The sequence below is a fragment of the Haloferula rosea genome, assembly GCF_016595525.1.
In the GTDB taxonomy this organism is placed as follows: domain Bacteria; phylum Verrucomicrobiota; class Verrucomicrobiia; order Verrucomicrobiales; family Akkermansiaceae; genus Haloferula; species Haloferula rosea.
This window is the reverse complement of sequence record NZ_JAENII010000015.1, coordinates 1-57,671: the sequence shown is the minus strand read 5'-3', so window position 1 is coordinate 57,671 and position 57,671 is coordinate 1. Positions and strand designations below refer to the sequence as shown.

Genomic DNA, 57,671 nt, shown 5'->3' with positions numbered 1-57,671 from the left:
CCCGCAACGCCCCCCCAAGCCGGATCGCGCACCCTGTGCCCCTCGCAGGCTGCAAATTGGCAGATTAAGTCAAAAAACCGCTCGAAAGAATACGTATGCTTTGCGAGTCCCCCATCGATTGACTCTACTCCGTGAGCCCGCATGTTGCTTGTGCCCACCGCCTCCTCCGTTCCTCCATGAATCGTTCTCCCCGAACCCTCGCGCCGAATCTGCATCGGTCGCTTCGCCAAATGCCCCTCCTGACGCTGGGAGGTGCAGCGCTGATCGCATTTGCGACCAGCCGCCTGGAAGCCGTAGGCCTCGCAGTGATCAACGAGTTCCACTACAACTCTTCGGAGAACGAACTCTATGAAGAGTTCATCGAACTGCACAATCCGGGCGACGCCCCCTACGATCTGACCGGGCATGCCATCTCCGACGCCGTTTCGTTCTCCTTCGCGCCGGGCACCACCATCCCGGCCGGAGGCTACCTCGTGATTGCCCAGGACCCGGCCACCATTGAGTCACGCTACGGGATCACCGGCGTCTTGGGCCCATGGTCCGGGAAACTCTCATCCAAGGGAGAGGAAATTGAGCTGCGGGACGCAGCGGACGGCAAGGTGGACTCAGTCGATTACCAGGCCGGCTTCCCCTGGCCGACAATGGCCGATGGCGGTGGCCCCTCCGCCGAACTGATGAACCCCCTGCTGGACAACTCGCTTGGCTCCTCGTGGCGATCCACCGGATACGGTGACCCTGCCTCCTCACTGATCAGCCCGGCCAGCACCGGTTGGAAGTACTTCAAGGGAACCAGCGAAGCCTCATCCCCGATCACCGCATGGCGACAAGCCGCGTTCAACGACAATGGCTGGCTCACCGGACAGACTCCCATCGGCTACGGAGATCCCGGCCACAATACGGTCCTCGGCGACATGCTCGAGAACTACACCAGCGTGTATTTCCGTCGTGAATTCACCATCGGGGCTGGCGCCGTGCCGACGGCACTCACCCTTCGGGTCCGCGTCGACGACGGCTGCGTGGTCTGGATCAACGGCAGTGAAGTCGCCAGGTTCCATGTCCCTTCCGGAGAACTGAACCACGACGATACCGGCATCAACCACGAAGCCGAATGGGAAACCCTCGTCCTCACCGGCATGTCCGGCGTGCTCGAGGAAGGAACCAACCAGATCGCAGTCCACGCCCTCAATACCCGCGTCGGCAGCAGCGACTTCTCCTTCGATCTCGAACTGCTCCCGAGCTCGGTGAATTCGGAAGCCACCCCCGGGACCCAGAACTCGATCGTGATTCCCACCTCACAGGCGGCCCCCTCCATCCTCGATGTCACCCACACCCCTCAGCAACCCGTATCGGGCGAGCCGGTCACCGTCACCGCAGAGATCGAGGACCCGGATGGCATGGGGGCCGTGAGCCTGCGCTACCAGATCGTCGATCCGGGAAGCTACATCCGCCTCACCGATGCCGCCTACGAATCCTCCTGGACCAGCGTGCCCATGTCCGACAATGGCACCAACGGCGATGCCGTATCGGGCGACGGCACCTATACCGCCATCCTGCCGGGCACGCTGCAGGTTCACCGGCGGCTCATCCGCTACCGCATCGACTTCGCCGACACCCTCGGCAACAGCTCGACGGCCCCCTACCCCGACGATGAAACCCCGAATTTCGCCTGGTTCTGCTACGACGGGATTCCCGCCTGGAGCGGCGCACTGCGTCCGACCTCGTTCAATGGCATACCCACTACACCGACGCAGAGCTTTTCGGAGGAAACGATGCGCTCAATGCCAGCCATCCACCTCATCGCGAATGAGACCGACGTCACGAACTGCCAGTACAACGGTTCCTACACCAACACCCGTTTCCGCGGCACCCTGATCCAGCGGGGAGTGGTCTACGACCATGTGGAATACCGCATCCGCGGGCAGGCATCGACCTACGTGAGCGGCAAGAACAAGTGGAAGATCAGCTTCAACCGCGCCCGGGACTTTCAGGCCTACAACAACTACGGTGAACCCTACGCCGAGACCTGGAACGAGCTGCCCATCAACTCGAACGCCAGCCCATGGGCCGCCATCAACCGCGGCTCCGCCGGCGTCGAGGAAGCCTCGAGCCACCGGCTCTATCAACTCGCCGGCATGGCAGCACTACACACCCAGTATTTCCAGTTCCGCATCATCGATGCCGCCGCCGAGTCCACCGGTGACCAATACACCGGCGACCTCTGGGGTCTCTACATGGGTTTCGAGCCGACAGAGGGCAACTTCGCCGACGAGCACGGCCTTGAGGATGGCAACCTCTACGCCATCGAAGGCAACAACGGGGACCTGGAAAGCCAGGCGCCCGGCCAGCCCACGGACGGGTCCGACTGGGTCACCTTCCGCAACGGGCTCGCCCAATCAGGCCAGACCGAACAGTGGTATCGCGACAACGTCGATCTCGACGCCCTGTTCACCTTCCTCGCGATCAACCGCCTCATCGGCAATATCGACGTCCGCCCCGGCGACAACTACCGCTTCATCCGCCGGCCCTCGGACGGACGCTGGATCATCATCCCCTACGACCTCGACATGATGTATGTCCCCGCCCACCACTGGGGAGGAACGATGGACAGCGTGGTCGTGGCCGGCGCACCCAACGTCTTCCGCGCCATCATGCGCCATCCCGGCATCGCCCGCGAATACCGCAACCGCTGCCGGGAGATCCTCTCCCTCGCCGGCTCAGACCGAGCGAGCACTGGAGGGCAGATCGGCCAGTTGATTGCCGAATACTCATCCTTCGTGAACCCACCCGGAGAAGCGAATACCTGGGCGGAGATCGATGCCGCTCTCTGGAACCTCCATCCCCGGACCAGAGGCAATGGAGCCAACTCCGGCCAGACCAGCCACAAGGGCAACTTCTACCGAGCCATCATGTTCGATGCCCGCGGCGGCCTGGGCGGCACGATCCGGACCAACTCGTGGATCCGCTCTCTCGACGACCCGAACAGCGACGGATTCTCCGACCACGAGGGGATCATGAATTACTTCGTCAACTACGCGACGTCCACCTGGCCCGGCGGAACCTGGTCACGAAGAGCAGTCAATGGCTTCGGCGGCGGCACCGACAACGATCCTACCCGACAACTTGGTTACGGCTACAAGTACCTCGAATTCGAAAGCCTCTACGGCGGCTGGGGAAATGCCAATGTGAACCCATCGATCGGCGACATCCATGATGACTTCCCGGATCGCCCCGTCGTCACGTCGAACAACCCGGGCTTCCCGGTCGACAACCTCTCCTTCACCTCCTCCCCCTTCTCGGACCCCGACGGCGCCGGAACTCAAGCCGCCACGGAGTGGCGCATCGCGCGACTCAGCGCACCCGGCCTGCCGGGATACATCGCAGGAACGCCGTGGCGCTATGAACTGCAAACCCTCTGGTCGTCCGGCGAACTGGCACCCGGTTCGGACACCTTCACCTTTCCCCTCGGGATCGCCCAGGCCGGGGAGCGCTACCGTGTCCGCGTCCGCCACAAGGACCTCGATGGCAATTGGTCCTACTGGTCGGAGCCCATCACCTTCGATGCCAATGCGACCGAGCCCTTCACGCTCGTCCACTACTGGAATTTCAATAATGAGGATGCCGAACCCACATTCACCCTGCTGGGTGGATCCGAATCCACTGTGGGCCAGGTCGAGTATGACGATGGCAAGGACTTCGCCGCCCTGAACGCACGCATGGGAGATCCCGCCGACGACCACCAACGCGTCAACAACCCTCTCACTCCGGGCACCGAACTGCGCTTCGACATCCCGACAACCGGATTCCAGGACATCCTCGTCCAATACGAAACGCGGAGGTCTGGTTCCGGCGCAGGCATCCAGATCATCGACTACACCACCGACGGAGGCAGCACCTGGCTGAATCACTCCCAGATCACCGTGCTCGATATCGACGACGAGGATGTGCCCGTCATGATCTTCGACTTCGGTGAAACTCCGGGCGCCTCGGACAATCCCGCCTTCGGCATCCGCGTCACCTTCGCCCAGGGCGCAGGCGGCACCGTCGGCAACAATCGTTTCGACAACCTCACCGTCGAGGGCCGCCCGACGTCTTCCAGCTTCGCCGGTTGGCAGCAAAGCCAGTTCTCACCCGGCGAACTGGCGGACCCAGCCATCTCCGGACCCGATACCGACCCGACCCAATCCGGGATCAGCAACCTGATGCGCTACGCCCTCGGCTTCGACCGGAACCAGCCCATCGTCGACCAAAGCGGCCTGTCTCTCGTGCAACGCCTCGTGACCGACGACGAACTCGAAACGGAACACCGCCTCATCTACCGCTTCCCCTACAACCCGGCAGCCACCGACATCCACTGGCAGGTGGAGGCAGGGTCCGCCCCGAGAGAATGGAGCCATGTGCTGTTCGATTCCGCCATCACTCCCTCGCCTCCCACCTCCGACGGATGGGTGGAAATCATCCTTCCCGACTCGCTCGATGGAGGACCGACCCCGGATCCCCGCATGTTCGTGAGACTGCAGGTACAACCGATTGCCACTCCCTGAGCCTCAACCGGGAGCCTTCCTCCTCCTCAAGCCCAAGCCAGCGCCCCCTCCCACGGGACACGTGCACACCCGTGCAAAACCCCGGAAATTCTCCCTGACAGGGATCGATTCTTGGCGCAAGTTCCGGCACGTCCTCCCCAAGCACTCGGTCGACATTCCTCCGTGAGGCATGGCACTCGTCACCTCGCTCCACAGGACGCTTGGAACACGGACCTCCAACACCTTCGAACCCATCTCCACCATGAAATCCATCCTTCTCTGCTCCTTCGCCCTGCTTGCACCGGTGCTGGCCAACCCTCCCACGTCCACCCCGATACCCGGAGAGAAGTCAGCCCTATCGACCTTCGCCATGCCCCCCACCCGCATCGTCTGGAGCAGCGACAAGGGCGTGGAGAACGCCGAGAACCTGCTCAAGCCGAACATCGGCCAAGCCGCGCTGAAGAGCCCGATCGAACCGGCGGTCCTGTCCGGGGGGGAAGGTTCCATCGTTCTCGACTTCGGCACCGAGATCAGCGGCTACCTCGAACTCATCACTCCCATGATCAAGGACAAGACGCCACCCAAGGCACGCATCCGCTTCGGCGAATCGGTGGCGGAGACCATGGTCGATGTCGGAGAACGCGGCGCACAGAACGACCACGCGCTGCGCGACCAGATCGTCGAACTCCCGTGGCTGGGCAAGAAGATGGTCGGCCCGTCGGGCTTCCGCTTCGTCCGCATCGATGCCGTCGATCCGGAGCACCCGGTCCACCTCGCCGAGGTCAGGGCGATGCTTCAAATACGGGATGTTCCGTACCTTGGATCCTTCAAGTCCTCCGACGAGCGCCTGAACGACATCTGGAAGACGGGGGCATGGACCGTCCACCTCAACATGCAGGACTACCTGTGGGACGGCATCAAGCGCGACCGCCTCGTCTGGCTTGGTGACATGCACCCGGAGGTATCCATCATCGGCAGCGTGTTCGGACACAACGAGGTGGTCCCCGACAGCCTCGACATGATTCGCGACATCACGCCCCCGACCGAGTGGATGAACGGAATCAGCAGCTACTCGATGTGGTGGATCATCATCCATGAGGATTGGTACAAGATGCACGGAAACCTGGCCTACCTGGCCGAGCAGAAAGCCTACCTGCAGAAACTCCTTCCCCGACTCGCCACCTTCATTGACGAGAGCGGCAGCGAAAAGCTCGACGGCATGCGACTCCTCGATTGGCCGACCTTCGAAAACAAGAAGGCCGTCCACGAAGGACTCCAGGCGATGATGGTCATGACAATGGCCAGCGGAGCGCGCATCATGGACCTTCTCGATGACCCCGGGACCGCCCAGGTATGCCGCGATGCCGAAGCCCGGCTCCGCAAGCACATCCCGGAACCCAGCGGTAGGAAATCCCCCGCGGCACTCACCGCCCTCGCGGGCCTGCGCGACGTCAAGGAAGTCGCCGAAGTCCTGAAGGCCGGTGGCCCCAAGGACCTCTCGACCTTCTACGGCTACTACGTGATCCGCGCCCTCGGGGAGGCGGGCGAAACCGCCGCGGCACTCGACATCATCAGCCAGTACTGGGGCGGCATGCTGGACTTCGGCGCCACCACCTTCTGGGAGGATTTCGATCTGGCATGGACCGAGAACGCTGCGCGGATCGACGAGATCGTTCCCGAGGGGAAGAAAGACCTGCATGGCGACTTCGGTGCGCACTGCTACGTCGGTTTCCGTCACAGTTTCTGCCATGGCTGGGCCGGTGGACCCACCGCCTTCATGAGCCACTACGTGCTCGGCATCACCCCCGCCGCCCCCGGATTCGAGAAGGTGCGGATCACCCCGAACCTCGGTGACCTCGAATGGGCCGAAGGCACCTACCCGACCCCGAAGGGAGTCATCCACGTGCGCCACGAGAAGCAAGCGGACGGATCAATCAAGAGCAGCATCAAGTTGCCCGAGGGAGTCGAGCAGGTCGACCCCTGATGACAGACCCCATCGGCCTATCCTTGGGCGATCTGCTGCAAGCCCTTCAGGTCGAGTTTTCCGCTTCCGAGATAGGGCAGATCTGAAACGGCGATGAATTGATCGCGCCTTGGTTTCCACAGGTTGGGAATCGACGCATCCTTCAGGTCGTTGAGCACTTGTTCCAACAACTGCTCATCGGCCGTGTGCACCACGACCAGTCGCTCCCCCTTCTTGTCATCGGGCACACCGGTCACGGCGAAGACCTGACCGTCATCACCAGCCAACTCATTCAGGGTTTGTTCCACATTGCCGTGCGGCACCATCTCGCCGCCGATCTTGCTGAACCGACTGAGGCGCCCCTCGATCCACAGGTAGCCATCGTCATCGATCCTCACGATGTCGCCGGTGTCATACCATCCGTCCTTCAGCACCTCCGCGGTCTTCTCCTCCATGCCGAGGTAGCCTTGCATCACGTTGGGCCCCTTGACGCGCAGCAAGCCCTGCTGGCCCGGCGAGAGCTCGTCGCCGTTCTCCGGGTTCACCACCTTCGCCTGCATGTCCCGCAGGACCCGGCCGATCGAACCCACACGGTTCTGGCCCGGACCATTCAATGCCACGCCCGGTGAACACTCGGTGCATCCATACGCCTCGAACGGGCGGCAACCGAACTTCTTCTCGAAAGCATCCGCCACCCGCAGCGGGAGTTTCTCAGCCCCCACGACCACGAGGCGCAGCGCATGGAGTTGCTCGGGCTCGATCCCACGCAGATAGAACTGCAAGAAGGTCGGAGTGGCGATCATGATGGTCACACCGAACTCCCCGGCCATCGGCCCGATCACTTTCGCTTCCATCGGATTGAAGTGATAGGCGCATCCGAACCCGCTCACCGCGGGACCGGCAATCGTGGCCATGAACCCGAAGGAGTGGAAGAACGGCAGCACGCCAAGCATCCAATCGGAAAGGACGAATGAATACACATCACTCACCTGTTCCACGTTCGAGATGATGTTCCGGTGACTCAACATCACGCCCTTCGGCTGCCCGGTGCTGCCACTGCTGAAGATCACCGTCGCGAGATCATCCGGCTTCGCCTGATCCCCGCCCAGCTTTTTGAGAAGAGAATCTGTCGAGGACAGCTTGGTCATCATCCCGACCTTCAGCTTCTCACTGAGCTTCGGATTCAAAACCAGGTCCTCCAGCACATGCGTCCGCACCGGCAATTCCAGATTCAGCTTCTTCATCAGCTTGCCGGATACCACCACGTCCGTGATGCCACATTGCTCGATGCAGGAAGCGATGCCCTCGGGCGAGAGCGTGTAGTTCAGATTCACCGGCACCTTGCCCATCAGCAGGGCCGTCCAGTTGAGGAGCGCACCCCCGACAGAAGGTGGCACCAGGATCCCGACCATCTTCTGACCCTCCCAGAAATTCCGCAGCCGTCCTGCCAGGAACACGCACTTCTGCAGCGCCTCACCGAAGGTGACCTTGGCTCCTCCGGAATCTGCAAGGGCCAGTTTGCCGCCACATTGAGCGACCGTCGCCAGCAGGGTTTGTTGGAGTGTGCCTCGATTCATGATGACCAGCACCCTAACCGCAGAATCCTGCATTTGGAAAATTGAATCACTCACTTCAAGCATCGATCCTGTCGATGTCACCAGAGAAACCTCTTCAGGCCGAAGCTCTCAGGAGGCCCCAACTTGCGCGAAGGCACAAGTTCAACTAAGATCCGCCCATGAATACCAAACAGCTTCTCGTTCATGGCGGATGGGCAGTGGCAGCGGCTGCGGCCTTCGCTGTGGGATCTTCCCGGTCAAACGAAGGTGGGCCAGGCTCGGGGAATGCTGACGGTAGCGGGCCTTCCGCTCGCACGACTTCCCGCTCATCCGGGTTCGGATCCGAACCCGGCAGCCGCCTCCGGGCCCGCCAGGACGAACAGGGCTCCGCAGACCGCGGGGAGCTCGCCTCACTGTTCGGCAGCACGCGCGGCCTCAGCATTGCCATGTTGGCCGAGAAGGCACTCAAGGATCCCAACCCCATCACCCGGCGTCTGGCTTTCGGCCATCTGCTGGAATCGATGACCGCGGAGAACGCCCTGGAAATCCGCGAACAATTGGTCGCCATGGGGGTCGACGGCAGTGAATGGCGCGACTTCAACTACAGTTGGGGCGCCATCGCAGGTCAGGAGGCCTTCGACCATGCCGCAGCGTCGGAAGAAGAGGATCTGGCCGCCACCATGAGTGGCTGGGCCGCAGCAAATCCCAATGAAGCCATCGCGATGCTCAGGAACCTCCCCGAAGCCATGGCCGGACAGAAGGCGGAGTTGGCCGAAAGCGTGATTGCCGGTCTGGCTGATCATGACCTGACGCTTGCCACCGACATGGCCATGCAGCTGGCTGCGGAAGGAACGGGCCAACCGGACCGCCTGATCCGCGCCGTGGCCAACGAAGCGCTGCGGACCGGCAGCCCCGCCGACGCGGCGGCCTGGGCGACCACGCTGGCCGATGGCCCGATGAAGGGGGCGGCCATGGATCGTGTCGCAGGCGCCTACGTGAGAACCAATCCCGAGGAAGCCGCCAACTGGGTCACCCAGTTCGCCAACGAGGAATACGCCCAGCGCGCCGTGGCGGAAGTCGGTGAAGAATGGGGCGAACGAGATCCCGTCAATGCCCTAGGCTGGCTCGAAACCTTGCCCGCCACAGACGGTCAGGCGGATGGATTCCGATCCGTGTTCGGTGACTGGGAGGATACCAATCCGGTCGCGGCGAGCGAATACCTCGCCCAGATGCCCGCCTCTCCCCAACGGGACGCAGCCGTCAGCGGGTTCGTCCGTGGCTATGCATGGCAGGATCCCACCGCAGCCATCGCCTGGGCCGAAGACATTTCCGATCCAGCCATGCGCCAGCAATCTCTGACTCAAGCTGGCCAGGCCTACTACCGCCGTGACCCTGAAGCTGCCCGCGCATGGCTCGAAACCAGCGGCCTTCCCGCGGAAGCCCAGCAGGCAGTCATGAATCGGCGGCGCCGCTGAGCAAAAGAGAAGCGCCAACCGAGGTTGGCGCTTCGGGGAGTTCTGTCGGAGCCGGTGAGGCTCTCTATTTGATCACGATCCGATGGGTGCCCGGTGCGAGGGTCGTCGTTTGGGTCTCATCGCCACCTTCCTTCCATGGTGAACTCACCGGCAGGGTGAGCTCCGCACGCGTATTCGGCGGGACGGTTGCCTCGTAGATGAGCGAATCGTCCTCATCGCGCTTCCAGTGCACCGAGATCCGACCGTGGGGCGAATCATGGTGAGCCTTGATCCACGAGATCGTATCGGTTTCCGCCGTGGCCTCCGCACCAGGGAAGTGAGGATGCAGACGGATGGTATCGTAGCCCGGAGTGGCCGGTGCGATGCCCGCCAGAGTCGTCATCATCCATTCCGTCACCGCGCCGAAGGCGTAGTGGGAGAAGGAATTCATCGCAGCGTTCATCTTCCCGTCAGGACCACCGAAGCCATGCTCGGCGGTGAAGGAATTCCATCGTTCCCAGATCGTGGTCGCTCCATTCTTCACCTCGTAGCCCCAGGAAGGATACTTGCGGGATTGAAGGAGTGACACGGCCAGGTCGTGGTTGCCGGTGGAAGTCAGCACCGGTAGCAGAGGCTTCGTACCGAGGAACCCGGTCGTCATGCCCGTTGCCTTCGGCCCGGCCTTCTCACCGATCAGCGTCGCCAATCGTGCACCCGCCTTTTTCCGCTCTTCAGGATCCGTCAGCAGGCCACAGTCGAGGGCAAGCACGTACGCGGACTGGGACTCCGGTTTGATCGTACCGTCGGCCTGCAGGTACTGCTCGCGGAAGTTGCCGCGCAACGTCTCCACCCACTCCGCATACTCGGCGGCTTCTTTCTCAAGGCCTTGCTCCGCAGCCATCTCGGCCATCAACCGCGTCGAGAGCGTGAAGTAGGCGATCTCGACATATTCATGGGGCGTCGGATCATCAAGATTCAGCCAATCACCCCAGGGGGCACCAAATGCCGTTCCCTTGAGTTCCGGGTCCTGCGCTTTGCGCGCCTCCATGAACTGGACCATGGCATCCCAGTGAGCCGTGAAGAACGAGGTGTCTCCCGTCGCCTTCCAGATCGCGTGCGGCACGATCACCCCGGCGTCCGACCACGCCGTGCCATGAATGGCACCGCCATGACCGAAGGGATACGGCGCATAGGACGGATAGTAGCCTTCCTTCGTCCTGGAATCCTCCAGTTCGCGTAGCCATTTGCGGAAGAACGCGGCCACATCGGCATGAATGGCGGCCGAGGCGGCATAAATCTGGGCATCTCCCGTCCAGCCCATCCGCTCATCGCGCTGCGGGCAGTCGGTTGGCAGATCGATCCAGTTCGCGCGCTGCGTCCAGACCGCATTCTTGAAGACCTGATTGACCACTGGATCGGAGCACTCGAAGCCGGAACTCATCGGTGTGTCGGAGTGCAGGACCAGGCCCGTCACGGTGTCCAGCGGTGGCTCTTCATCGAAGCCGGTCACCTCGACAAACTGGAACCCATGAAAGGTGAATCGCGGTGTCCACGACTCGCCACCTTCGGCCCCCTTCGCGATGTAGGTGTCGGTGGCCCGCGCCGCGCGCAGGTTCTCCGTCATCAAGCGGCCATCGGGATGAAGCATCTCGCCATAGCGCAGCACGAACTTCTTCCCCTTCTCGGCCTTCACCTTGAAGCGGATGTTGCCGGCAAAGTTCTGCCCCAGATCGAAGATGTAGGTCCCGGGCTTGAGCTCCTTGACCGATTTGGCCTCCAGCTCTTCGGTCACGCGAACCGGCTGGGCCGGATAGGCCTGCAGGACCGGAGGTCGGACATATCCGAACTCGCGATCCTCCTTCACGAAACGGTCCACAAACGGCTGGATCACCGAACCGTTGTCCTCGGCATAAATCACCGGTTCCCACGAGGAATCGTCAAAGCCGGCGGTCGCCCAGCCAGGCATTTCCTTGCGCGCATCGTAGGCTTCACCCATCAGGAAATCCGCCTCGAACTCGGGGCCCGTCGATGTCTTCCACGTCTCGTCGGTGCCGATCACCTCGGTCGAGCCGTCCTCGTAGGTGAGGTGGACCTCCACCATGACCGCAGGCGTTTTGCCATAAATGTTCCGACCGGTCTTGTGGGGACCGTAGCCGACCAGCTTGCCGTAGCCGACATAGCCCGCATACCAGCCATCCGCGACCACGGCACCGATGGCATTCTTGCCATCGGCGAGCATGGGGGTGAGATCGTAGGTGTTGTAGTACGCCCGCTTGCGGTAGTTCGTCCATCCGGGGGCGAAGTAGGCGTCCCCCACCTTGCTGCCGTTCACGTGCAGCTCGTAGATTCCCAGCGCCGAAGCATGCGCCACCGCACGGACGACCTTCTTCTCCGGTGAGAAGGTGCTACGGTAATACCTTGCCGGTGGGAGGTGAAGCTTCTCCCGTTCCTTGTGGAAGGGAGACTCATCCTTGAAGGAAATGAACGGCTGCATCGGAGCCGCCGCGATCCGGCCGGTCACGAAACGCTGCACCTCGGTCCATTCCGATGCTTCATCGCCGGCCCAAGTACGAGCTTTCCAGTAGACAGGCGCTGACGAAGGGAGACGCCCGCCACCGTAGGTCACGTGTGTCGTCTTCCCCTCGGTCCGACGACTGTTCCAAAGGTCGGTCTTCCCGTCCTCGAGCTTGTCGGGCGAGGTTGCCACCAGAATCTGAAATGCCGTCTGGGCAAGACCCGGCTCGTCTCCGTCAAGACGCCACGAGAGACGCGGCGCCGCGTCATCAAGGCCCAGCGGACTGGTGCGGTGTCCGACCTGAAGGTCGGTCGTCGTGTGACCGTTCAGGACGGCACAGGAAGCAAGGAGCAATAACCACTTCATCGTTTTGAAAGGACCTGGTGTTCGTATTCCTGCACATCCGTGAGCCAGCTTGGTCCGACCGGGACATCCTGGCGGCGGCAGTATTCATCCCATACGGCACCAATCGGGAAGGTCTTCACTTCCTCCATCAGCGCCAGGCGGGTCGTGTAATCGCCCTCCAATTCCGCAGCCCGAAGTTTGTCGGTCGGCTCGAGCAATCCGGTCAGCAGGGCACGCAGGGTGTTGCGCACTCCAATCGTCCACGCGGCAACGCGGTTGATCGAAGCATCGAAGAAGTCGAGACCGATGTGCACACGGTCCTCCACCTTGTTTGCCACGATCTCGCGCGCAATCGCGAGAAGCTCGTCGTTGAAGGTAACCACGTGGTCGGAGTCCCATCGGACACCGCGCGACACATGAAGGAGCAACTCAGGCAAGAAGAGCAAACACGAGCTGATCTTCTCCGAAATCATCTCGGTCGGATGGAAATGGCCGGCGTCCAGGCAGAGCAGGATCTGCTTCTGCATCGCATAGCCCATGTAGAACTCGTGGGACCCGGCCACAAAGGCCTCCGAGCCGATCCCGAACAACTTGGACTCCACCGCGTCGAGGTTGTGCTCGGTCGGTGCGGCAAGAATCTCATCCAGCGAATCCTTCAACCGCTGACGGGGTGCCATCCGGTCGGCCGGCACATCCTTGTAGCCATCGGGAACCCAAATGTTGGTCACCGTCTTGTCGCCAAGTTGCCGACCCATCTCATCGGCCACCACACGACTTGCCTTGCAGTGATCGATCCAGAATTGGCGGATGCCGTCATCGGGCGAGGTCAGGGTCAGGCCGGCGTCCGCCAGCGGGTGAGCGAAGCAGGATGGATTGAAATCCAGTCCGACATTCTGTGACTTGCACCAGTCGATCCATCCTTGGAAATGCTTCGGTTCGATCGCATTCCGATCGACCTTGCTGTCGCTCTCGAGGTAGATGGCATGGAGATTGAGCCGATGGTTGCCGGGGATCAGCGAAAGCGCTTTTTCCAGGTCAGAGCGGAGCTCGTCCGGCGTGCGTGCCTTGCCGGGATAGTTGCCGGTGACCGCGAGCCCGGAGCCCAGCTGACCATCCGGATCTTCAAACCCACCCACATCATCACCCTGCCAGCAATGGATCGAGATCGGAATGTTCTTCAGGCGGGAGAGGGCGGACTCGGTGTCAACGCCCAGGGCCGCGTATTGCTCGCGGGCGGAGTCGTAGGTGGACATGAAAATGGGAGCTGGGGGTTCAGATGTTGTCTTGCGTCGACTTGTCGAGCTCGTCCTCCTTGAAGGCGAGCCACGGAGTCGCACCGATGACCCAGAGCACCATGCCCGCGGTCATCAGGTTGAAGGTGGTCCCGATTTCGAGGTTTCCGAACAAGTGGATGGCCGGAGGAATGATCGTCAACCCAAGGCCAACGAGCGCGATGATGGGGAAAAGAATTTTCATGGAATCAAATGGCTTGCTTGTAAAAGGACTTGCTGAAAATCACGTGGAGGATGGCGGTCGCGATCCAGCACGGTAGGATGCAGTACCAGGATGGAATTCCTTCCACCTTGATCAAATAGGATGCGATGGCTACCGGGATGAGCCAGGCAAGAGCCACCGCAAGGTTCATGCTCTTGCCGAGACCTTCCGCAGCGAACTGGCGGAAACCGGCCTTCTTGGCAAAGTACCAGTCGGCGAAGATCACCGCACCCATCGGTGCGAGGACCGTGCCGTAGAAGCCGACGAATCCGAGCAGCTTCCACGCGAACGCAGGAAACACGCCGGCGATGGTGGCGACCGATCCTGCGAGCAAGGTCATCGCAGTCCGCGACGACCCGGGGATCATCGCTTGGAAGGCAAGACCCGCCCGATAGATCGTCGGGTTCGCCGTCGTCCAACCGGCGACCACCACGCAGACGATGCCGGCCATGCCGGCCACGCTCGCAGCCATCGGTCCGGGGACCGGATCGGTGCTGCCGGTGGCGCGGATCTGAGCAGCCAGCATGAAGGCTGCGGCGACCCACGCCATGTAGTGACCCACGAACATGCCGCCCGCGGCTGCCCAACCCGACGAGGCCTTCCTCGCATAACGGAAAACGGACAGGTCGGCCATGCCGATGTGCATGGCGGAGTTGCAGAACCACGAGAAGAGAACCACTGACCAGAGGTTCATGGTGGAGGTCGCTTCAGCGCCTTGGAAATTGTCCGAAGTGACCTGGGCCAGCGCCTCCATGTCAGGCACCTTGAAGGCCTCCAGTGCAACCGGGATCAGATCGGGCTTCTGCTTGAGCAAGTCGAGCAATCCTTGGATCGAGGTCACCTCGAAAGGCTTCGCTCCCAGGGCTTGGGAATAGTTCACCGTGTTGTTCCAGATGCCGTTCAGACCTTCCCAGTTGGCCGCTCCAATCTGCTTGAGGGCGACGAACCCACAGGCGAGGAACACCAGGACCATCCAGGGCGACGCCACGTTCGCGAACCGCGCAACCGTCTCGTATCCCTTGGCCGCGACCACGGCGATCACCGCTCCCACCAACAGCACGATCACCACAAAGGCGGCACTGTTCGGATACACGGTCTCGATCGTTGGCATCTCGATCTTGAACGGAATCCCGACCGCCGTCGCCGACACCGTGATCATCGCCCCGGCTAGGAAACAGAAGAGGATGCCGTTCGCGAGGTTGTAGAACTTCACCAACTTGCCGCCCGCAATCTTCTCCAATTGATAATAGAGCGTCATGCGACCTCTCACCGCAATCGGCGCACAGATGTAGCGCCACGAAAGCACCGCAAGGAGGTTGCCGATCAGCAATCCCAGAAAGATGTCCTTCAACGCCACACCCGCCAAAAGGAACAAGGGCCCGATCATGAACTCGGTGCCAGCGGCGTGCTCCCCGGCATACATACCCCAGAATTTCCCGGGGCCCTTCAAGGCGGATTTTGGTACGGGAGTCCGTTCAAACTCCTCGTTGGCTGCGTGTTCCTGTTCAGACATGGATTTCGATGGATTTATCGGGAGGGCAAATTCACGAACCTGAGCCACAAGGTCAAGCCTGCATTATGAATCGTTTCATAGATCGTGCTTTAACTTCTTCCGAAATTCTGTCCTTCCTAGGCCCCGTGAACCTGTCCGTCCTTTCGAATCATCGATCACTCCCGCCTGTCCGCCGAGCTGCCTGGATCCTCGCCGCATGCGCGGGTCTCTCCGTCAGCGCTCCGCTGCAAGCCGCCCCGAAGGCGCCCGATATCGTCTTCATTCTCACCGATGACATGGGCTACAGCGATCCGGGATGCTTCGGTGGGGAACTGACCACGCCCACGCTCGACCGGCTTGCCGAGCAAGGCATCCGCCTCACCCACTGTTTCAACGGTGGCATGTGTGTGATTTCGCGGACTTCCTTCCTCACCGGTTGCGGTTGGCCCTCTGGTACCCGCAAGTTCTCCAAGACCCAGTTGCTCCCCGAACGGCTTCAGAAAGGAGGCTACCGGACAGGTCTGTTCGGCAAATGGCACCTCCCCGGGCACCCGATGGATCACGGCTTCGACCGCTTCTTCGGATTCCTTGGCGGGTTCTCCAGCCACTACTCGGGCGGCAAGGACTACCGGCTTGATCGTGAACCATTTACAGACTTCGGGAAAGACTACTACTCGACCGAGGCATTCACCGATCGAGCCGTCGACTTCATCGAAAAATCAGTCGCGGACGGACCCAAGGATCCCTTCTTTCTCTTCCTCAGCTACCAAGCCCCCCACAACCCACTCCAAGCCAGAGAGGCCGACATTCAAAGGCATCGCGGCAAGTACCGCGGCGGCTGGCAGGCCATCCGCGAAGCTCGGTTCGCAGGCCAGAAGAAACTCGGAATCATCCCTCCGACCGCCAAACTGCCCACCTACCCGGAAAACCTCCCGGACTGGGACTCACTGAGCGACGCTCAGGTCGATCTTGAGGATCTGCGCATGGCCACCTACGCCGCCATGGTCGAGGGGATCGATGCCGGTGTCGCCCAGGTCGTTCGCAAGCTCAGCGAACTCGGACGCCTTGAGAATACCCTGCTCATCTTCGCCAGCGACAACGGGGCCGACCCATTTTCATCGGCCGATCCAGCCATGCTGAAACGTGGTTTGCTGCCGGGAGACCCGGGATCGAATTTTCAGCCCGGATTCGGCTGGGCCTACGCCAGCGTCACCCCATGGCGCATGTATAAAATTGCCCAACACGCTGGAGGCGTCACCACCGGCGCAATCATCCATTGGCCGAAAGGAATCGCCCGGAGAGGAACCATCGCTCACACCGGGGTCCACTTCTCCGACCTGATGCCCACGATGCTCGAGTCCGCCGGGCTCCCGGCTGGCAAACTGGATGGCGAATCGTTCCTCCCCATCCTGCAGGGCAAGGAGTGGCAGAGGAAGGAACCGATGTGCTTCCAGTACATGGACAACCGGGCGATCCGCACCGCAGAGTGGACCCTCGCCGAGGTCGATGGCTCGGGCTGGGAACTCTACCGGATTTCGACGGACCCGCTTGAAACCGAGGACGTTTCAGCCGCTCACCCCGAAGTCGTCGATGCGCTCGGCAAGCAGTGGGAAACGTGGTGGAAGGACCAATCCGGCAAGGACTACAAGCCGAAGTCGACCGCCACCGGACCCCACTACACCCCTCAGGGAGACCGCGGTACCGGCAAGACCTACGTCCCCTCGGCCATGCCGAAGCGCCTGAAGCGATGAGCCCCCCTCAGTCCTCGACGGGCTTGATCATCGAGGCGATGGAACTCACCGGCACGCAATTCTTCACCACCATCTGCAGCGGACCCTTCGGCTTGCCGTCGTTGGACTCGTAGTAGATCGACTGGGTGCTTGCGACCATGCCCACGACCTGACCATCGGCGTTCAGGACCGGCCCTCCGGAGGACCCCTTGGCATAATCCGCCGTGATCGACATCCACGTCGACTCCCGCTGATTCTTCCGACCAGGACGCAGGTAGTAGCGGGAGACCTCGCCAAAGGTGTGCATGAAAAACCGGCGGTGCGGGTGACTGATCACCTGCACCTCGGTTCCGATCCCCGCCGGCTCAGCCAGCGACACCGTAGTCAAGCCCTCGGCACGGACGCGAAAAAGCGCCATGTCGGCCACCTCGTCGGCCGCCAGCACTTCCATCACCGGGTAGGTGTTGCCTTTCCGGTCACAAACCCCGATCGCACCGCCTTTCGCACCCTCGAGGACATGATGGTTGGTCACCATCAGGCCATCCGATCCAAGAGCCCAGGCCGTCGCCACCCCACCGACATGCCACTTGTCGCAATTCCCACACTTGTAGACCCCGCCGACCATGTAGACCGCATCCGCCGGATCCGCCCCGGTCGCGCTGGAAGACTTCACCTTCACCGCGACCGACCTTGGAGCCTTGCCCACCGCCTCCTTCAAGTCCTCAGCCTTCGGGATGGAATCATCCTCGCTGAACTCCCCCACTCCGGTCTGCAAGGCCGACAGAAGCTTCGAATCGTTGATCACCATGGGTTTCGCCAACAAGGGCAGGGCCGACAGCCACAGCAGGGAAAGGTATCTCATGCCGGAGATAGCGACATGAGCCCCGCCGCTTCTCTCGGAATCCACCCACCCGCTCATCTTTGGCGCAATTCCACGGAAAATCCGTTGGATTGACCTGGTCCAAGTGCTGGAGTAGGGCTGGCGGCCGATGAACTTCCGACGTGTCCTCATTCCCCTGCTCCTGCTCGTGCTCGGAGCCCATCAGGCGGCGGCCCAGGTGTCGGTCGACCTTCGCTTCGGCAAATCCAGCTTCCTCCATGGCGAACCCATCCCCATCACCGTTTCCCTCACCAATCTCACCGGACGGGATCTGAAGTTCCAAGGCACCACCGAATCGGCGTGGATCGACTTCATCGTCAATTCCACTCGCGGCGTGCCACTCACAGCCGTGTCGAAACCCGCCTTCGGAGCCGTCGTCATTCCCGCCGGTAAAACCGTGGCCAAGACCGTCGACCTCGCCAGCCTGTACTCCTTCCGCGAGTTGGGAAATTTCTCGGTCTATTCGATCGTCCGCCTGCCTGGACAAGGTCACCGCGGCTACCAGTCGCGCCGACACCTGTTCACCGTGAGCAGCGCCAAGCCGCATTGGAGCCAGGTCGTCGGCGTCCCGGGAAAACCCGGTAAAACCCACGAATACCGGCTCATTCAGTTCACCGGCGACACCAAGAACCAACTCTATGCCCAAGTGGCCGACGCCAAGACAGGTGCCGTCATCCGCACCCACCACCTCGGCGAAGTCCTCATGTTCCGCGAGCCCACCGTGACCATCGACGGCGACCTCACCATGCATGTCCTCTATTTGATCACTCCCACCTTCTGGGGCCACGCCCGCATCAATCCCGAGGGCAAATTCCTCGGCCGGGATTTGTACAAACCCACCAACGCCGGCGACCCGAAGTTGGCAAAAAATACCGCCGGCAAGGTGATTACCGTCGGTGGCATCCTCTACGACGCCAAGGCAGAAGCCGAAGCACGGGCCAAGGAACGCAAAGCATCCGACCGCCCCGCATTCATCTACGAATGAGGAGCAGAATGCCTTTACATAGCGGGAATTTTTGTTAATCAATCCAAACCTTCCAGAATCGTTTAGCTTCTCCCATGAAAGTCATCCTCCGAGCTGTCATCCTGCTGGCAGCGATCTCGCTCACCGTAGCGCAGGCGAAATCCTTCCGCACCGTGGTCATCGACCCCGGCCATGGCGGACATGACAAAGGGGGGCAGTGGGGCTTGGTTTACGAAAAGCACCTTGCCCTCGACACCTCGGCCCGCCTCGAAAACGAGCTGAAGAAGCGCGGCTTCCGCACCGTGATGACCCGTCGCAGCGACTACTTCATCTCGCTGCCGGAACGCGTCCGCATCGCCAAGAAGTATCGGGACGCCATCTTCGTCAGCATCCACTACAACTACACGTGGAAACAACACGTGCAGGGCCTCGAAACCTTCTACACCTCATCGCAAAGCCGCGCTCTTGCCTCCCTGATCCAGAGCGGCATGATGAGGAAAGTCCGCACCAACAACCGCGGAGCCAAATACGCACGCTACTACGTGATCCGGAATGCGACCTGCCCCGCCGTCCTCGTCGAATGCGGTTTCGTCAGCAACCGTCACGAGCGCGCCCGGATGAAGTCCGCATGGTGGCGCCAGGCACTCGCCGAAGGCATTGCCGACGGCATCGTGAAGTTCAAGAAACTTTGAGCCACGGAGCCGCTGCGGCGTCACGCCTCGTTCGATCCGGGTTCGCACTCGTCCCCGCACTCTGCTAGACCCGTGCCTGCCATGAGCGCAGTCACAGCAAGCCAGATGCGGCAACTCGAAGACCAGGCATTCAGCCGGGGAATCGAGGCGGGGTCACTGATGGACGAGGCAGGCAAGGGCCTTGCACGCTGGCTCCTCGACCACTTTCCACAGCCCGGCCGCGCGATCGCATTCATCGGCAAGGGCAAAAATGGCGGAGACGCGCTCGTCGTCCTCGACCAACTCCGGCGGGCCGGCTGGACCATCGCCCTCCGCGCCAGCCATCCGACCCACGAGTGGACCACGCTGGCGCGCCAGCGGCTCCGCCGACTCGGCATCGAGCCGGATCAGGGTCTCCCCGCCGGTCCGGGCCCACTCATCCTCCTCGACGGGCTGCTCGGCATCGGAGCCAGGGGCGCGCTCCGCGAGCCACTGGATGCACTGGCGGAAGAAATGAGCCGGTTGCGAAACCAAGCGGGGGGTATCGTCGTCGCCATCGATCTCCCCTCCGGCCTCAATGCCGACGATGGCAGCAGTGGCGGACTCGTCGCCGACATCACCCTCACCCTTGGCGCGCCAAAGATCGGCCTGCTTCAGGACGTCGCCGCGCGCTATTGCGGGCGACTGGGACTCATTCCCCTCGCCGGGCTGCCCATGCCCGACCAACCCGGGCTCGAACTCACCACGCCCGCCCTCCTTTCCCATCTCTCCACCCCCCGACCCCATGACTTCCACAAGGGGGATGCCGGTCGCGTTCGCATCCTCGCCGGCTCACCCGGCATGTCCGGGGCCGCCACCCTTGCCAGTCATGGCGCGCTTCGTGCCGGGGCAGGCCTCATCACCCTCTTCCTCGATCCAGAAAATCCAGCCACGCCACTGCCCGAAGTCATGACCAAGCGACTGTCGAAGCGCATCCCCGCACTCTTCGAGGACCGCTGTGATGCCCGGGTCATCGGGCCCGGCCTGGGCCGGCTGACCGCCCCGCAGGCGGAGGCCCTGCTCGAAGGCCTGGCACAAGATACGACACCTACCGTACTTGATGCCGATGCCCTCAACCTCCTCGCCGGATCCGACCGACTCGACCTGCTGCGCTCCCATCACCTGATCACTCCGCATCCCGGTGAGTTCGCCCGCCTTGCCCCCGACCTCGCCGGGCTTCTGCGCGAAGAGGCCGCCACCCGCTTCGTGGACAGGCACCCCTGCACCCTGCTTCTCAAGGGAACACGCACCCTCATCGCAACCGCCGGTCGCAACCCGAGGATCAACCCGACCGGTCATGCCGGCATGGCCAGCGGAGGGCAGGGCGACGTCCTGTCCGGAGTCTGTGGCGCCCTGCTCGCCGGCGGCCTGTGCCCACTCGATGCAGGAAGCTGGGCAGCATGGCTGTGCGGCCGCGCCGCGGAACGCGCCATCACCCACGGCGGTGAATCGGAGGAGTCCTGCACCGCCACCCACACCATCGACCACCTCGGTGGCGCCTTCCGTGACTGGCGCGAGCAACGCCGTTGATCATCAGCGACACTCGCCCGCCGTCTTTCCTCGACTCCCAACCCGTCCCATGGATGCTTTTCCTCATGGAATTCCTAACGGTCGCCACGTTGAAACAACAAGCCGATGACAAGGCCAAACGTTTCTCCGTGGATGTGGAGCTCGAGAGCCGGAGCGAGCGCGAAACCAAAAACGGGAAGCCCTACCTCATTCTCCACTTCGCGGATGCCACCGGCAGCTTCAAGCTCAACGCCTGGTCGGATGCCCCCCTCTTCGCCGCCGTCGCCGACATGCCCAATGGCACCGTGCTCCGACTTGATGCCGAGTGGACCCAGAACACCTACGGGCTGAACGCCACCGACCTCGCCTGGGAGCGTCTCGATGGCGATGCCCTCGAGGCCTTCTACACCGGGGACGCCGAAACCGTCACCCGCCAGCGCGAGGCATGGAAAACCATCACCACCCTCTGCAGTGAGATCCAGGACCCGCGACTCGCCGCTCTAACAAGCCACTTCCTCGACACCTTCGGCAGCCGCTTCAAACGCGCGGCCGCAGCACGCAGGAACCATCACGCCCGCCGCGGAGGACTCATCGAACACGTCGCCCAGATGATGCGGTCGGCCTCCGCCATCTGCACGGTCTATCCCGACCTGAACCGCGACCTGCTCCTCACCGGAGTCCTGTTCCACGATTGCGGCAAGTTGTGGGAAAACCAGTATCCCGAAAAAGGCTTCTCCCAGAGCCACACGCTCTATGGCGAAATGCTCGGTCACATCCCCCTTGGCATCGAACTCGTCAACAAGCTGTGGCACGACGTCGAGGAACTGCCCGCCTCATCCGGCTGGCTGACGGAAGAACCACCCAGCGAGCACGTCCGTCTGCACTTGCTTCACCTGATTGCCGCCCACCACGGTGAGCTCCAGTTCGGGTCGCCCACCCTTCCGCGCACGCCCGAGGCATTCGCCCTTCACCACATCGACAATCTCGATGCGAAACTGGAGATGGTGAAGGATGCCTACGCCGAGTCCAACGAACTCGCGGAGGGCATCTACGAAAAGCGCTTCCCCCTCCCGGCCAATCTGGTCCGCCCGCTGGGTCACTTCGAAGGCTCCCTCCCTCCTTCCCAGCCCAAGAGTAATCCGGACGACCTCCTGCTGTAAGGCCCCGCCATGGAAACTTCGACCGCCATCCTCACCCGCCTGACCAAGCTGACCGACACCAGCTTGATCGTGCACTGGTTTACCGCGGACTCAGGACTGGTGAAGACAGCAGCCAAGGGAGCGCGCCGACCGAAAAGCCCCTTCGCCGGCAAGCTCGACCTGTTCTTTTCCAGCGAGATCCACTGGAGCCGCGCCCGACGTGGCGACCTCCACGCGCTGCGCGAGTCATCACCATCCGCGTGCCGCGAAGGCATCCGGAAGAACTACGAAGCCACCCTGTTGGCCTCCTACTTCTGCCGCCTGCTTGAGGCCACCGTCGAACTCGAGCACCCCGAGCCCGATCTTCACGACCTCCTGCAGCGCGGTCTGGATCATGTCAATGAAACCGGAGCTTCCGTCCGCGCCCTTCAGCACTTCGAGCACGAACTCGCCCGCTTGCTCGGCATCTCACTGCATCCTTCCCAAGCCGCCGGAGCGCTCCGTGACGCCTTGGGAAAACTCCCGAACCCCCGGGAACAAATTCTCGAACGCCTCTCCGACCGCACAAAAAATCCACTTTCCTGATTCATATTTCACACGTAAATCGTATATACAAGTTATGGACTCCCCAACCGCCAAGCTCATCCAGATTCTGCGTGATCGCGTGGATCTGCTCGTTTCCGATGGCAACTATGATGAAGCCATCCACGCGGCCACTGCCGCGGTCGAGAAAGCCCAGCAGGCTCTCTCTCCAGACCTCGAAAGCATCGAGGAATTTGTCGCCACCCTCGAGCTTCGCGGCGAATTGTACCGCTCGCTCGGTCGCTACGAAGAAGCTCGGGAGGATTACAAGCAGGCCCTGGAGCAGCTCGAAAACCGCCCTGACCGCCTGCTTCAGGTTGCACGCATCAGCGCCGCCCAAGGCGCAGTTCACGATGCCTTGGGCCATCCGGAGCGCGCGAGCGAGCTTTGGGAGCAAGCGCTGAAACTGTTCGACGAGAACAACCCTCCGGCCCTTCTCGACGTCGCACTGATGGCGAACAATCTCGCCTACCTGAAAAAGGCTGCAGGCGATGTGGACGCTGCCGAGAGTTATTTCCTCCGCGCCCTTGAGATCTTCCACCAGGAACTCGGTGCCGACCACGAGGAGACCGCCACCGTCTCGAACAACCTCGGAGCTCTCTATCAGAGCGCCGGCTACCACGAACAGGCCCGCGAGATGCACATGATGGCCCTCGAAGCACGGCGCAAGCAATTCGGCGAAGATCATCCCGACACCGCCCAGTCGCACAACAACCTCGCTCTCGCCCTGCTCGAAACCGGCGACAAATCCTGGGCACGCCGCCATTTCGAAAAATCCCTCCACGCCTTTGAACTCCTCGGGGACGAGTTCCTCGAAGACCTCGAAGCCGTCGCTTCCAACTACTGTGAATTCCTCCGCGGCGAAGGTGAAACTGTTCTGGCCGACCGACTCGAGGGCCAGGTCCGCGGAAAAGCCGGAGTGTAATTTACTTAATGGATTTCAAACATCACGAGAGGGCGACTCGGAGAGCAGATAATTGTCTAGGATTGCGATTGAATGACCCAAAGGGGCAAATCGTCGCGATGGCGGTGAACTCGGGACAATCCAACGGACTTTCCATCAGCCAAATTTGACGGCAACTTATGTCGCTTTCTGGTCTATTTGATGATTTTTGAGACGAAGTTTTGAGATTCTCACGGAATCCATACCTACCGGATCACCCGCCATTCGCAGAGGGTTGAGTCGAATTCCGGATTGACTTCAGACCGCCACAGGCATTCTTGTTTGCCAACCAAGTAACGTTTCATAGGAAACGTTTCTCCGCTTGGCTTGTCACCACCCGGTCGACAACAAGCACTGAAACCCGCGCGAACCGGAATTCCAGAGCCCATCGTTCGCACTCAAGCAAACCCAACCCATCATCATGAACCCAATAACACATTCAAGCCGCAGCCTAACGGCACTCGGCGCGATCCTCGCCACAACCCACAGCGCCCTCGCTTATACGGTCGAAATCGATCCAGCCGGCGCCATTCCCGTCGAATACAGCGAAGTCTACTCAGTCAACTGGGACACCGATGGAGACCTCGAAGGCTGGGCCGCGAGCGGCCAATTCACCCTCGATCCCGGAACGCCGACAGGTGGCCAGATTCAAGGAACCACCACCGGCGGAGACCCGAACGTCAACATCAACGGACTGAACATCGAATCAGGCTTCGACACCATCATCGAAGTGGCCGTCACCAAAGCCATCGCGGACACCTCCCGTCTCGACATCTTCTGGGGCGACGCCAATGGCGGGATTTCGGGTGACCGCCGGTTGACGAGTGCGGAACCTTGGGCCTCCTCCTCGGACGGTCTGCCACACGTGATCCGATTCACCTTTGAAGGCGAGGCCTCGGGAGCCTTCACTCAGTTCCGCTACGACTTCACTGCAGCCACCGGACAAGCCACCTCTCTGGACTACCTCCGGGTCTACACCATCCCCTCTCCTGATCCTCTTGAATGGGATCCCACCCTTTCCGGCGGAGTTGCCCTTGGCGGCACCGGAACCTGGGACACGAACACCACATCCAACTTCTGGGACGGCTCCAGCCAGGTTCCGTGGCCAGCATCATCCACGGGGCTCGACGAGGCATCCTTCGGCGGCACCCCAGGTGTGGTCACCGTCGATGGAGGTGGTGTGACCACCAACGTGCTGACGGCGATCGCCGGCTATGAGTTCACGGGTGGCACCATCACCTTTGATGGCAATATTCCGGACATCAATGCCACCGGAGCTGTCTTCAGCGCTCCATTCGACATCACGAGCCCACAGGCGCTGTCCATCAACGGGGCCAACAACACCTTCGCCGCGTCGAACACCTTCAGCGGAGACATCTTTCTGAACGGGGCTCAAACCAACCTCGCGGCCGATGATGCCCTGGGCACCGGCACGCTGACGACGAAAGGTGGCAACATCTGGTTCGCGGCCATCGACAGCGACCGATTCGTCGGAAACCAAATCGCCTACCGCGGCAACCGTCTGATCATCGCCAGTGCTGCGTTTGGCGGTTACCCCAGCAGCTCCATCGGCAACGTCATCTTCACCGAAGACTTCGACTACTCACCCACCGCCACCCCGGGCGACATCTTCCTTCGCCGCGACATGGAAATCGACGGGGTGCTTAGCGGCTCGGGCATCGGAGGCAACGCCCTCAGGTTCGCCGGGGACTCGGGCAACTTCACCCTGAACAACCCTGCCAACACCTTCGGTGGTGGTGCCAATGATGCCATCAGGATCGAGAACGGCAGCTTCATCGAGATTGTGGCTGACGGCAGCTTGGGTGATCCCCTCAACTACTTCCTCAAGGCCGCTGGAGGAAATGGGGGCCTCCGCGTTCTCGATAGCATGACGGTCGATCGCGATGTCGTCATCAATGGCAACACCGTTTTTGTGCTAGATACCAATGGTTTCGATACGACACTCAGCGGCTTCGTCGACGGGCAGACCACAAACAACAGCCGGTTCTACAAGCGAGGCGCCGGCCGTCTCATCATGAATGCTCCCGGTATCAACAAACTCGGCGGCGGCTTGCAGATTGAGGAAGGCACGCTCGAGATCGCCCCGGGCACCACCGTAAATCACAATCCATCACAGTGGGGGGCCAGCCCGGGCCAGTTCGCAGGCACCACGGTCGAGCTGACCGGTGGCGAGTTCATCGTCGGCTACTGGGGACTCTCCCGCGACGGTGCCGGCACCTCCACCTTCACCCTCGACTCGGGCAACTACGTCAACACGCTGGAATTCCTGACTGCAGTCAATGGTGATGGCGTCGTCAATTTCAATGGCGGCACCGCCGACCTGAATCAGTTCTCGCTCGCAAATGGAGCAGGGCGGACCTCGACCCTCAACCTCAACGGGACCGATTTCAGTCTCAACTTCTTCAATGACCGCGGTGCGGTGGGGGACGAGGGCGACTGCGTCATCAACTTCAACGGCTCCACGATCACGGCAGAGAGCAACCGCGACACCGACCGTGGCTTCATCGAGAGTGTGACCACCAACGTGACATGCAACGTGCAGGCAGGCGGCGCTATCTTTGATTCGGCCGGGTTCGACCTGCTCATTGTGCCCGCGCTGATCCATGATCCCGCGCTTGGAGCCACCTTGGACGGCGGACTCACGAAGGAAGGCGAAGGCAACATCCTGCTCGCCGGTGCCAACACCTACACGGGTGACACCAATGTCGATGCCGGCTGCCTCAACCTCGACAACATCACCGCCATCCCCGACCTCACCAAAGTGAACGTCGCCGCAGGTGCCGGATTCGGTGGCATCGCAGGAGCTGGCAACCTCCTCGATGCGGACATCCAGTCCATCGTCGATACGGTCAACTGGGACGTCGGCGGAGGATCTTTCCTCGTCATCGACACCAATGGCGCGGATGTCACGGTGGCCGCCAACATCACCGGAGACATCGGCCTGATCAAGAAGGGCGACGGCGTCCTGACCCTCACGGGAACCAACACCTTCACCGGATCCACCGTGATCGAAGGAGGCTCCATCGTGACCCCAGGTGGCGAAGTCAGCGTGGACAGCATCACCACCGGACCGGGCACCAACTCGGGACTGAAGGTCACACTTGCCTTCACAGCCGACAGCGACGTCGACATCTACGCATCCGACGACTTGGTGAACTGGACGCCGATCGCGACCAACGTGGCTGCTTCACCCTACGAAGAGGACGATGTCGCCGACACCAAGCGCTTCTACGTGGTGGTGACCGCGGGCGAGACCTTCCCGCCAGCTCCATAAGCTGCGGAACAAAACTCCCGAACCATTCCAATCCGTCTCGTGGCATCGCCCACGGGGCGGATTTTTTTTTTGGTCGGCATGCATCCAGATGCCCGGCCGTTCCTGCCAGCATCGACCTCATCTGCAGGGAATCCCTTTCCCAGCCAGCAATTCCGCTTTAAGAGTCAGGCACCATTCCCCGTAGAACCTGATCTCATGACCTTCTCCCATCGATCCAAGCTCGTTTCTGTCTTCGTCGCACTCATCGCCTCAGCCGGCTCTCTTGTCGCCGAAGAAACCGCTCCACCGGTCGGCGACCCGGTGAACAAGGACATCGCCACGGCCATCGCCAAAGGAGACCTTGAGGACGTCCGGCGTCATGCCGCCGCCGACCCATCCTGCCTGAATCCGAAGGACCCCAAAGCGCGCGCCCCCCTTGACCTCGCCATCCTGCGCAACAAGACCGATATCACACTCGTCCTTCTTTCGCTGAAAGCCGACCCCAATCGGAAGGACAATTCCAAGAGCACCCCGCTGCACCATGCCGTGACCCGGAACAACCCGCAGATCGTCACCGCACTGCTCAAGGCCGGTGCCAAGCCCAATGAATTGGACAAGTCCGGCTGGACCCCGCTGCACCACGCCGCGGCCAAGAACCAACTCGAAACCACCAAGGCATTGCTCGACGGAGGCGCGGATCCAATGACCCTGAGCCTGCTCGGCGGCACCCCGCTTCACGAAGCGGCACCCGGTGGCAGCAAGGAACTCATCCTCCTCCTGCTCAAGGCGAAGGTCGACCCCTCCGTCCGCTCCAAGCAGGGAGTGACCGCGTTGGACCTGGCCAAAAAACACGACAACAAGGAAGCCATCGCCATCCTCTCGAAGTAGACCTGATTCCGGGCGGATGTAACCTTGGTGCAAGAAGTGGCGTACTTCGCGGCACAACATCCCATCTGCCATGAAACCGATCCTCCTTTCCCTGTCACTCGCCGGCATCCTGAGCGCCGGCGAGTTCCAACCCGACCGAGTCGCCCCGGATGCCAAGTGGTGGCTGCACGCCGACCTCGCCGCCGCCAAACAAACCGCTCCCGGTCAGCGCATGGTCGAGGCCATCGAAGCCAAGCACGGAGATCAACTCAACGCCCTCAAGCTGATGTTTTCGGTCAACCCCATGACCGACCTCGACAGCATCACCCTCTTCGGCGACGGCCGGAAGGACAAGGCCGTCGCCATCATTGAAGGGCGCTTCAACCGCAAACACCTCGAAGGCCTGGTCAAGGCCGCCGAAGACTACGAGCACCACACTCACGGCTCGTTCGGTGTTCACTCCTGGGAAGACAAGGGCAAGCGCCAGCATGCCGCTTTCGCCACCAATACCCTGCTGATCTTCAGCCACGAGAAATCCCTCCTGCATCAGGCTCTCGACGTGATCGAATCCGGCAATGGCATGACACCGGATCCATTCACCACCAACGGCGAGGGCAGTCCGTTTCTCGTCGGCTCCGCCTTGCTCTCGGAAGTCGAAATGGAGGGCGACGAATCCCGCCTGCTCGGCAAGGCGGACGCGCTCAAGATCGCCCTGCATGAATCCGGCGAGCGGATGGACGCCCGCATGCTGCTCGAGGCGGGAAACCCACGCGACGGCCAGCGCTTCAAACGCGTCATGGAAGGCATCATCGCCCTTGGCGAACTCAGTGATGCCCTGAGCGACTCCGGCGACATGACCTTCACCACCCGCACGTCCGGCGGAGGCCGCATCGTCAACTCGACGATGAGCATGCCATCGTCCATGATGGTCGAGTGGATGGAGGCCGAAGGCGCCTTCGACCTCGATGACGATTCCGAAACCTCGGAAGACTGACACCCTCGCCCCGCCGTGGCCGCACTCGATCCAGAAGATATCCAGCTCGCCCGCGAATGCCGGGCGGGCTCGCTGCCCGCCTACGACCGGCTGGTGGCCAAGTATCACGCCCGGGTCTTCGCCTTCCTCCTCACCCTGACCCGTCACCGCCACGACGCCGAAGACCTGACGCAGGAAACCTTCCTCCGGGCATGGCGAAAGTTCGACCGCTACGACTCGAAGCAACCCCTGCTCCCCTGGCTGTTCACCATCGCCCGACGCCTCTCGATCAGCATGCTGCGGAAGCGCAAGCCCATGCCGACCCCGGAGCCTGAGCAGGTCGTTCTCCCCGTGGAGCAGCCGGACACCTCCATCTGGAGGCTCGCTGAGGCCCAACTCAGCCGCGAAGCGTTCACCGCCTTGTGGTTGCACTACCACGACGAACTGCCACTCGCCCAAGTCGGAAAAATCCTCGGTAAGCGCGAAGGTGCGGTGAAAGTGATGCTCCACCGCGCCCGCAAGACCCTCGCAGGCCATCTCCAGCAGATGCGCAACCAGCCACCTCCCCTACCGGCCACACCCCCTCCTCTCCCCTCGATCTGGAACAGCGCCCAAACCACGCCATGAACGACTCCAATATCGATCAGATGCTTCGCCGCAAGCCCCCGACCATCGAGGTTCCCGCTTCCTTGGAAACCAAGATCCGTGCCCGGGTGCGGGCCGAGGTCGCCCCATCACCCACGGTCCGGTGGCAGTGGATCGTCCTTCCCGCCGCCGCGGTCCTCATGCTTGTCGCCTTGCTCCGCAACGAGGGCGACCACCCGACACCGCCCGAGCTCGTCCAAACGACGACGCCGACCGAACTGCCGACCGCAGAAGTGACCGAAACCGTCGAGGATCTCCCTCTCGTAGCCCGAAACCCCTTGAGCAGCGAAGCGCGAGCCCTGCGACGCGATGCGGAACGCACCGGCCGCTTCCTCATCAACTGCCTGCCGTCGCTGACCCAGGCCGAGTGACACACATTTCCCGCAAGCTCACCGGCATTGGCCCGGTAGTTAGGCAATGCGTTTCGTTGCCCTCATCGCCCTTGCTTTCACCACCTCCGCCCACGCCGTCGGTCTGGCTGACGGAGTGAAAATCGGAGAAGTCACTCCCGAATCCGCCGTCCTCTGGGCACGGCTTACCGCCGAGACCGAGGCCAACCACCGGGTCGACAAGTGGGATGCCGACCAGCTACACTGGACGGTTCCCGGTGCCGACGGCAGCCTGCACTTCGAATACTGGCCGAAGAATGATCCAAAAGACGTCGGGCAGACCGCCATCCACACCGTCACAGCGGATGACGACTACTGCCATCAGGTGAAGATCGACGGACTCCGTCCGGCCACCGAGTATCGCTACATCTGCTACGCCAAAGGCGCCGATGGGAGCCGGACAAGCATCCAGGAAAGCTTCACCACCGCCCCTGCCTCCGACGCCGCAGCTCCCATCCGCTTCACAGTTTCCACCTGCCAGGATTTCCCGCGCCGGGATGACCTGAAGAACGGCCACAAGATCTACCGCTCCATGGCCGCGCTGAAACCCGACTTCTTCGTCCAGACTGGAGACACCCTCTACTACGACAAGCCCGACCCCTTCGCCAAGGACATCGCCACCGCCCGCTACAAGTGGAACCGCCTCTACGCCCTACCCTTCCTGCGCGATTTCCACAGCAAGACACCAAGCTACTGGATGCACGACGACCACGACGTCCTCAAGGACGACTGCTGGCCGGGGCAGACCTACGGCGACCTCACCTGGGAGCAGGGCCTGAAGGTCTGGCGTGAGCAGATCCCCCAGTCCGAAAAACCCTATCGACAATTCCGCTGGGGCAAGCACCTCGAAATCTGGCTCCCCGAAGGCCGCGAATTCCGCTCACCCAACACCATGAAGGACGGTCCGGAGAAAAGCATCTTCGGCAAGGAACAGTGGAAGTGGCTGGAAAGCTCGATGACCGCCTCGGACGCCACCTTCAAACTCTTCGTCTCGGCCACCCCCGTCGTCGGCCCCGATCGAAAGAACAAGAAGGACAACCACGCCAATGCCGGCTTCGAGCACGAAGGCAACCGGCTTCGCAGCTTCCTGAAGAGCATTCCCGGCTGCTTCGTCATCAATGGCGACCGCCACTGGCAATACCACTCGATCGATCCCGAATCAGGCATTCAGGAATTCGGCTGCGGCCCGGCTTCCAACCAACATGCCGGTGGATGGAGTCAGGACAACAAGCGCCCGGAACACCAGTTCCTCCGCGTCAAGGGCGGCTTCCTTTCTGTCGAGATCGAGCCAAATCAGGCCACCGTGATTCACCACGATGTCGACGGGAAACCGGTGAACACCACCGTCATCGCTGCCCCTTCCAACTGATCCATCCACAGGGAGCGAACTCGTCGCATCACCCTTCCATCCACCGGCCGAGGGCGGCTTCTAGTTTTGCCCCACGCCTCACCTTGTAGGCGTCTCCCAGCTCCACGGTGGCCCGCTTGCCCGCGGAGTTCTGGAAATGGATCACCACCGGAGTCGCGCCGGGATGCGTCTCGATCACCTCGCGGATCTCCTCGAGGTCGCGCTCGGAATGCCGCGCCGGCCACAGCGAGAGCTCGACTGACTTCCCGTTGCTCCCCTTCCCACGCGTCTTCAGCTCGTTGAGCTCGGACCCGGTCAGGCGGCGCTGGTCCGTCCGGTCATCGATCTGGATCGATGCCTTGAAACGGATCACCTTGCCCGAAACCATGATCCCCGCATCGCGCGCCGGCACGAAGCTCTCGCCCCACACCACGACCTCCTTCGATCCCGTGAAATCCTCGACCACCAGCACGCCGAACGGCTTGCCTTTCTTCGTCACCTTCGCCTCCACACTCCGGATCATCCCCGCGAACGCATAGCGATCCCGCGGGTTCCCGAGCACGATGTCATCCACCAGGCCCAGCTTGTGATAGCGATCGGAGTCCAGCACCGTGCGGAACTTGTCCAGCGGGTGACCGGTGACGTAAAAGCCCAGCAATTCCTTCTCCGTGGCAAGACGTTCGTCCTTCGACCACTCCGCCACCTCCTCGGTGGCCCCCGCGTGGTTCTCCACCTTCGGCGCACCGCCGAACTCCATCGTGTCGAACAAGGCCACCTGACCCGCCGCACGATCCCGCTGGGCCGATGAGGCACTGGCACTCACCTGCTCCAGTCGGTTGAACATCCCCGCCCGGGTTTCACCCGTCCAATCAAACGCCCCGGCCTTCACCAGGTTCTCGAGGATCCGCTTGTTCACCACCTTGGAATCCAGGCGGTTCGCGAACTCATCGAGCGACTGGAACGGCCCGTTGGCTTCACGCTCCTTGATCGCCTGGTCCATGGCTCCCTCACCGACATTCTTGATCGCGGCCAGACCATAGCGGATCGCATTGGCACCCGATGGGGTTTTCTCCGGCGCGAAGCGGAGTTGGGATTCATTGAGATTCGGCGGCAGGATCTCGATCTGCATCCGGTGGCATTCCGCCACGAACACCGCGAGCTTGTCGGTATTGTTGATCTCGTTCGAGAGCAGCCCCGCCATGAACTCCACCGGGAAGTTCGCCTTCAGGTAGGCCGTCCAGTACGAGATGTGCCCGTAGCACGCGGAGTGGGACTTGTTGAAACCATAACCCGCGAACATCTCGATCTTCTCGAAAATCGCGTTGGCCAGCTTCTCGTCGATGCCATTGGTTTCCTTGCACCCTGCCACGAACTTCGTGCGCTCCTTCGCCATCTTGGCCGGGTCCTTCTTACCCATCGCACGGCGCAGAAGGTCCGCACCACCGAGCGTGTAGCCCGCCAGCATCTTGGCCGCATTCTGCACCTGCTCCTGATAGATCATGACCCCGTAGGTCTCGCCACAGATCTCCTCGAGCAAGGGGTGCTCGTAAAACGGCTTCTTGCCACGCTTCACCTCGATCATCTGGTCGATGAACTGCATCGCCCCGGGTCGGTAGAGGGCGAGAAGGTCGATGATGTCCTCGATCTTCTCGATCCCGTACTTGCGGCACGTCTCGACCATGCCGCCGGACTCCAACTGGAACACCCCCATGGTCTCCCCGCGGTTCAGGATCTCGAAGGTCTTCTGGTCCTCGAGGGAGATCTTGTAGATGTCGAAATCCGGAGTGTGGAGATGGATGTGGCGGATCGCGTCCTGAATCACCGTCAGGTTCTTCAGTCCGAGGAAGTCCATCTTGAGCAGGCCGACTTCCGTGATCGCACCCATGTCGTACTGAGTCACCACCTCGCCTTCACTGGCCCGCGTGAGCGGCACGTGATCGTCCAGGGGGCGGTCACCGATCACCACCCCGGCCGCGTGCACCCCCACGTTCCGCGTCAGACCCTCGAGCTTCAGCGCATAGTCCCACAGCTCCTGATAGGTGCTCGAGCTTTCGATCAACTCGCGCAACTCCGGCTTGGTGTCGAATTCCTTCTTCAGCTTCACCCCGGGCTTCGCCTCGATCATCTTGGCAATGCGGTCCGCCTCCCCGTAGGACACCCCCATCACCCGCGAGACATCGCGAAGCACGCTCTTCGCGCCCAGCGTGCCGTAGGTGATGATGTGAGAGACACTACGCTCACCGTACTTCTGGCGGACGTACTCGATCACCTCCGGGCGGCGGGTCTGGCAGAAGTCGATGTCCACGTCCGGAGGACTGACCCGCTCAGGGTTGAGGAAACGTTCGAACAACAGGCCGAACCTCATCGGGCAGATGTCCGTGATGCCCATCGTGTAGGCCACCAGTGACCCGGCCGCGGACCCACGACCCGGACCCACCGGGATGTCCTGCTCACGACCCCAGTTGATGAAGTCCGCCGTGATCAGGAAGTAGGACGCGAACCCCAGCTGGTTGATCGTGTCGATCTCATAGTCGAGTCGGTCGGTCAGCACCGGGTCCTTCGCCTTCGCCTCGCCATACCGCGTCACCAGACCTTCGTAGCAAACGCGGCGGAAATATTCGTCCCGCGGGGACCCGTCCGGAGAATCGAACTGCGGATACTTTTCCGAACTGGTCGAATCCAGCTTGATCTCCACATTGCAGCGCTCGGCGATCTCCAGGGTCGTGTCACAGGCCCCTGGAACCTCGGCGAACAACTGGCGCATCTCTTCCGCGGTCTTGAAATACACCTCGGCTGGGTAGCGCATCCGGTTCTCATCGATGAGCAACCGCCCCGTGCCGATGCAGATCATCACGTCGTGCGCTTCATGGTCCTCTCGGTTCAGGAAGTGCGCATCATTCGCCGCCACCGTCTTCAACCCGAACTCCGCCGCCAACTCGACCAGCTGGGGCATGAGCAGCTGCTGTTTCTCCAGACCATGATCGTGGATCTCCACGTAGGTATTCTCCTTGCCGTAGATGTCGATCAACTCAGCCAGGGTCTCGCGCGCCTTCGCAGGGTCACCGGCAAGCAGCCATTCATTCACCGGCCCGGACATGCAGCCGGTCAGGCAGATGATGCCTTTCGAAAATTCACGCAACGCCGCGCGATCGACCCGGGGCTTCCCGTAGTAGGACCCCTCCAGGTGCCCTCTCGAAACCAGCTTCTGCAGGTTTTGCCAACCCTCGTTGGTTTCCGCCAGCAAGGTCATGTGGGTCGCCCGTTTGCGCCCGGGCACGTCCTTCTTGTCCTCCATCTTGCCCGGCGCGAGGTAGATCTCGCAGCCGAAGATCGGCTTCACGCCCGCAGCCGTGCAGGCTTGGTAGAATTCGATCGCTCCGAACAGGTTGCCGTGGTCGGTCATCGCCACCGCCGGCATGCCCAGCTCCTTGGCCTTCCCCGCCAGCTGCTTGCAGCGGTTCATGCCATCAAGCAGCGAATATTCGGTGTGTACGTGGAGGTGAACGAAGGAATCTGACATCGGGACGACCGACTCTGCGCACGCCCGCACCGAAGGGCAAGACAGGGCGATATCCGACCTGCGGAAATCCACCTGAATCCCCCGAAACGCCACGAAAACGCAGCCTGCGAATCGCCCACAGCAGCCTGCTATTCAGCGAGTGGCACCACCGGCACCGGAGCATCCTGCTCCATCGACTCCTTCGCAGAAACCCCGGGCGTCGGCTGGCGGTGGGAGGCCATCAGGTTCGAAATCCGGCCAACCAGATCGATCCGTTCCTTGCCGGACCCCGCGGCCACCGGCTCCACCACCATCACAGGTGACACCGCATTCCGGGCGCAGGACGACAGCAGGAATCCAAGGGGAAGAATGAGCATGATGGCGCGGTTCATCCCTCCACCTACGACGCCTCAGTCAGGCGGATGAACCACCAGCTCGTGACAATCCCGTCACCCGGCTGCCGGCTGCATCAGCACGAAGGGCGTGACCACCACGGCGAGGAATTGATCGTCCCCGTCCTCCCACTGCTCGGCGTGCAGATCTCCGATGCGCACAAGATCCCCGCGGCCAAGCCACTCGGCGACCTGCTCGGTCTGGTCACCCGTGAAGGCCTTGGCCACCTCCTTCAGATCAAGCTCCGGATCCACCCACAGCAGGTTCCCGCTGCGAAAGTGGGGCTTCAGGTACTTCCAACCGACCTCACCCGTGTACTTGGCGATCTTCTCGTCATCGCTCTGCCCGTCCTCACCGAGCATCGCATACTTCATCCGCTTGTCCTCGTCGCTCACGCCTTCATCTTGCCGGGTTCTGACACCCGACTCAAGCCGACCTTTCCCGCATGCGAACTGGTCACGCCCCCGTGCCTCAGCTAGCCTGCGGGCCAATCCCTCCTCCCCATGCCTGAGTTTCACGTCGAAGAATCCATCGAAATCGCAGCGTCCCCCGACGACGTCTTCCGCACCGTCCGCGACTTCAAATCATGGCGCGCATGGTCCCCCTGGTTGCTGGCGGAACCGGACACGAAGCTGGACTACTCCGCCGATGGCTCGAGCTACTCATGGGACGGACAAATCACCGGAGCCGGATCGATGACCGTCGTTCACGAGGACCCGCCCCACTCCATCGACTGTGAACTTCGTTTCCTCCGCCCATGGAAGTCCACCAACACCACGGCATTCCGACTCCAAGCCACCGACACCGGCACCCGCGTCACCTGGACCATGCGGGGCTCCCTTCCGCTCTTCCTCTTCTTCATGAAGCGGAAGATGAGCGCCTTCGTCGCCGCCGACTACAGCCGCGGCCTCGCCATGCTGAAGGACCGGATCGAAACCGGAGACATCGGCTTCTCCCTCGATTTCCTCGGCATCGAAGCCCAGCCCGAATGCCAGTACCTCGGAGTCCGCAGCCAGTGCCCGATCCCGGAGATCGGATCCTCCATGGAACAAGCCATGGGCAAGCTCGCGAGCCAGGCAGAAGCCGCCGGCATCGAACCATCCGGCGCCCCCTTCTCGATCTATCTCGACTGGGACCCGGTGGCAGGAAGAGCCGCTTACATCGTTGGATTCCCCGTGGAAGCCATAGCCGCCAGGGCGCCGGAAGGCTGCACCTTCGGCTGCATCCCCGCCACCGACACCTTCCGGATCCGCCACACCGGAGCGTATCGACATCTCGGCAACGCCTGGGCCGCAGGCATGATGCACCAGCAAGCGAAGGCTTTCTCCCCGAATCGGAAGATCCCCCCATTCGAGATCTACGGCAACGATCCGCAAAGCACCCCGGAGGAGGAGCTCGTGACCACCCTCCACTTCCCGACACAGTAGGCCGCCCATTTGGAGGTTGAATTCCCGGGCCTCCGACCAATGGTCTCCGCCCATGAACTTCGACGCGGTCCTGTTTGATTTCGATGGCATCCTCGTGGACACCGAGTGGGCCATCTACGAGGCATGGCTGCGAACCTTCCAGCGCCACGGACACGACCTCCCGATCGAAATCTACACCCGCTGCGTCGGCTCGGATTTCGATACCTGGTCACCCAAAACCCACCTCGAGGACCTCACCGGCAATAGCTTCGACTGGCACCAACTCGACGCCGATCGCCAGGTGGAAATCCGCGCCGACCTCGAAAAGGCCGGCCCCATGCCCGGCGTCGTCACGCTTCTCGAAAGACTGCGCGCGAAGGGAACCCCCATGGCCGTCGTCTCCAGCTCGAACCACGCCTGGGTCGATGGATGGCTCGACAAGATCGAGCTGCGCGATTTCTTCCACACCACCGTGTGTCGCGGCGACGCTCCACGCATCAAGCCCGCCCCAGATCTTTGGCTCGAAGCCATCCGCCAGCTCGACAAGCCCGCCGGGCGCTGCCTCGCCATCGAAGACTCACTCAATGGAGTGAAGTCCGCCAAGGAAGCAGGCCTTCAGGTCTGGGCCGTCCCGAATCGCACCACCGCCAGCCTCGATTTCTCCACCGCCGACCGCGTGCTCGACTCGTTGGAGTCCCTCTGAGGACGCGCCCCCCTACCCCCACGGCGAAACCAGCGGACGCCCTAGCGAAGCGCAGCCTCTACCCGCTCCAGCAGCGCGCTCCCGGTCAGCTCATTGGCCTCCAGTCTCTGCTTGTCGGGAATCTTGACCGAGATCAGATCGACCTGCCGCAGCGAGTCCAGCTTGAGCAAGGATGCGAGGTCGGTCTCTGAGCTTCTGCCGACCAGATAAAAGTCCTCCAAGCTGGCAAGCCCGCCCCAGTCATCCCAGTCCACCATCGCAGGGCAGCCGTTGATATTGGAACGACGGAGAGCCCGGGCAACGGAAACCTGATCGACCCCGGTCAGCTTGACCAAACCCCTAAGACGCAGGTCCTTCAGAGACGACAGCCCGCGAAAGGACAGCTTCTCGACCACAGGCAGGCCTTCCAGACGCAGGGCTTCCATTCCGGTGAGTGCCGACAAATCGGAGACATCGGTCAGCGCATCCATCTTCTCGATGGCCAAGTACGACAACTCTCCGAGATCTCCGATCCCCTTGAGCGATTTGAGTTTCGGCAGCTTGGATAGCTCGAGCCACCGCAGCCCATCCACACCAGCCAGCCCGGGTAGGCTGGATTCCTCCGTCCACACCTCAATCCCGAGCCCATACAGCTGCTCCTGGGCCTCCCATACCTTCCGCGCATGCATCGCGTTCCCCTTGACGCGCAAGGTCCGCAGCCGGGTGGCGCCTCCATGCCCGGATTGCGATGTCTCCCCGTAGCATGAGATGCCCACGTGTCTGAGCGATGACATTCCCTCAAGCTCACCGAGGTCACCATTCAGATACTCGATCTCATGCAGAAACGGCAAACCTCCCGCCTGCTTCCACGCCACCACCTGCTCGACACTAGCGAAACGGAGGAAGCTCACCTTCTCCATCACAAGCGGTGACCCATCGTCTTTTTGGGAGTCAATGCGGCTCCCCACGCGCACCAGACCCGGCAAGCGCCGGACCAGGGCCGGCGGCACGCTGAAACCATCGATCGAATGAAGTCGGCTCAGCCCCACGAGGGACTCGAGTGATGCCGGAGTCGAACAACGGACCGACATCGCTTCCAGCCCCTTCATTCGGCTGAATCCGGCGAAGCTGCTGCTGCTCCGCATTCCCGTTTCAAGGAATTTGAGACGACTCATCTTCGCCAGCACCCCCGAATCATCCAAGGTCGAGGTGAAGGCATTCCCGGCATCGAGGCACTCGATCGACGACAGCTCGCCAAGCGTGTCAAAGGACTGGAGCTGCCCGACATTGAAATAGACCGCCTTCATCCGCCGAAGCCCGGCGAGTTTTGAGAAATCGCTCCGGTGATCCACCTGCACGGTCACCGCCAGCGGATCCAGCTTGGCAAGCAACGGACGCACCGGGTCAATCTGACTGAGCATCACACTGCTGACACTCTCCACCGGCCCCACCTCAGCCACGAGCTTGTGGAACTTCTCCCGCTGCTCGGAATCGAGGGCGCTGGATCCACCACCACTCCCCACGGAAACCCCCACCAGTTCGCGCGCGGATGTTCCTCCCTTGCTGCGATAGAGGAAAACCCCCTCCGTATCGAAGTGCCACTCCGGCGCCCCCTTCCACTGCAGAAGGTGGCTGCCTCCGCCGAATGCCCCCGCGGAAGTATCGACCCGGATCCACGCCCCAGGAGGCAGGTCGGCCTCCCACGTGTAGGCATCCAGTCGATGAAATGCCCCCGGCATGCCCACCGCCCTGGGCGTCTCTTCCATGTATTCCATCCGCACCCGCAGGGGTTTCCAACCGGCCGGATGACGATTTGCCGCAGCCACCTTCGTCGCATACGACTGATCCTCATCGGACAGTTTCGCCAGCGGAAAAGTCACCGTTTTCCCGGACTCCAGCCGGAGCGTGATACTACGGGCGTCGGAGGACACCCATTCGCCTTCCACTTCGCGCCCCGAGGTATCCGTCCACGTCCTCGCCTCAAGCGTCGCCAGACACAACGTCACCAACAGAAACCGAGCCACCTCCGAAACACACATGGTTTCGGATCAACCACAGATACCGGCGACAGGTCAACTTCAGATCCCCCGGCTGCACCTGCAGCACCGGCCACGATGATCAAGCGCGCTTCACCTTGAACCGCATCACCAGAGGACGGTGGTCCGAACTCTCGAAACGATCGTCACTGTGGCAATCGATGACCTCGATGCCTCGGGTGAAAATCCGGTCCAACCGGAGGTCCGGGTTGAAGCCATCGATCAGATTCAGGCGTCGCAGCCACTTCGGAGCGGGTGAATGCTCTTCACCAGCCACTTCCACTTCAGAAAGCCCCATCGCCTCGGCTTTGTCGCGGAGCATCTTGAGCCGGGCTTCACTCCACGTGTTGAAGTCACCACACACGATGGCCGGCGCTCCCGGTGTCTTCAGCGCGGCGAACACCTCGTCCAGCTGCATCGGGAACACGGACTCGGTCACGAAGTTCAATCCGTGGCAATTGATGATCTCCACCTCGCCACCACCCTGGATCGGCATGGCCGTGCGCAGCGACATCTTCGGGGAAGCCACATACATCTCCCGTCGCGGCGAGCGCAGAGCGACGGCACCGCTCGCCGGAAGCGACTGATTCGCAATCGTCAGGACGCCGGTGGACTGCCGGGACAGCGGGAAGCGCCAGCTCGGAGCGTAGTGGCCGCTGATATCCTCCCGGTGCAGATCCTTGATCTTCTCGTAAGTCGACGACCGCACCTCCTGCATGCAGAGAATGACACCGTCTTCCTCGGGGATGTCCTCCATCAACAGAGCGACCTCCTCCTTGAAGCGCTCATGGCTCGCTTTGTGCACATTCCAGCAGATGAAATGGGAAACCTGATCCGTCTCCACCACGCCCGCTTTCTCGGGAGAACCGAGCGAAGCGACCTGGGAAACGGAGAAGCAGCCGAAGGAATTGAAGGCCAGAAGCAGGCCAAGAATGAGACGGTAGGTCCGGTAAATCATGGGGTTTTACTGCGAAACCCACGGCCCCGCCGGAGGGCAACATCCCCAGAAACGCCTCCGGTGCCAGCGAAAAAACCGCCCCTACGTGGACTCACGGTGTCCCTTTCGAGCTGCTCCACCAGTCCGGATTCGGCTTCCAGCCTTCTTCCAGCATCTGGCTTTGACTCCTCTCCTGTTGTTCCATCACACGCAGGGCCACCTTGCGGTTCTGCTCGGCCATCTCCGGCTGGTAGCCGGCCCACGGCTTCGGCGTCTTCGCCCCGGATTCCTTCAGGAATCCTTCCAGCTCCGCCCCCATCGACTGCACCCGCTCGGGATACTTCGCCGCCAGGTCCTCGGTCTCGCCTTGGTCTTCCGACAGTTGGTAGAGCTCCCGACGTCCGTCTGCCCAGTAGTGGATCAGCTTCCAGTCGCCTTTCCGGATGATGGATGACGGCTCACCCCCTTGGTTCCCGAAATGCGGGTAGTGCCAGAACAAGGCCCGCTCGTCGATTTTGCCACCCTTCAGGACCGGCACCAGACTCACACCGTCCACGTGCTGCTCGGGTCGCAGCGGCAGACCCGCGAGTTCCAGAAGCGTCGGATAGAAATCCGTTCCCGTCGCTGGAACCTCCGTCGTGCTACCCGGCCGTGTCACTCCGGGCGCGATGATGTAATACGGCTCGCGAATCCCCCCTTCCCACTGGCGCCCCTTGCCGCCGCGATAGGGAAATTGGGACGTCGCGTAGGCATCGCCGGAAACCACCCCGCCATTGTCCGACGTGAAGCAGACGATCGTGTGCTCCGCCACGCCCGCTTCCTCAAGCGCATCCATCACCAGTCCCACCGCGGTGTCCATGGTCTCGACCATGCCGGCATACACCGGATGATCCTGCACCTGCCGAACCGGCAGGGTCCGATCGATCTTGAAGCGCTCCTTGGGTGCTGCCTGCTTCGCTGCCTTGGCACGATACTTCTCCCACAGCGCCTCGGTCGTCTGCAGGGGACCGTGCACGGCGTAAAATGACAGGTAGGCGAAGAACGGCTCGTCCCCACTCTCCTTGATGAACTTGGCCGTCTCCCGGCCGAGCCGAAGGGTCAGGGACTCCCCGTCCGGGCCACTCTGCAAACGAGGATTCTTCCATGGCGCAAAGAAGCCGCCACCGGGACTACCGACGGACCAGCCGCCCTTGTTGATGTCGAAACCATGATCCTCCGGCCACGAACCCTCTCCCCCCAAATGCCACTTCCCCGCAAAGAAGGTCTTGTAGCCGCCTTCCTTGAATGCCTCGGCCAGGGTCGTCTCATCCTTCGGCAGGGCCCTGACATAGTCCGGCGGCATGATCGGCTGGCGCTTGGCCTTCGCCTGCCTGGCCCCCACCGCCGCACCGATCCAGTTGGTGATCCCGTTTCTCGCCGGATAGGTCCCGAGCATGATGCTCGCCCGTGACGGACTGCATACCTGGCACGTCGCATACCCCTCGGTGAACCTCATCCCCTTCCGCGCCAGATCATCAATACGAGGAGTCTCGTAGAACGTGCTGCCTTCAATCCCCACGTCCATGATGCCGTAGTCATCACAAAGAAAGAAAACCACATTCGGCTTACGCGCGGATGCGGAGAGCGGAACCATGGCCGCCGCCAAGGCGAGACCGAAAAACGCAGATGAAAAATCCTTCATGAGCCCGCATTCTGGCCACAGGCCGCAGCGCCAACCAAGGCGAAATGAGTCAACTGGCGGTTCACTGAAACGGATTGCCCAATCACTCGGCTCCCCATTTCCCGCTGCCATGGGATCCAATCAAGGACCCGCGCACCGCGGACCACTGGCAGGAAGGCTACCGTCTCCCCGCTAGGTGATCGTAGCAGTCGAGCCACAGGTGGCGAAGGTTGCCGCGACGACGGCGGAAGGCCTCGACAACCAACGGCTCGAGTGAAGGAGCACCCTCGGGGTGAGCGCGATGGAGGAGCACCCGGGCCAGCGCCAGGTCAGGCTTCAGACGAAGCAGCACGGGAAGCCCTCGAGTCCGGTGGCGGGCGGAAAGAAATCCGGCCGCCTCTCTCGACGCCCGATGAAACCGCCGACGCTCGGAAAACCCGAGGTGGGTATCACCATCCGCCATCCAGATCCTGCCTCGACCGTCCTCCATCTTGTGCAAGTCATCATCGCTCAAGCACCGCTTGTCGCGGTTGAAAAAGAAACGCACCACCGGCACATCGAGGCGGTCGACGAATGCATCAAGGAACGTGCTTTTGCCCGCCCCGTGAGGCCCCACCACACAGGCCCGCCGACCGAGCTGGTCCCACCGTTCCAGCAAGTCACTCCAGCGCGTGCCGACCAGTGTCGGGTCAAAGACGAGACAACGTTCCACCCGCCGGGTGGCGAAAGGATTGTCGCGTGCATTCAACGCGTCCATTTCCATACCCGCTTGGATTTTGAACTCTTGGGTTCGTCCACCCGCGCAAGACGGATCGGACGGCCGCTGGGAGAAACCACAATCTCGCGGCGATCCACGGCATCGCCCGAGTCATCGACCCATTCGATCCCCCATTCGATACTGACCAACGTGCCCTGCGTGGTGAAGGGAGCCTCTGCCAGCGTGAGGCTGAAGCGCCCATCTCCGGACAAGGGCTGCCGGTCCACCACACCGACCTCTTCGGTGCCACGCCCACAAGTGTTCCAGAACAAGCGGACCTCCCCGGCGATCCGTGATCCCACCACCCGACCCCGCACGGTGCTGCCGGGCTGGCAGCACTCATCTCCCTCAAGTTCGATCGATTGAATGCTCATGACCTGCTCCTTCCCTGTGGCGTGACCACGATTTCATACTCGTCCCGCACATCCGGACGCCGTGGCACATCGGCCACCAGCACCACGAACCATTGCAGCTTGTTGTGCTTCCCGGCGAAGGTCGGAACCGCGTCCTCGGGCAAGTCGAGCCGACAGCGCCCCGCTGGCATCATCTGGCTCACTTCGGTTTCAAAGAGCGACTCTTCGTAAAACAATTCGGTGGACGTCGTCGTGTCCGTTCCCCGTCGGTAGGTGGCCTCTTCACGACCGATCAGCCAGACACTCAGTCGACGAGGACTGCCGTAGCCACCGCGTCGCCGCCACGACACCGACGTGCGCGAGCCGGGCGACATCGTATCATCTCCGATCTCGACCACATAGATTGGTGAGAAGACCGCGACGATGCGGTAGAACACGTGGATGATCAGCCCGATCCCGACCGCCACGAACGGCAGCATGAACAAAGTCAGGAACCAGGGCGAATCACCGTCCCTCCACCCCTTGAAGACCTGCCACACGAACACCGAAGTGATCCCATTCCAGAAGGCGGCAATGGCGATGGCCCCGAGCACGTGCAGCAGACGCTTCCCGACCGTCGAACCTTTCCGCGACGGGGGGCTTCGGTCGATGCGCAGCGGCGTCCTGTCCGACTTCCCCGTCTTCGCCTTCTTTCCCGCCGGCTTCTCCTTGCGGATGAAGGTCGCATAGAGCCCACCCAGACCGATCGCGGCGAAGGGCAAGGGGAAGAGACCGAACAGGGCCCACCATCCGAGGCTCCGGTTCAGCAGCGCTTCACGCGGTTGCTTGGGATTCACATAACAGGTGATCGCCTTGCCCTTGGGATGCGCCTCCACGATTTCCAGTTTGCCATCCCGCCCACTCGAGCCCCCTCCGCCCGTCAGCGAGTAGCCGTTGGATCGATAGCTCCGCCCCTCGAACTGATAGCTGTAGAAGATGTCAGCACGGTAGGTCGGCCCATCGTCGCCGGAACTCTCCCGCACCCGCGACCAGACTACCTCCGCCGGGGTTTCGACCCACCCCTTGACGGCGAAATAGCGGTACCCGGTGGGTACCACCAAGCCCAGCAACATGCCCACACCCACCGCTGCGAACACCCCGAAAAAACCACAACCCAACAGCCCACCAAGTTTCCCATCGGCCTCGCCATCGCCGACTTCGGTCACCGCCTTCTTCGGGTTGCCTTCCCGCCATGCGGAAAAGATCAGCCCCAGACCAATGAGCACGAAGCCGCCGCCAAAAGCGACGAAGATGAGCCCGAACCAGCTGTCTCCACCACCATGGAAAAGCACCGCATCCGTCGGGTCATCGGGATTCACCCAGCACACCGAGCCCTCACCGCCACCGTAGATCCGATCCTCGATCTCAGCGAGGTCCTCATACTGCTCTTCACCCTTGAACTCCGCCTTGAGTTGAGTGCCCGTGTAGCTCTTGCCATCGACCGAATAGCGATACGCCAGCTCGACCTTGAACGGCGGGTCCTCCTTGACCACATCGATGATCTCGAATTTCAGGATCTTGCAGGGAACCTCCTCCCACGTCCGGGTCTTCACCCCGCTCCAGAAGGCAAACAAGCCGACCGCCACGAAAATCGAGCTGAAGGCCGTCCAGCCAATCCCGAAGAGCATACCGCAGCCGCGGCTCATCTTCTCCCCCGACTTGCGGGCTGTCATCTTGCGGAGCACAACAGAGATCTAGCAGAGTCTCCCACGACTTGTCGTTCCAAAGTTCCTGCCGAATTCAAACGACACCCCTCCACACGGACACGAAAAAGGGGCACCCGACGGATGCCCCTTTCATGAAATCATCTGGTGGGAAGCCTTCGGCATCCGCCGCGGGCCACCCCGGAAACATCACTCTTCAATGAACTCGTCGTGACCCTTCTTTTTGGAATCCTTGAGCGGAGTGATCAGCTCCTGAACCTTGTCCATGTCCTTCGCAAGGAACGCCTCCTCCACCTCACAGAGGGTGATCAGCAGCTGCGCCATTTGCTTCCGATAGGAAACCATGGCCTTCTCCTTGCCTCCGGGGTGCCCCCCCTTTTCCACGAACTCCGGAGTCATGCTCATGCCCTTGATGACGGAAGCCTGTGCCTCGCGGGCCAACTTCGCTCCTTCAGCGGGGTCATCAGTCCGACGGAAAGCCTTGTAGGAATCATTGAGGATTTCCATCTGCTCACCGAGCGGGGTTTCCTCATCAGCCTGCGCCGGGGTGAAGGCGAACAGACCAAGAGCCAAAGCGGGAATGAGAAGCTTCTTCATACGCTGCGGATACACGCGTAGGACCTGCTTCCTGTCAAACCTTCAGCCCACCGTGTCATGCATCGTCACAGGCTGAGCCCCACGCTCTCGACATCACACGGCTTGAAATCCCGAATTTCCACGCTTAGTCTACCGCCGCGCCATGATTCGGAAGGCTACAGCACTCGTACTCCTCATGCTCCTCGGGCTCTATCTGCCCGCGGCAGCCATGCCGGTGTGCCTGTGCCTCGGTCCCCAGTCCTCCCTGGCAGATCCTTGCTGCCAGGAAGAGGCCACCTGCTGCGATCCCCAGGCGGCCGATGCCTCCGACTGCTGTGGTGAGCCCGAGTGCTGCGTGTTGGTTTCCGGCATCCCGGAAGGCATGGAACCCCAAGCCTCACAGCTTCCCGTCCCGCTTGCCGCACCACTCCCCGTCGTGACCACGGCCGACTTCGTCGTGGTTCCAATGGCGCATCAACTGGCCCTTTGCCGCCCCTCCGGCTGCTCCCCACCGACCGGGGACCCCGTTCGCATCGCCTTTGGCGTGTGGAGACTCTGAAGCGACGCTTTTTTCCCGTCGCCTTCACCTGACCGCGTCCTCGTGTCGCGATCTCACGCTGCATTCTCGAAGCGCAGCCACCTGTCTTCCATTCGTCCATGACCACTTCCACTCTCGATTCACTCAGCCGTCACCGCGACAGCGCTCCACCGCCGCGCCGCTCGCGAGCATGGATGCTGCCATTCGGTATCCTGCTCGGCTTCGCCCTCCTTTTCATCACCCTTTTCCGCGACCGCCTGCTTCCCGCCACCGAGGTGAAGATCGCGCAGGCCATCGCCGTGCCAGGTGAAACCTCCGCCGCATCCCCGACCACCGTGGACACCGACAGCGCGGTCCTTTTCCAGGCCACCGGCTGGGTCGAGCCTGACCCATGGAGCGTCAAGGCCACCGCCCTCATCGATGGCGTGGTCGATGAAGTCCATGTCCTCGAAGGACAGCTCGTCGAGAAAGGCGACCTCATCGCCACCCTGATCGCCGAGGACAACGAACTCGCTCTTGCCGCCGCACGGCAGGAACTCAGCCGTCGCGAATCCAGCCGCGATGCTCACTGCGCGGGCATCACCAGCACCATCGAGGAAATGAAGGGCATCCAGGCCCAGGTGAAATCCGCCATCGCCGTGCGCAATGCCGCCAAGGACCGACTCGACCGACTCGAGCGCAGTGGCACCCGCGCCGTCTCCGAAAGGGACATCGTCGATGCCAGGCTCGACTACGAACGCGTGAGTGCCCTGGTCACCGCCGCCGAATCCAAAGTCTCCCAGATCGCCGCCCAGTTCAATGAACTCGCCTACGAAACCGTCTCGATGGAACACATGATCCAGGCCGGACAGGTCGCCGTCGACCAGGCCGAACTCGCCCTCTCCCGCACCGAAATCCGTGCACCCATCCGCGGACGCATCCTGCGGCTGCTCGCCGCCCCGGGCCAGAAACGCATGCTCGGAATGGATGACCCCGACAGCTCGACCGTCGCCATCCTCTACGACCCCGAAAAGCTCCAGGTCCGTGTGGATGTCCCACTTGCCGATGCCGCCCGACTGCACGTCGGCCAGCCCGCCACCATCCGCTGCAACCTGCTCCCCGACCAATCCTTCCGCGGATCGGTCACCCGCATCGTCGGCGAAGCCGACATCCAGCGGAACACCCTGCAGGCAAAGGTGGTCATCGAAGACCCCCACGACGCCCTGCGCCCGGAAATGCTCTGTCGAGTGGAATTCCACGAAGCCTCAACCACCACGGCCACACCGACCCGCGGGATCACCCTGTGGGTTCCCGAAGCAGCCGTGGATGGCGAACAGGTCTGGGTGGTCGACCCCGACAGTGACCGGGTCAAACCCCACAAGGTCGTCCTCGGAAGCACCCGCGACGGCATGCGGAAGATCGAAGCCGGAATCCTCCCGGGAGCCCGGGTCGTCCTCGACCCATCCGGCCTGCGCAGCGAACAACGAGTCCAACCCATCCAGCCATGAGCCAACCCATGATCCTCTGCCGTGGCCTGACCAAGACCTACCAGAAAGGCAGTACCACCGTCACCCCATTGGAAGCCCTCGACCTCGAGGTGCCCGAAGGCCAGTTCCTTGCCCTGATGGGACCATCCGGGTCCGGCAAGACCACCCTGCTCAATCTCCTCTCCGGGATCGACTCACCCACATCGGGCACCCTTGAGATCGCCGGGAGCGAAATCGGCAGCCTTTCCCGCGGACAGCTCACGCGCTGGCGGGCGCGGAACATCGGCTACATCTTCCAGCTCTATCACCTGGTACCCATCCTCACCGCCTTCGAGAACGTCGAGTTGCCGCTGCTGCTCGACTCCATGAGCAAGAGCGAACGACGCGAGAAGGTGGAGTCCGCACTCGAACTCGTCGGGCTCAGCGACCGCATGCACCACCGTCCGACCGAGCTATCCGGCGGACAGGAACAACGCGTGGCGATCGCCCGCGCCCTGGTGGCGGATCCCAAACTGCTCGTCGCCGACGAACCGACCGGAGACCTCGACCGCGAGAGCGCGACCCGCATCCTCGAGCTGCTCCAAGCCCTCGCCCATGAGCACGGGAAGACCATCGTCATGGTCACCCACGACCCCCGCGCCGCCGATGCCGCCGACCGCACCCTGCACCTTGAAAAAGGCCTGCTCATCACCCAGCCATGACCGCCATCGTCAATCTCCTCTCCCTCGCGTGGAAGCAACTGGTCCGCCATCGATTGCGGACCGGGCTCACCGTGCTTGGCGTGGCCTCCGGCATGTTCCTCTTCACCGCCGTCGAAACCATGCAGCGCTCGCTCGCCACCGCGACCCAAACCACCGCGGCCGACACCACCCTGGTCGTCTATCGCGAGAACCGCTTCTGTCCCTCGACCAGCCGGCTTCCTGAACACTACGCCGATGAGATCCGTACCATCGACGGCGTGCGCGAAGTCGTCCCGATCCAAGTCGTCGTGAACAACTGCGGGGCCTCACTCGATGTCATCACCTTCCGCGGCGTCCCGGAAGGCGCGCTGACCAGCTACGCTCCCGAGATTGAAGTCATCGCAGGCAGCCTCGAGGAATGGAACCGCCGGAGTGACGGCGCCCTGCTCGGTGAAGTCTTCGCCCAACGGCGCGGGTTGTCACCCGGTGACCGATTCGTGGCCGCCGGGGTGACCGTGCACGTCGCGGGCATCATCCGCTCGCCATTCCCGCAGGACAACAACGTTGCCTACGTCAGCCTCCCCTTCCTCCAACAAGCATCGAAGACCGGCCTGGGAATCGTGACCCAGTTCAACGTGCGCGTCGACTCGTCCGACCAGCTCGAATCCGTCGCAACCGCCATCGACCAGCGCTTTCACAGCGACCAGCAACCGACCAACACCCGCCCGGAGAAGGCATTCTTTGCCGAGACCGCCGCAGAGTTGATCGAGTTGATCGGCTTCACGCGATGGCTGGGAATCGGGGCCGTGCTCGCCGTCGGCGGGCTGATCGCCAATGCCGTGCTGCTCATCGTGCGCGGCCGGGTGAAGGAGAATGCCGTCCTCCAAACCCTCGGCTACCCCGGCCAGGCGATCGCCTGGCTGGTGATGAGCGAGGGCGCCCTGTTAGGACTCATGGGCGGCGTGCTCGGCGTCGCTCTGGCTACCGGCTTCCTCGCTTGGCAGTCATTCACCCTCGGCAATGAGGGGCAGACGCTCGCCATCCAACCGGATGGAGTCGTCGTCATCACCGGCCTCGCCGCGGCTCTGCTCCTCGGCTTGTTCGCCTCGCTCTGGCCGGCATGGCGCACGATGCGCCAGCCCATCGTCGAAAGTCTCAAAGGCTGAATCATGCTTCCATTCTCATACGCGACTCGGAATCTGTTCCGCGACAAGGCACGCCTCCTTCAGACAGTCGGCGGTTCCGCCATGGTCGTGCTGCTGGTCATGGGGGCGCTGGCGATCAACCAGGGCATGAAGCAGGTGCTCGCCGCCTCCGGGTCACCGCACAATGTCATCCTGCTCGGTGCGGGTTCCGAAGAAAGCGTGCAACGCAGCGAAGTCGCCGAGCAGGCAGCCGGCATCGCAGGTTCCGAAATCCCGGGTGTCACGGAAGTCATGGGCACCCGCGCAGTCTCCACCGAGATCCACTACATGGGGCTGGCCCGTTTCCCCGGTGGCAGCGAAGCCCAGGCCCTGTTCCGCGGCGTCACACCGACCGCCCTGCTCACCCACCCCGAGGTGCAACTCACCGAGGGGCGCTACCCGCGTACCGGCGAGGTCATGGTCGGCCGTCTCGCATGGCGACAGATGAAGCTCTCACCCACCGCGCTGCGCCCCGGCGCCACGCTCCTCCTCGAGGATCAGGAACTCACCGTCTCCGGCATCTTCGCCGCACCTGGCACCGTCATGGAATCGGAAGTGTGGCTGCCCATCGGTGACCTCCGCGTCATGGCCCAGCGGGACTCGGTGTCATGCGTCGTCCTGCGGCTCGACGACCCCGACGACTTCGCCGAAGCCGATCTGTTCGCGAAAAGACGACTCGACCTGGAGCTCAGCGCGCTGCGGGAGTCCGACTACTACGCTCGCTTGAATTCCTTCTTTGCCCCGCTCCGCGCCATGACGTGGCTGACCGCCGGCCTCATCGCCATCGGAGCCCTTTTCGGTGGACTCAATACCCTCTACGCCGCCTTCGCCTCACGCATCCGCGAAATGGCCACCCTGCAGGCCATCGGGTTCGGACGCGGTGCACTGCTGACAAGCCTGATCCAGGAAAGCACGCTCGCCTGCCTCACTGGCGCCTTTGTCGCGTCCGTCGTCGCCCTGCTCGCTCTCGACGGACTGGTGGTCCCGTTCTCCATCGGCACCTTCGCCATGAAGATCAGTCCCTCGGTCGCGCTGACCGGAATCCTGACGGGTTGCTTCCTCGGGTTGCTCGGTGCCCTGCCACCAGCCATCCGTTGCCTCAAACCTGCACTTCCCGTCGCCCTGAGATCCTCCTAAACCTCACTCCAACATCGATATGAAACCAACCATCATCCTCGCACTTCTCGCCGCCGGACTCGTCTCCTGCAGCGAAAAATCCGACACCACCGTCACCGCAACGCCCGAAACCTCTCCGGAGCTGAAGGCCGTATTCGTGGATCGCATCCCCGACGAAGCCAGCCCCATCCACCTCGCCCGAACCACCGTCCAACCGGGCGATGTTGTGGTATTGAAAGGGCAAGTCATGGGAGCCTCCGAGCCCTTCGTCGAAGGCCGGGCCGCCTTTGTTCTCGGCGATCGGGACAAGCTGACCCCCTGCAACGAACGGGCGGACGACGGGTGCAAGACCCCTTGGGATGCATGCTGTGATTCCAAGGAAGCCTTCCGCGAAGGCACCGCCACCATTCAGGTCGTTGGAGAGGATGGACGCACTCTGAAAGAAGGTCTCGAAGGCGTGGAAGGCCTTGAAAAACTCTCCAGGATCCTCGTCAAAGGAGAGGTGGCCGAACAATCCAGCGCAGCCAGTTTGATCGTCAACGCAACGGCCATCCAGATCGTCGAGTAACCGACGAACCCATCACCAGCTTCCCCTTGCAAGCACCCGAAGCAAGGCGAGGCTGGTCGATGCTGAAACAAGTCCTCCTCACCGCAACACTGCTCGCTGGCGCCTTGGGTGCCCAGAGCCTGAACGACTCGCTCGAGGCCCGGAAAGACGCGTTTCTCGATCAGGCCCCAGCCGAACTGTTGGCGAGCCAGAACCGCGCCCTCCGCGAACTGGAGGAGTCCGGCATCTATGAAAAAGTGCTCAAGGTGGGCGACCGCGCCCCCGATTTCTCCATCAAGAATCAGGACGGTGAAGATGTCCGCCTGAGCGAACGACTCGAACACGGCCCAGTCGTCCTCACTTGGTATCGCGGCGCCTGGTGCCCCTACTGCAACATCACCCTGGCCGCACTGGCGGACACCCGGGACGAGATGGAATCACTCGGCGCCCAACTCATGGCACTCACTCCCGAATTGCCACAAGTCACCACCGAGACCACCAAGGACATGAAGCTCGGATTTGATGTCCTCACGGACCTCAACCATCAGGTGGCCGAGCAATACGGATTGGTTTTCCGACTGAACGACGAAACGGCGAAGCGCTACGAAGAGAAATTCGAGTTGATCAAACGAAGTGGGGCCGAAGCCGCCAATCGCCTCCCCCTGCCGGCCACCTACCTTGTTTCACAATCCGGCATCATCACCTACGCCTTCGTCGATGCGGACTACCGCCGACGTGCCGAGCCATCACGGATTCTTGATGCACTGAAAGCCCTGCGCGATGGCCCGAGCGGCACCCACATGGTCCAACAGTTCTGGGAAAACACCTGGAACCCACCCTACGACCTCGACCTGATCGATCACCTGATGACCGAGGACTTCGTCATCACCTCGGCAGGCCGCGACGTCACCGGGCGCCACGCCTTCAAGCAATGGGTGAAGAACTTCCAAACCAAGGCGAGAGGACTGCGACTCGAGAATCGCGAGATTTTCCCGAGTGAGAAGGGCGACCGGGTCGTCAGCCGCTGGATCGCCAGAGCCAACAATGGAGGCGTGTTGGGAACCAAGGCGGACCACCAGCCCATCGAGTTCACAGGCATCGCCATCTGGGAGATGCGCGACGGCAAACTCGCCCACAACTGGGTCGAGCGCTCGGCGTGGGAAATGTTCCAAAGCATTCAAAAGCAACAACCCTGAGGCTCAGAGCAGCCCCTTGCCAGTCTTCCCGATCACAGGTCACCTGCCCGACCGGAGTGGGACTAACAGTCCGACCTGGACCCTCATTCCCAATTCACCTTGATGGTCCCATAACAGGCTCCGTCGGCGTGGATCAACTCCAGCGCCCGGGACACCGGGAGCCCACGGATTTCCCGGCCATCATCAAACACCAGGGTCGGACGGTCCTTGGCACCTTCCTCCAGCGGCTCGTAGCCCACCATCACCCAAGGGCGACCTTCCATGAACACCACGGCAAGAAGCGGGCGTCTCTTGAGATGCCACGTGTTCATGGTGAACTTCGCAAGGTGGAGGACGCCTGCCAACTCATCCGGCTCCAGTTCTCCGCCGATGACATTGCGCAGCTTCGTCCCATCATCCGAGTCATCGAGAACCGCAAAGTCGAGGTCAGGGTAATGGCGAACCCGATCCGCCAGCTTGGCGGGTCTGGGATTTCCTGCCGCAGAGCGAAACACCGACACCAAGCTCTGCCGCTGGCCCGGGGTCAGACCGAGCTTCAACTCAGCTGGAAACCGCGTGATTGGGATCAGCCCATCATGAGATCGATCAGAAACATCCGCCTCAAGGAAGTGGGTCACATACACTTCCTTACCACGGTTGGCCTTCGTGGTGGAACGCACCATCATGAACTCTATCAACTCATCCACCGTCAATTTCTTGATTCGCCCCGGATAGGGGTCGTGGACCACATACCGGTCCCCCGATTTTCCGAAGAGCAGCGCATTGTGGGGCCCGCCGAACACACCAACCACGCGGAGCGAATAGACTTTCCCAGCCGCCAAACCGGGATCGAACACCTCGCTCACCAGCTTGCGAAGCGTCGGTTTCAGGGCGGCCGCCCGCTGCGGCTCATGCTCCAATTCGACAACCTCATAGGGGATCGAAAACAGCTCGAAGAACATCCGTTTGTCGAACGACCGCTGGTAGCGGAAATCACCCCGACGGAGCCCGTAAACCGACCGCATGAAGGACCTCGAAGGGTAGATATCCACGCCCGTCGCCAACGTGACTGCAGGCACATTCGCGAAGAATCCACACGAAGGCCCGGTTTGACCTGCCACGGGCACGCGGTCCAAGGGCAGACCATCCCCTCGGGCCGCTCCCGTCAGCACGGCAGCCACTGACAACCAGAGACAGGCCGACATGCTGCAAAGCTTGGTCCCACACACTTCCGCCAATGCCGACTTACTGATCACCGATGGGACCATTCAAGCAAGCTACCGCCGCCAGGCTTCATCGCCGAGCCAAAACCAGCGCTGGCGGGCCAGCCGGCACCCCCATGCAGGCTGCCCGGACGACCTAACGGAACTGATTCTGGCCCGATTGATACACATACCCAGCCTCTGCCAAGCGCAACACCAAGGCTTCTTCCTCGATGCCATGAGTCTTCACCAGGTCCTCGAGCGACTCGGCTTGGTTGCGCAATTCGGTGTTGATCAGACCGACCAGCAGGTGCGGATCCATGGTCTGAAAAGACTTCAAATTCATGATGCCTGGAGTGTGCAGCGTAAACTCAGTGAGTCACCCGGGCACGGCGTCCATTGTCGAGCACTCTTACCCTTTCTCCAACGGCGAAGGACTCGTTTTTGCTGACCTCCTGGACAATTGACAGGCTGCCACCTTCATCAAGGCGCACGGTGATCTCCAGCCCCTGCCGATTGTTGATCGCACGGCCCGCATGGGACCCGGCAGCACCACCCAGAGCCGCTCCCCCGATGGTCGCTGCATCCTGACCGGATCCACCTCCCACCTGATTACCGAGGAACCCCCCTGCCACCGCACCGAGAATCGCTCCCCCGGTCCTGCTGCCCTCGAGATTCACGTTCCGAATGGAGGTGATCTTGCCGGTGCGGACCGACTGAGGGGTGCCGACTTCACTTCGTGAGTAGTTGTCCCCGGTCAGCGGTTGCTGCGCACAGGAGCCGAGGAATGCCGGAAGCATCAGAAGAGGAAGAAGCATTTTCATGTCGCCGGGACAGTGGCCCCGGAAGCGAGAAAGCGACAACGAATATTGCCCGGAAGACCTACGTAGATCGACCCACTCCACCCACCATCGCACAAAAAAGCGGCCGCCCCACAACAGGGCGGCCGCTGGAAAAAACACGTCGAGGTTCAGCCTGCGAAGTTCTCGGCCACGACATCCCAGTTCACGACATTCCAGAATGCGGCGATGTAATCCGGACGTCGGTTCTGGTAGTTCAGGTAGTAGGCGTGCTCCCAGACATCGAGACCAAGCAGTGGCTTGCCGGAGCAACCTGCGATCTCTTCGCCCATGCACGGGCAATCCTGGTTGGCCGTCGAGCAAACGCCGACCGTGCCATCTTCCTTCTTCACCAACCATGCCCAGCCGGAACCGAAGCGGGTCGCACCCGCCTTGGCGAATGCTTCCTTGAAGGCATCGAAGGAGCCGAAGGCCGCGTCAATGGCGGCCGCGAGATCACCGGATGGAGCCGAGGCACCACCGGGAGCGATGACTTTCCAGAAAAAGCTGTGGTTGGCGTGGCCGCCACCGTTGTTGCGCACGGCTCCACGGATGCCTTCAGGCACACTGCCGAGGTCACCGACCAACTCACAGAGCGACTTTTCCTCGAGGCCACTGCCTTCAAGGGCGTTGTTCAGGTTGGTGATGTAAGCATTGTGGTGCTTGGAGTGGTGGATCTCCATCGTGCGCGCATCAATGTGCGGCTCGAGGGCGTCGTATGCATATCCGAGTTCGGGAAGAGAATGGGCCATGATCAGAATTGGTTTGGTTTGCGTTCAGTCGCAGCTGCCGCTAGTCCGAAGTGCGCCAGCGGCTGCGCGACATCACGATGGCGCGCCCTGACCGCTCGGCAAGCAACAATCTGATCATGTTGGCACTCGAAATTCAACTAACCGGCCAGCTCTGGCCCTGGCTCATCGGTGTTCTGGGGGGAATCCTGTTTGGCTGGATGGTCTCGGCGCTCATCGCCGGATCGCGACGCGGCAGGATCGAAGAGCAGCTGAAGGCGGAGTCCCGCCGCGGTGCCGAGCTGGAAGCCCGGCTGATGCAGGCCACCGCCCTTGCCGAGGAAGCGGAACGCAATGCCGACAGCCTCCGCTTGCAAGCCACCGAACTGAAAACCCGGCTCGAACAGGAACTGCGATCCGCGGCCGAGCGCCAACAGCTCCTCGAGCGCGCCGAAGCCCGCCTTTCAGACACCTTCAAGGCGCTCTCCGCCGACGCCCTCAAGTCGAGCAGCGAACAATTCTTCCAAATGGCCAGGCAGTCGCTCCAAGCGCAGCAGGCCGAGGCCAGGGGAGATCTGGAGAAACGCCAATCCGCCATCGAGCAACTCATCAAGCCGGTCGGAGACACGCTGGGGAGATTCGAAGGAAAGATCGGAGAACTCGAGAAAGCACGGGAAGGCGCCTACGCCGAGCTGAAGACCCAGGTCAGGGCCATGGCCGAAGCCCAGAGCGGCCTGCAACGGGAGACCTCCCAGCTCGTCAAGGCACTCCGCCAACCCACCGGACGGGGTCAGTGGGGGGAAATCCAGCTCCGTCGGGTCGTCGAGATGGCCGGCATGCAGGAGCACTGCGATTTCCAGACGCAGACGACCACCACCGACGACGAAGGCAAGCGTCTCCGCCCCGACCTCATCGTCAAACTCCCCGGAGACAAGACCATCGTCGTCGATTCCAAGACGCCGATGGACGCCTATCTCGACGCCGTGGAGGCCGGTGACGAAGCCGAACGTTCGGCTGCGCTTGCCCGTCACGCCCGGCAGATCCACACCCATATCGCCCAACTCGCGTCGAAGAAATACAGCGCCCAGTTCGAACACGCACCGGAGTTCACCGTACTGTTCCTCCCCAGTGAGGCATTCTTCTCCGCGGGCCTACAGAGCGACCCCGGCTTGATCGAATCCGGCGTCGACCAAGGCGTCATCCTTGCTACTCCCACCACCTTGATCGCGCTCCTACGCGCGGTCGCCTACGGATGGCGTCAGGAATCCCTCGCCGACAATGCCCGCGAGATCTGCGCCCTCGGCAAGACCCTTCACGAGCGACTTGGCGTCTTGAATGGACACTTTGGACAGCTTGGCCGCTCGCTGGATTCCGCCGTCGGACACTTCAACTCGGCAGTTGGCTCCTACGAAACCCGGGTCCTCACCACTGCCCGGAAATTCGAAACCCTCAAAGCGGCTCCTGAGTCTGAAAGTCTCGCTGCCACTGAAACGGTGGAGCGCACAGCGCGCTTGCCCATGGCCGAGACCGGCAAGCAAGACGAAGACGAATCACGACAGAAAGCCAGCTCGGCCGCTTCGGATCTTCGCTCGGCCCTCGGGTAAGCCCCATCGCCATGCGCTTGATCTGGAACACCATGCTGATCCTCTTCGGAGCCTTCATGGTGACCATCGTGAGCCTCAAGAACGCAGGCTTGGGCGCACCGTTCTTCGCCTTCTTCGGCCAGATCCCCTACCATGACAAGGTCGGCCACTTCATCCTGATGGGGATCCTCGGCTTTCTTGCCGTCGCCGCCATCACTCCAAGATTGCGACTTCCACGAAAGACCGCGTTCATCCGCGTGATGGCGGTCCTCGTCACCATCATCGCCCTCGAGGAGATTTCCCAAGGCTTTCTCCCTCAGAGGACCCTTTCCTTGAGCGACTTTGTCTTCGGGGTCGCCGGCGCCCTCAGCTTCGGGTGGATCGCAATTTTCGTCACCTCACGCTCCCCAAAATCTCGAGATCCCAAGGGTGATCGGTCGGTTCCATGATCCAGCCTGCTAAGACTCGTCCCCCGATTCAATCCGCTTCTCGAAACGGCGGCTGAGCAATCGGGACGCCACCCAGAGCAGCACCGGCAGTCCGAGACTTAGCCCAAAAGCGAGACTCGGGGACTCGCGCCCGGTAGCCCCGACCCAGGCAAACACAAAGCCCATCGGGAAACTTCCGCAAATCAGCGCAATCAGGAACTTCTTGAAAGGCATCCGAACGAGACCGGCCGTACATGCAACCGCTTCCGGCAAAAGCGGTAGGGCGCGCGAGAGGAAGACAATCCAGCCCCCAGCCCTCTCAAACATCCGGTGCCCCCGATCAAGATCCTTCTCACCGAGAATCCACCGCGCACCACGATCTCCCGACAACCGGCACAGACCATAAGCGATCAACCCGGCCAAGGTTGATCCAAGCGCTGCAAGAAACCCACCGACAAGCGGACCATAGATCCAGCCCAAGGCCGACATCACCACCGTGCCGGGTATCGGAAGGACCACATCTCCCACCAGGAGCCCCATCCCCCACGCCCACGCCCAGGATCCAGCGGCATCCAGCTCATTCACCGCACCCTCCAACGAAAAGCGAGCTTCCCAAGCTCCGCCCCAGATCATCCACGATGCGAGAACCAGGGCCATCAGCCCGAAAAACCATCCAAACAACCTCATGCGTTCAAACCATATGACGGGTTAGCGGACACGGCCCAGTCGTCGCACGACATCCAGGACTTGCCAATACAATGCCTCATCCAAACAGACGCACAAACACCCGACCAGCGTACAAAAAAGAGCCCGGTATCTTCATGTCTGAAGATACCGGGCATAGACCTGGCGGCGACCTACTCTCACAGGGCCTATCGCCCCACTACCATC

General features: G+C 61.9%; 48 protein-coding genes. 27 read left to right on the top strand and 21 right to left on the bottom strand.

The features are described from left to right. The first annotated feature begins 230 nt into the window (after nucleotides 1–230). Both JIN81_RS16490 and JIN81_RS16485 read left to right on the top strand, forming a co-directional pair. Nucleotides 231–4,541: a lamin tail domain-containing protein gene (locus JIN81_RS16490; RefSeq protein WP_234045114.1), complete on the top strand. Its 4,311-nt coding sequence runs from the start codon at nucleotides 231–233 to the stop codon at nucleotides 4,539–4,541. 241 nt (nucleotides 4,542–4,782) lie between these two features. Continuing rightward, entirely contained in the window at nucleotides 4,783–6,504 is a 1,722-nt protein-coding gene (locus tag JIN81_RS16485; protein WP_200282453.1) for an alpha-L-rhamnosidase-related protein, read from the top strand. Nucleotides 6,505–6,521: 17 nt separating this feature from the next. Here the strand turns inward: JIN81_RS16485 and JIN81_RS16480 are convergent, their stop codons facing one another. Next, nucleotides 6,522–8,060 carry an AMP-binding protein gene (locus JIN81_RS16480; protein WP_200282450.1) on the bottom strand — a complete coding sequence of 513 codons (1,539 nt, stop codon included), beginning with the start codon at nucleotides 8,058–8,060 and terminating at the stop codon, nucleotides 6,522–6,524. A 158-nt stretch (nucleotides 8,061–8,218) separates the two neighbouring features. Here JIN81_RS16480 and JIN81_RS16475 point away from each other — a divergent pair, with 158 nt between their 5' ends. Next, nucleotides 8,219–9,514 carry a hypothetical protein gene (locus JIN81_RS16475; protein WP_200282447.1) on the top strand — a complete coding sequence of 432 codons (1,296 nt, stop codon included), beginning with the start codon at nucleotides 8,219–8,221 and terminating at the stop codon, nucleotides 9,512–9,514. A 64-nt stretch (nucleotides 9,515–9,578) separates the two neighbouring features. Here the strand turns inward: JIN81_RS16475 and JIN81_RS16470 are convergent, their stop codons facing one another. From JIN81_RS16470 to JIN81_RS16455, 4 genes are read right to left on the bottom strand one after another with little or no spacing between them, the layout of a single operon-like run. After that, the gene (locus JIN81_RS16470) at nucleotides 9,579–12,374 is read right to left on the bottom strand and encodes an alpha-L-rhamnosidase (RefSeq protein WP_200282444.1); all 2,796 of its coding nucleotides are present in this window, start codon (nucleotides 12,372–12,374) and stop codon (nucleotides 9,579–9,581) included. Continuing rightward, the gene (locus tag JIN81_RS16465) at nucleotides 12,371–13,606 is read right to left on the bottom strand and encodes an L-rhamnose isomerase (protein ID WP_200282441.1); all 1,236 of its coding nucleotides are present in this window, start codon (nucleotides 13,604–13,606) and stop codon (nucleotides 12,371–12,373) included. Before JIN81_RS16465 ends, JIN81_RS16470 begins: the two co-directional genes overlap by 4 nt. A gap of 19 nt (nucleotides 13,607–13,625) precedes the next feature. Then, nucleotides 13,626–13,829, bottom strand: a complete 204-nt coding sequence (locus JIN81_RS16460; protein ID WP_200282438.1) for a hypothetical protein — start codon at nucleotides 13,827–13,829, stop codon at nucleotides 13,626–13,628. 4 nt (nucleotides 13,830–13,833) lie between these two features. Further along, nucleotides 13,834–15,360, bottom strand: a complete 1,527-nt coding sequence (locus tag JIN81_RS16455; RefSeq protein WP_200282435.1) for a purine-cytosine permease family protein — start codon at nucleotides 15,358–15,360, stop codon at nucleotides 13,834–13,836. A 125-nt stretch (nucleotides 15,361–15,485) separates the two neighbouring features. On the opposite strand from JIN81_RS16455, the gene JIN81_RS16450 reads away from it, so the two are divergent. Next, nucleotides 15,486–17,090, top strand: coding sequence for a sulfatase-like hydrolase/transferase (locus tag JIN81_RS16450; protein WP_200282432.1), 1,605 nt, complete (start codon nucleotides 15,486–15,488; stop codon nucleotides 17,088–17,090). A 7-nt stretch (nucleotides 17,091–17,097) separates the two neighbouring features. On the opposite strand, the gene JIN81_RS16445 is transcribed toward JIN81_RS16450, so the two are convergent. After that, nucleotides 17,098–17,931, bottom strand: coding sequence for a S1 family peptidase (locus JIN81_RS16445; protein WP_200282429.1), 834 nt, complete (start codon nucleotides 17,929–17,931; stop codon nucleotides 17,098–17,100). 127 nt (nucleotides 17,932–18,058) lie between these two features. On the opposite strand from JIN81_RS16445, the gene JIN81_RS16440 reads away from it, so the two are divergent. The 12 genes from JIN81_RS16440 (at nucleotide 18,059) to JIN81_RS16385 (ending at nucleotide 31,313) form a co-directional block, all read left to right on the top strand. Continuing rightward, on the top strand, nucleotides 18,059–18,934 hold the full coding sequence (locus JIN81_RS16440) for a hypothetical protein (RefSeq protein ID WP_200282426.1): 876 nt from the start codon (nucleotides 18,059–18,061) through the stop codon (nucleotides 18,932–18,934). A 74-nt stretch (nucleotides 18,935–19,008) separates the two neighbouring features. Continuing rightward, entirely contained in the window at nucleotides 19,009–19,605 is a 597-nt protein-coding gene (locus JIN81_RS16435) for an N-acetylmuramoyl-L-alanine amidase family protein (RefSeq protein WP_200282423.1), read from the top strand. Between the two features lie 81 nt (nucleotides 19,606–19,686). Beyond that, nucleotides 19,687–21,153 carry an NAD(P)H-hydrate dehydratase gene (locus tag JIN81_RS16430; protein WP_200282420.1) on the top strand — a complete coding sequence of 489 codons (1,467 nt, stop codon included), beginning with the start codon at nucleotides 19,687–19,689 and terminating at the stop codon, nucleotides 21,151–21,153. A gap of 65 nt (nucleotides 21,154–21,218) precedes the next feature. Continuing rightward, nucleotides 21,219–22,292: an HD domain-containing protein gene (locus JIN81_RS16425; RefSeq protein ID WP_200282417.1), complete on the top strand. Its 1,074-nt coding sequence runs from the start codon at nucleotides 21,219–21,221 to the stop codon at nucleotides 22,290–22,292. Nucleotides 22,293–22,301: 9 nt separating this feature from the next. Further along, on the top strand, nucleotides 22,302–22,856 hold the full coding sequence (recO, locus tag JIN81_RS16420; protein ID WP_200282415.1) for a DNA repair protein RecO: 555 nt from the start codon (nucleotides 22,302–22,304) through the stop codon (nucleotides 22,854–22,856). A 34-nt stretch (nucleotides 22,857–22,890) separates the two neighbouring features. Next, entirely contained in the window at nucleotides 22,891–23,778 is an 888-nt protein-coding gene (locus JIN81_RS16415; protein ID WP_200282413.1) for a tetratricopeptide repeat protein, read from the top strand. Nucleotides 23,779–24,217: 439 nt separating this feature from the next. Continuing rightward, complete coding sequence (locus JIN81_RS19535) at nucleotides 24,218–27,091, top strand: autotransporter-associated beta strand repeat-containing protein (RefSeq protein WP_325100901.1); 2,874 nt, start codon at nucleotides 24,218–24,220, stop codon at nucleotides 27,089–27,091. Between the two features lie 195 nt (nucleotides 27,092–27,286). Continuing rightward, the gene (locus JIN81_RS16405) at nucleotides 27,287–27,958 is read left to right on the top strand and encodes an ankyrin repeat domain-containing protein (RefSeq protein ID WP_200282411.1); all 672 of its coding nucleotides are present in this window, start codon (nucleotides 27,287–27,289) and stop codon (nucleotides 27,956–27,958) included. A 70-nt stretch (nucleotides 27,959–28,028) separates the two neighbouring features. Next, entirely contained in the window at nucleotides 28,029–28,931 is a 903-nt protein-coding gene (locus JIN81_RS16400) for a hypothetical protein (RefSeq protein ID WP_200282408.1), read from the top strand. Between the two features lie 15 nt (nucleotides 28,932–28,946). Beyond that, nucleotides 28,947–29,537 carry an RNA polymerase sigma factor gene (locus JIN81_RS16395; RefSeq protein ID WP_200282406.1) on the top strand — a complete coding sequence of 197 codons (591 nt, stop codon included), beginning with the start codon at nucleotides 28,947–28,949 and terminating at the stop codon, nucleotides 29,535–29,537. Beyond that, nucleotides 29,534–29,926 carry a hypothetical protein gene (locus tag JIN81_RS16390; protein WP_200282404.1) on the top strand — a complete coding sequence of 131 codons (393 nt, stop codon included), beginning with the start codon at nucleotides 29,534–29,536 and terminating at the stop codon, nucleotides 29,924–29,926. The genes JIN81_RS16395 and JIN81_RS16390 overlap by 4 nt, the downstream gene beginning before the upstream one ends. Nucleotides 29,927–29,972: 46 nt before the next feature. Then, the gene (locus JIN81_RS16385; protein ID WP_200282401.1) at nucleotides 29,973–31,313 is read left to right on the top strand and encodes an alkaline phosphatase D family protein; all 1,341 of its coding nucleotides are present in this window, start codon (nucleotides 29,973–29,975) and stop codon (nucleotides 31,311–31,313) included. Between the two features lie 28 nt (nucleotides 31,314–31,341). Here the strand turns inward: JIN81_RS16385 and dnaE are convergent, their stop codons facing one another. The 3 genes from dnaE to JIN81_RS16370 form a co-directional block, all read right to left on the bottom strand. Beyond that, nucleotides 31,342–34,812 carry a DNA polymerase III subunit alpha gene (gene dnaE, locus JIN81_RS16380; RefSeq protein ID WP_200282399.1) on the bottom strand — a complete coding sequence of 1,157 codons (3,471 nt, stop codon included), beginning with the start codon at nucleotides 34,810–34,812 and terminating at the stop codon, nucleotides 31,342–31,344. Nucleotides 34,813–34,940: 128 nt separating this feature from the next. Further along, nucleotides 34,941–35,168, bottom strand: a complete 228-nt coding sequence (locus JIN81_RS16375; protein ID WP_200282397.1) for a hypothetical protein — start codon at nucleotides 35,166–35,168, stop codon at nucleotides 34,941–34,943. 72 nt (nucleotides 35,169–35,240) lie between these two features. After that, entirely contained in the window at nucleotides 35,241–35,579 is a 339-nt protein-coding gene (locus JIN81_RS16370) for a DUF2288 domain-containing protein (protein ID WP_200282395.1), read from the bottom strand. 108 nt (nucleotides 35,580–35,687) lie between these two features. On the opposite strand from JIN81_RS16370, the gene JIN81_RS16365 reads away from it, so the two are divergent. Both JIN81_RS16365 and JIN81_RS16360 read left to right on the top strand, forming a co-directional pair. After that, entirely contained in the window at nucleotides 35,688–36,611 is a 924-nt protein-coding gene (locus tag JIN81_RS16365) for an SRPBCC family protein (protein WP_200282393.1), read from the top strand. A gap of 52 nt (nucleotides 36,612–36,663) precedes the next feature. Then, nucleotides 36,664–37,293, top strand: a complete 630-nt coding sequence (locus JIN81_RS16360; RefSeq protein WP_200282391.1) for an HAD family hydrolase — start codon at nucleotides 36,664–36,666, stop codon at nucleotides 37,291–37,293. Between the two features lie 41 nt (nucleotides 37,294–37,334). Here the strand turns inward: JIN81_RS16360 and JIN81_RS16355 are convergent, their stop codons facing one another. From JIN81_RS16355 to JIN81_RS16325, 7 genes are all read right to left on the bottom strand, one after another. Continuing rightward, a complete protein-coding gene (locus JIN81_RS16355) occupies nucleotides 37,335–39,311 on the bottom strand; it encodes an SHD1 domain-containing protein (protein ID WP_200282390.1) in 1,977 nt (658 codons plus the stop codon). A gap of 79 nt (nucleotides 39,312–39,390) precedes the next feature. After that, nucleotides 39,391–40,266: an endonuclease/exonuclease/phosphatase family protein gene (locus JIN81_RS16350; protein ID WP_200282388.1), complete on the bottom strand. Its 876-nt coding sequence runs from the start codon at nucleotides 40,264–40,266 to the stop codon at nucleotides 39,391–39,393. A gap of 91 nt (nucleotides 40,267–40,357) precedes the next feature. Then, nucleotides 40,358–41,926: a sulfatase gene (locus tag JIN81_RS16345; protein WP_200282386.1), complete on the bottom strand. Its 1,569-nt coding sequence runs from the start codon at nucleotides 41,924–41,926 to the stop codon at nucleotides 40,358–40,360. Nucleotides 41,927–42,083: 157 nt separating this feature from the next. After that, the gene (locus tag JIN81_RS16340) at nucleotides 42,084–42,662 is read right to left on the bottom strand and encodes a hypothetical protein (protein ID WP_200282384.1); all 579 of its coding nucleotides are present in this window, start codon (nucleotides 42,660–42,662) and stop codon (nucleotides 42,084–42,086) included. Beyond that, nucleotides 42,650–43,036 (bottom strand): hypothetical protein, encoded by a 387-nt coding sequence (locus tag JIN81_RS16335; RefSeq protein WP_200282381.1) that lies wholly within the window; start codon nucleotides 43,034–43,036, stop codon nucleotides 42,650–42,652. The genes JIN81_RS16340 and JIN81_RS16335 overlap by 13 nt, the downstream gene beginning before the upstream one ends. Continuing rightward, nucleotides 43,033–44,727 carry a DUF3592 domain-containing protein gene (locus tag JIN81_RS16330; protein WP_200282377.1) on the bottom strand — a complete coding sequence of 565 codons (1,695 nt, stop codon included), beginning with the start codon at nucleotides 44,725–44,727 and terminating at the stop codon, nucleotides 43,033–43,035. Before JIN81_RS16330 ends, JIN81_RS16335 begins: the two co-directional genes overlap by 4 nt. A gap of 180 nt (nucleotides 44,728–44,907) precedes the next feature. Next, a complete protein-coding gene (locus JIN81_RS16325) occupies nucleotides 44,908–45,315 on the bottom strand; it encodes a cytochrome b562 (RefSeq protein WP_200282374.1) in 408 nt (135 codons plus the stop codon). A gap of 142 nt (nucleotides 45,316–45,457) precedes the next feature. Between JIN81_RS16325 and JIN81_RS16320 the strand changes: the two genes are divergently transcribed. The 7 genes from JIN81_RS16320 (at nucleotide 45,458) to JIN81_RS16290 (ending at nucleotide 52,021) form a co-directional block, all read left to right on the top strand. Next, entirely contained in the window at nucleotides 45,458–45,853 is a 396-nt protein-coding gene (locus JIN81_RS16320) for a hypothetical protein (protein WP_200282372.1), read from the top strand. Nucleotides 45,854–45,951: 98 nt separating this feature from the next. Next, on the top strand, nucleotides 45,952–47,319 hold the full coding sequence (locus JIN81_RS16315) for an efflux RND transporter periplasmic adaptor subunit (protein ID WP_200282369.1): 1,368 nt from the start codon (nucleotides 45,952–45,954) through the stop codon (nucleotides 47,317–47,319). Further along, the gene (locus JIN81_RS16310; protein WP_200282366.1) at nucleotides 47,316–47,999 is read left to right on the top strand and encodes an ABC transporter ATP-binding protein; all 684 of its coding nucleotides are present in this window, start codon (nucleotides 47,316–47,318) and stop codon (nucleotides 47,997–47,999) included. Before JIN81_RS16315 ends, JIN81_RS16310 begins: the two co-directional genes overlap by 4 nt. Beyond that, nucleotides 47,996–49,144, top strand: coding sequence for an ABC transporter permease (locus JIN81_RS16305; protein WP_200282363.1), 1,149 nt, complete (start codon nucleotides 47,996–47,998; stop codon nucleotides 49,142–49,144). The genes JIN81_RS16310 and JIN81_RS16305 overlap by 4 nt, the downstream gene beginning before the upstream one ends. Before the next feature lie 3 nt (nucleotides 49,145–49,147). Next, nucleotides 49,148–50,299: an ABC transporter permease gene (locus JIN81_RS16300; RefSeq protein WP_200282360.1), complete on the top strand. Its 1,152-nt coding sequence runs from the start codon at nucleotides 49,148–49,150 to the stop codon at nucleotides 50,297–50,299. A 19-nt stretch (nucleotides 50,300–50,318) separates the two neighbouring features. Beyond that, complete coding sequence (locus tag JIN81_RS16295; protein ID WP_200282357.1) at nucleotides 50,319–50,846, top strand: hypothetical protein; 528 nt, start codon at nucleotides 50,319–50,321, stop codon at nucleotides 50,844–50,846. Nucleotides 50,847–50,905: 59 nt separating this feature from the next. Further along, a complete protein-coding gene (locus JIN81_RS16290) occupies nucleotides 50,906–52,021 on the top strand; it encodes a redoxin domain-containing protein (protein ID WP_200282354.1) in 1,116 nt (371 codons plus the stop codon). A gap of 83 nt (nucleotides 52,022–52,104) precedes the next feature. On the opposite strand, the gene JIN81_RS16285 is transcribed toward JIN81_RS16290, so the two are convergent. The 4 genes from JIN81_RS16285 to JIN81_RS16270 all read right to left on the bottom strand — a co-directional run bounded on the left by JIN81_RS16285 (nucleotide 52,105) and on the right by JIN81_RS16270 (nucleotide 54,793). Next, entirely contained in the window at nucleotides 52,105–53,205 is a 1,101-nt protein-coding gene (locus tag JIN81_RS16285) for a hypothetical protein (RefSeq protein WP_200282351.1), read from the bottom strand. A 154-nt stretch (nucleotides 53,206–53,359) separates the two neighbouring features. Then, nucleotides 53,360–53,548 carry a DUF4250 domain-containing protein gene (locus JIN81_RS16280; RefSeq protein ID WP_200282348.1) on the bottom strand — a complete coding sequence of 63 codons (189 nt, stop codon included), beginning with the start codon at nucleotides 53,546–53,548 and terminating at the stop codon, nucleotides 53,360–53,362. A gap of 25 nt (nucleotides 53,549–53,573) precedes the next feature. Continuing rightward, nucleotides 53,574–54,026, bottom strand: a complete 453-nt coding sequence (locus JIN81_RS16275) for an outer membrane lipoprotein (RefSeq protein WP_200282345.1) — start codon at nucleotides 54,024–54,026, stop codon at nucleotides 53,574–53,576. Between the two features lie 146 nt (nucleotides 54,027–54,172). After that, entirely contained in the window at nucleotides 54,173–54,793 is a 621-nt protein-coding gene (locus JIN81_RS16270) for a superoxide dismutase (protein ID WP_200282342.1), read from the bottom strand. 116 nt (nucleotides 54,794–54,909) lie between these two features. Here JIN81_RS16270 and JIN81_RS16265 point away from each other — a divergent pair, with 116 nt between their 5' ends. Then, nucleotides 54,910–56,373, top strand: coding sequence for a DNA recombination protein RmuC (locus tag JIN81_RS16265; protein ID WP_200282339.1), 1,464 nt, complete (start codon nucleotides 54,910–54,912; stop codon nucleotides 56,371–56,373). Nucleotides 56,374–56,384: 11 nt separating this feature from the next. Next, the gene (locus JIN81_RS16260) at nucleotides 56,385–56,801 is read left to right on the top strand and encodes a VanZ family protein (protein ID WP_200282335.1); all 417 of its coding nucleotides are present in this window, start codon (nucleotides 56,385–56,387) and stop codon (nucleotides 56,799–56,801) included. A gap of 9 nt (nucleotides 56,802–56,810) precedes the next feature. On the opposite strand, the gene JIN81_RS16255 is transcribed toward JIN81_RS16260, so the two are convergent. Continuing rightward, nucleotides 56,811–57,437 carry a TVP38/TMEM64 family protein gene (locus JIN81_RS16255; RefSeq protein WP_234045112.1) on the bottom strand — a complete coding sequence of 209 codons (627 nt, stop codon included), beginning with the start codon at nucleotides 57,435–57,437 and terminating at the stop codon, nucleotides 56,811–56,813. Between the last annotated feature and the right edge of the window lie 234 nt (nucleotides 57,438–57,671).

What these genes read in the sequence shown, in the direction of transcription:
- JIN81_RS16490 (WP_234045114.1), top strand. Translation starts at nt 231, where the DNA reads ATGCCCCTCCTGACGCTGGGAGGTGCAGCGCTGATCGCATTTGCGACC.
- JIN81_RS16485 (WP_200282453.1), top strand. Translation starts at nt 4,783, where the DNA reads ATGAAATCCATCCTTCTCTGCTCCTTCGCCCTGCTTGCACCGGTGCTG.
- JIN81_RS16480 (WP_200282450.1), bottom strand. Translation starts at nt 8,060, where the DNA reads ATGAATCGAGGCACACTCCAACAAACCCTGCTGGCGACGGTCGCTCAA.
- JIN81_RS16475 (WP_200282447.1), top strand. Translation starts at nt 8,219, where the DNA reads ATGAATACCAAACAGCTTCTCGTTCATGGCGGATGGGCAGTGGCAGCG.
- JIN81_RS16470 (WP_200282444.1), bottom strand. Translation starts at nt 12,374, where the DNA reads ATGAAGTGGTTATTGCTCCTTGCTTCCTGTGCCGTCCTGAACGGTCAC.
- JIN81_RS16465 (WP_200282441.1), bottom strand. Translation starts at nt 13,606, where the DNA reads ATGTCCACCTACGACTCCGCCCGCGAGCAATACGCGGCCCTGGGCGTT.
- JIN81_RS16460 (WP_200282438.1), bottom strand. Translation starts at nt 13,829, where the DNA reads ATGAAAATTCTTTTCCCCATCATCGCGCTCGTTGGCCTTGGGTTGACG.
- JIN81_RS16455 (WP_200282435.1), bottom strand. Translation starts at nt 15,360, where the DNA reads ATGTCTGAACAGGAACACGCAGCCAACGAGGAGTTTGAACGGACTCCC.
- JIN81_RS16445 (WP_200282429.1), bottom strand. Translation starts at nt 17,931, where the DNA reads ATGAGATACCTTTCCCTGCTGTGGCTGTCGGCCCTGCCCTTGTTGGCG.
- JIN81_RS16440 (WP_200282426.1), top strand. Translation starts at nt 18,059, where the DNA reads ATGAACTTCCGACGTGTCCTCATTCCCCTGCTCCTGCTCGTGCTCGGA.
- JIN81_RS16435 (WP_200282423.1), top strand. Translation starts at nt 19,009, where the DNA reads ATGAAAGTCATCCTCCGAGCTGTCATCCTGCTGGCAGCGATCTCGCTC.
- JIN81_RS16430 (WP_200282420.1), top strand. Translation starts at nt 19,687, where the DNA reads ATGAGCGCAGTCACAGCAAGCCAGATGCGGCAACTCGAAGACCAGGCA.
- JIN81_RS16425 (WP_200282417.1), top strand. Translation starts at nt 21,219, where the DNA reads ATGGAATTCCTAACGGTCGCCACGTTGAAACAACAAGCCGATGACAAG.
- recO (WP_200282415.1), top strand. Translation starts at nt 22,302, where the DNA reads ATGGAAACTTCGACCGCCATCCTCACCCGCCTGACCAAGCTGACCGAC.
- JIN81_RS16415 (WP_200282413.1), top strand. Translation starts at nt 22,891, where the DNA reads ATGGACTCCCCAACCGCCAAGCTCATCCAGATTCTGCGTGATCGCGTG.
- JIN81_RS19535 (WP_325100901.1), top strand. Translation starts at nt 24,218, where the DNA reads ATGAACCCAATAACACATTCAAGCCGCAGCCTAACGGCACTCGGCGCG.
- JIN81_RS16405 (WP_200282411.1), top strand. Translation starts at nt 27,287, where the DNA reads ATGACCTTCTCCCATCGATCCAAGCTCGTTTCTGTCTTCGTCGCACTC.
- JIN81_RS16400 (WP_200282408.1), top strand. Translation starts at nt 28,029, where the DNA reads ATGAAACCGATCCTCCTTTCCCTGTCACTCGCCGGCATCCTGAGCGCC.
- JIN81_RS16390 (WP_200282404.1), top strand. Translation starts at nt 29,534, where the DNA reads ATGAACGACTCCAATATCGATCAGATGCTTCGCCGCAAGCCCCCGACC.
- JIN81_RS16385 (WP_200282401.1), top strand. Translation starts at nt 29,973, where the DNA reads ATGCGTTTCGTTGCCCTCATCGCCCTTGCTTTCACCACCTCCGCCCAC.
- dnaE (WP_200282399.1), bottom strand. Translation starts at nt 34,812, where the DNA reads ATGTCAGATTCCTTCGTTCACCTCCACGTACACACCGAATATTCGCTG.
- JIN81_RS16375 (WP_200282397.1), bottom strand. Translation starts at nt 35,168, where the DNA reads ATGCTCATTCTTCCCCTTGGATTCCTGCTGTCGTCCTGCGCCCGGAAT.
- JIN81_RS16365 (WP_200282393.1), top strand. Translation starts at nt 35,688, where the DNA reads ATGCCTGAGTTTCACGTCGAAGAATCCATCGAAATCGCAGCGTCCCCC.
- JIN81_RS16360 (WP_200282391.1), top strand. Translation starts at nt 36,664, where the DNA reads ATGAACTTCGACGCGGTCCTGTTTGATTTCGATGGCATCCTCGTGGAC.
- JIN81_RS16355 (WP_200282390.1), bottom strand. Translation starts at nt 39,311, where the DNA reads ATGTGTGTTTCGGAGGTGGCTCGGTTTCTGTTGGTGACGTTGTGTCTG.
- JIN81_RS16350 (WP_200282388.1), bottom strand. Translation starts at nt 40,266, where the DNA reads ATGATTTACCGGACCTACCGTCTCATTCTTGGCCTGCTTCTGGCCTTC.
- JIN81_RS16345 (WP_200282386.1), bottom strand. Translation starts at nt 41,926, where the DNA reads ATGAAGGATTTTTCATCTGCGTTTTTCGGTCTCGCCTTGGCGGCGGCC.
- JIN81_RS16340 (WP_200282384.1), bottom strand. Translation starts at nt 42,662, where the DNA reads ATGGACGCGTTGAATGCACGCGACAATCCTTTCGCCACCCGGCGGGTG.
- JIN81_RS16335 (WP_200282381.1), bottom strand. Translation starts at nt 43,036, where the DNA reads ATGAGCATTCAATCGATCGAACTTGAGGGAGATGAGTGCTGCCAGCCC.
- JIN81_RS16330 (WP_200282377.1), bottom strand. Translation starts at nt 44,727, where the DNA reads ATGACAGCCCGCAAGTCGGGGGAGAAGATGAGCCGCGGCTGCGGTATG.
- JIN81_RS16325 (WP_200282374.1), bottom strand. Translation starts at nt 45,315, where the DNA reads ATGAAGAAGCTTCTCATTCCCGCTTTGGCTCTTGGTCTGTTCGCCTTC.
- JIN81_RS16320 (WP_200282372.1), top strand. Translation starts at nt 45,458, where the DNA reads ATGATTCGGAAGGCTACAGCACTCGTACTCCTCATGCTCCTCGGGCTC.
- JIN81_RS16315 (WP_200282369.1), top strand. Translation starts at nt 45,952, where the DNA reads ATGACCACTTCCACTCTCGATTCACTCAGCCGTCACCGCGACAGCGCT.
- JIN81_RS16310 (WP_200282366.1), top strand. Translation starts at nt 47,316, where the DNA reads ATGAGCCAACCCATGATCCTCTGCCGTGGCCTGACCAAGACCTACCAG.
- JIN81_RS16305 (WP_200282363.1), top strand. Translation starts at nt 47,996, where the DNA reads ATGACCGCCATCGTCAATCTCCTCTCCCTCGCGTGGAAGCAACTGGTC.
- JIN81_RS16300 (WP_200282360.1), top strand. Translation starts at nt 49,148, where the DNA reads ATGCTTCCATTCTCATACGCGACTCGGAATCTGTTCCGCGACAAGGCA.
- JIN81_RS16295 (WP_200282357.1), top strand. Translation starts at nt 50,319, where the DNA reads ATGAAACCAACCATCATCCTCGCACTTCTCGCCGCCGGACTCGTCTCC.
- JIN81_RS16290 (WP_200282354.1), top strand. Translation starts at nt 50,906, where the DNA reads ATGCTGAAACAAGTCCTCCTCACCGCAACACTGCTCGCTGGCGCCTTG.
- JIN81_RS16285 (WP_200282351.1), bottom strand. Translation starts at nt 53,205, where the DNA reads ATGTCGGCCTGTCTCTGGTTGTCAGTGGCTGCCGTGCTGACGGGAGCG.
- JIN81_RS16280 (WP_200282348.1), bottom strand. Translation starts at nt 53,548, where the DNA reads ATGAATTTGAAGTCTTTTCAGACCATGGATCCGCACCTGCTGGTCGGT.
- JIN81_RS16275 (WP_200282345.1), bottom strand. Translation starts at nt 54,026, where the DNA reads ATGAAAATGCTTCTTCCTCTTCTGATGCTTCCGGCATTCCTCGGCTCC.
- JIN81_RS16270 (WP_200282342.1), bottom strand. Translation starts at nt 54,793, where the DNA reads ATGGCCCATTCTCTTCCCGAACTCGGATATGCATACGACGCCCTCGAG.
- JIN81_RS16265 (WP_200282339.1), top strand. Translation starts at nt 54,910, where the DNA reads ATGTTGGCACTCGAAATTCAACTAACCGGCCAGCTCTGGCCCTGGCTC.
- JIN81_RS16260 (WP_200282335.1), top strand. Translation starts at nt 56,385, where the DNA reads ATGCGCTTGATCTGGAACACCATGCTGATCCTCTTCGGAGCCTTCATG.
- JIN81_RS16255 (WP_234045112.1), bottom strand. Translation starts at nt 57,437, where the DNA reads ATGGCCCTGGTTCTCGCATCGTGGATGATCTGGGGCGGAGCTTGGGAA.